The 57128-nt window shown below is 64.5% G+C and carries 51 protein-coding genes and 3 pseudogenes (1 of these 54 running past the window's edge); 32 read left to right on the forward strand and 22 right to left on the reverse strand.

Annotated features, from left to right (window positions below; genetic code table 11):
- The 3 genes and pseudogenes from AC5IJH_RS05050 to AC5IJH_RS05060 form a co-directional block, all read right to left on the reverse strand.
- A pseudogene (locus AC5IJH_RS05050) lies at positions 1-519 on the reverse strand (OmpA family protein); the annotation flags it as partial.
- Positions 520-795: 276 nt separating this feature from the next.
- The gene (locus tag AC5IJH_RS05055; RefSeq protein ID WP_491901717.1) at positions 796-1494 is read right to left on the reverse strand and encodes a response regulator; all 699 of its coding nucleotides are present in this window, start codon (positions 1492-1494) and stop codon (positions 796-798) included.
- Complete coding sequence (locus AC5IJH_RS05060) at positions 1491-2285, reverse strand: Hpt domain-containing response regulator (protein WP_491901718.1); 795 nt, start codon at positions 2283-2285, stop codon at positions 1491-1493. Before AC5IJH_RS05060 ends, AC5IJH_RS05055 begins: the two co-directional genes overlap by 4 nt.
- Positions 2286-2383: 98 nt before the next feature.
- Here AC5IJH_RS05060 and AC5IJH_RS05065 point away from each other — a divergent pair, with 98 nt between their 5' ends.
- The gene (locus tag AC5IJH_RS05065) at positions 2384-4243 is read left to right on the forward strand and encodes a DUF2339 domain-containing protein (protein WP_491901719.1); all 1860 of its coding nucleotides are present in this window, start codon (positions 2384-2386) and stop codon (positions 4241-4243) included.
- A gap of 51 nt (positions 4244-4294) precedes the next feature.
- On the opposite strand, the gene AC5IJH_RS05070 is transcribed toward AC5IJH_RS05065, so the two are convergent.
- Both AC5IJH_RS05070 and AC5IJH_RS05075 read right to left on the reverse strand, forming a co-directional pair.
- Positions 4295-4474: an MFS transporter small subunit gene (locus tag AC5IJH_RS05070; protein WP_491901720.1), complete on the reverse strand. Its 180-nt coding sequence runs from the start codon at positions 4472-4474 to the stop codon at positions 4295-4297.
- Positions 4475-4486: 12 nt separating this feature from the next.
- Entirely contained in the window at positions 4487-5863 is a 1377-nt protein-coding gene (locus AC5IJH_RS05075) for an L-lactate MFS transporter (protein ID WP_491901721.1), read from the reverse strand.
- Positions 5864-6151: 288 nt separating this feature from the next.
- Here AC5IJH_RS05075 and AC5IJH_RS05080 point away from each other — a divergent pair, with 288 nt between their 5' ends.
- From AC5IJH_RS05080 to AC5IJH_RS05095, 4 genes and pseudogenes are all read left to right on the forward strand, one after another.
- On the forward strand, positions 6152-7789 hold the full coding sequence (locus AC5IJH_RS05080; RefSeq protein WP_491901722.1) for a peptide-N4-asparagine amidase: 1638 nt from the start codon (positions 6152-6154) through the stop codon (positions 7787-7789).
- 87 nt (positions 7790-7876) lie between these two features.
- A pseudogene (locus AC5IJH_RS05085) lies at positions 7877-8565 on the forward strand (Rossmann-fold NAD(P)-binding domain-containing protein).
- A gap of 68 nt (positions 8566-8633) precedes the next feature.
- The gene (gene acs / locus AC5IJH_RS05090) at positions 8634-10598 is read left to right on the forward strand and encodes an acetate--CoA ligase (protein ID WP_491901723.1); all 1965 of its coding nucleotides are present in this window, start codon (positions 8634-8636) and stop codon (positions 10596-10598) included.
- A gap of 11 nt (positions 10599-10609) precedes the next feature.
- The gene (locus AC5IJH_RS05095; RefSeq protein WP_491901724.1) at positions 10610-12232 is read left to right on the forward strand and encodes a rhamnogalacturonidase; all 1623 of its coding nucleotides are present in this window, start codon (positions 10610-10612) and stop codon (positions 12230-12232) included.
- 87 nt (positions 12233-12319) lie between these two features.
- On the opposite strand, the gene AC5IJH_RS05100 is transcribed toward AC5IJH_RS05095, so the two are convergent.
- Entirely contained in the window at positions 12320-14695 is a 2376-nt protein-coding gene (locus tag AC5IJH_RS05100; protein ID WP_491901725.1) for a PAS domain S-box protein, read from the reverse strand.
- A 521-nt stretch (positions 14696-15216) separates the two neighbouring features.
- Between AC5IJH_RS05100 and dxs the strand changes: the two genes are divergently transcribed.
- The 4 genes from dxs to AC5IJH_RS05120 are packed head-to-tail and all read left to right on the forward strand — an operon-like array spanning position 15217 to position 19749.
- Entirely contained in the window at positions 15217-17103 is a 1887-nt protein-coding gene (dxs, locus tag AC5IJH_RS05105; protein ID WP_491901726.1) for a 1-deoxy-D-xylulose-5-phosphate synthase, read from the forward strand.
- Between the two features lie 20 nt (positions 17104-17123).
- Positions 17124-17549: a hypothetical protein gene (locus AC5IJH_RS05110; protein WP_491901727.1), complete on the forward strand. Its 426-nt coding sequence runs from the start codon at positions 17124-17126 to the stop codon at positions 17547-17549.
- A gap of 44 nt (positions 17550-17593) precedes the next feature.
- A complete protein-coding gene (locus AC5IJH_RS05115; RefSeq protein WP_491901728.1) occupies positions 17594-18553 on the forward strand; it encodes a diacylglycerol/lipid kinase family protein in 960 nt (319 codons plus the stop codon).
- Between the two features lie 35 nt (positions 18554-18588).
- The gene (locus AC5IJH_RS05120) at positions 18589-19749 is read left to right on the forward strand and encodes a hypothetical protein (protein WP_491901729.1); all 1161 of its coding nucleotides are present in this window, start codon (positions 18589-18591) and stop codon (positions 19747-19749) included.
- Positions 19750-19755: 6 nt separating this feature from the next.
- Here AC5IJH_RS05120 and AC5IJH_RS05125 read toward each other — a convergent pair whose 3' ends face one another.
- Positions 19756-20166, reverse strand: a complete 411-nt coding sequence (locus AC5IJH_RS05125) for an SRPBCC family protein (protein WP_491901730.1) — start codon at positions 20164-20166, stop codon at positions 19756-19758.
- A 236-nt stretch (positions 20167-20402) separates the two neighbouring features.
- Positions 20403-20891 carry a fasciclin domain-containing protein gene (locus AC5IJH_RS05130; protein WP_491901819.1) on the reverse strand — a complete coding sequence of 163 codons (489 nt, stop codon included), beginning with the start codon at positions 20889-20891 and terminating at the stop codon, positions 20403-20405.
- A 372-nt stretch (positions 20892-21263) separates the two neighbouring features.
- Here AC5IJH_RS05130 and AC5IJH_RS05135 point away from each other — a divergent pair, with 372 nt between their 5' ends.
- The 8 genes from AC5IJH_RS05135 to mraY all read left to right on the forward strand — a co-directional run bounded on the left by AC5IJH_RS05135 (position 21264) and on the right by mraY (position 31081).
- Positions 21264-21764 (forward strand): DUF2127 domain-containing protein, encoded by a 501-nt coding sequence (locus tag AC5IJH_RS05135; RefSeq protein WP_491901731.1) that lies wholly within the window; start codon positions 21264-21266, stop codon positions 21762-21764.
- A 425-nt stretch (positions 21765-22189) separates the two neighbouring features.
- Positions 22190-22627, forward strand: a complete 438-nt coding sequence (locus AC5IJH_RS05140; RefSeq protein ID WP_491901732.1) for a division/cell wall cluster transcriptional repressor MraZ — start codon at positions 22190-22192, stop codon at positions 22625-22627.
- A gap of 51 nt (positions 22628-22678) precedes the next feature.
- Positions 22679-23638, forward strand: a complete 960-nt coding sequence (rsmH, locus tag AC5IJH_RS05145) for a 16S rRNA (cytosine(1402)-N(4))-methyltransferase RsmH (RefSeq protein WP_491901733.1) — start codon at positions 22679-22681, stop codon at positions 23636-23638.
- Between the two features lie 261 nt (positions 23639-23899).
- Positions 23900-24412, forward strand: coding sequence for a cell division protein FtsL (locus AC5IJH_RS05150; RefSeq protein WP_491901734.1), 513 nt, complete (start codon positions 23900-23902; stop codon positions 24410-24412).
- An 18-nt stretch (positions 24413-24430) separates the two neighbouring features.
- Entirely contained in the window at positions 24431-26773 is a 2343-nt protein-coding gene (locus AC5IJH_RS05155) for a penicillin-binding transpeptidase domain-containing protein (protein WP_491901735.1), read from the forward strand.
- 100 nt (positions 26774-26873) lie between these two features.
- Positions 26874-28388 (forward strand): UDP-N-acetylmuramoyl-L-alanyl-D-glutamate--2,6-diaminopimelate ligase, encoded by a 1515-nt coding sequence (locus AC5IJH_RS05160; RefSeq protein WP_491901736.1) that lies wholly within the window; start codon positions 26874-26876, stop codon positions 28386-28388.
- Complete coding sequence (locus AC5IJH_RS05165) at positions 28385-29839, forward strand: UDP-N-acetylmuramoyl-tripeptide--D-alanyl-D-alanine ligase (RefSeq protein ID WP_491901737.1); 1455 nt, start codon at positions 28385-28387, stop codon at positions 29837-29839. Before AC5IJH_RS05160 ends, AC5IJH_RS05165 begins: the two co-directional genes overlap by 4 nt.
- 108 nt (positions 29840-29947) lie before the next feature.
- Positions 29948-31081, forward strand: a complete 1134-nt coding sequence (mraY, locus tag AC5IJH_RS05170; RefSeq protein ID WP_491901738.1) for a phospho-N-acetylmuramoyl-pentapeptide-transferase — start codon at positions 29948-29950, stop codon at positions 31079-31081.
- 7 nt (positions 31082-31088) lie between these two features.
- On the opposite strand, the gene AC5IJH_RS05175 is transcribed toward mraY, so the two are convergent.
- Both AC5IJH_RS05175 and AC5IJH_RS05180 read right to left on the reverse strand, forming a co-directional pair.
- Positions 31089-31487, reverse strand: coding sequence for a type II toxin-antitoxin system VapC family toxin (locus AC5IJH_RS05175; RefSeq protein ID WP_491901739.1), 399 nt, complete (start codon positions 31485-31487; stop codon positions 31089-31091).
- Complete coding sequence (locus tag AC5IJH_RS05180; protein WP_491901740.1) at positions 31484-31735, reverse strand: AbrB/MazE/SpoVT family DNA-binding domain-containing protein; 252 nt, start codon at positions 31733-31735, stop codon at positions 31484-31486. The genes AC5IJH_RS05175 and AC5IJH_RS05180 overlap by 4 nt, the downstream gene beginning before the upstream one ends.
- Positions 31736-31851: 116 nt before the next feature.
- Between AC5IJH_RS05180 and murD the strand changes: the two genes are divergently transcribed.
- The 3 genes from murD (at position 31852) to AC5IJH_RS05195 (ending at position 35016) form a co-directional block, all read left to right on the forward strand.
- Positions 31852-33240, forward strand: coding sequence for a UDP-N-acetylmuramoyl-L-alanine--D-glutamate ligase (gene murD / locus AC5IJH_RS05185; RefSeq protein ID WP_491901741.1), 1389 nt, complete (start codon positions 31852-31854; stop codon positions 33238-33240).
- Positions 33241-33278: 38 nt separating this feature from the next.
- Positions 33279-34370, forward strand: a complete 1092-nt coding sequence (ftsW, locus tag AC5IJH_RS05190; protein WP_491901742.1) for a putative lipid II flippase FtsW — start codon at positions 33279-33281, stop codon at positions 34368-34370.
- A gap of 115 nt (positions 34371-34485) precedes the next feature.
- Positions 34486-35016: a hypothetical protein gene (locus AC5IJH_RS05195; protein ID WP_491901743.1), complete on the forward strand. Its 531-nt coding sequence runs from the start codon at positions 34486-34488 to the stop codon at positions 35014-35016.
- Between the two features lie 15 nt (positions 35017-35031).
- Here the strand turns inward: AC5IJH_RS05195 and AC5IJH_RS05200 are convergent, their stop codons facing one another.
- The 4 genes from AC5IJH_RS05200 to AC5IJH_RS05215 form a co-directional block, all read right to left on the reverse strand.
- Entirely contained in the window at positions 35032-35328 is a 297-nt protein-coding gene (locus AC5IJH_RS05200; RefSeq protein WP_491901744.1) for a hypothetical protein, read from the reverse strand.
- A gap of 99 nt (positions 35329-35427) precedes the next feature.
- Positions 35428-36750, reverse strand: a complete 1323-nt coding sequence (locus tag AC5IJH_RS05205) for a M56 family metallopeptidase (RefSeq protein WP_491901745.1) — start codon at positions 36748-36750, stop codon at positions 35428-35430.
- A gap of 3 nt (positions 36751-36753) precedes the next feature.
- Positions 36754-37134, reverse strand: a complete 381-nt coding sequence (locus AC5IJH_RS05210) for a BlaI/MecI/CopY family transcriptional regulator (protein WP_491901746.1) — start codon at positions 37132-37134, stop codon at positions 36754-36756.
- A gap of 162 nt (positions 37135-37296) precedes the next feature.
- On the reverse strand, positions 37297-38715 hold the full coding sequence (locus AC5IJH_RS05215) for a hypothetical protein (RefSeq protein WP_491901747.1): 1419 nt from the start codon (positions 38713-38715) through the stop codon (positions 37297-37299).
- A gap of 474 nt (positions 38716-39189) precedes the next feature.
- On the opposite strand from AC5IJH_RS05215, the gene murG reads away from it, so the two are divergent.
- On the forward strand, positions 39190-40314 hold the full coding sequence (gene murG, locus AC5IJH_RS05220) for an undecaprenyldiphospho-muramoylpentapeptide beta-N-acetylglucosaminyltransferase (protein WP_491901748.1): 1125 nt from the start codon (positions 39190-39192) through the stop codon (positions 40312-40314).
- Here the strand turns inward: murG and AC5IJH_RS05225 are convergent.
- From AC5IJH_RS05225 to AC5IJH_RS05235, 3 genes are all read right to left on the reverse strand, one after another.
- Positions 40274-40702, reverse strand: a complete 429-nt coding sequence (locus AC5IJH_RS05225) for a hypothetical protein (RefSeq protein WP_491901749.1) — start codon at positions 40700-40702, stop codon at positions 40274-40276. The genes murG and AC5IJH_RS05225 overlap by 41 nt on opposite strands.
- On the reverse strand, positions 40699-42282 hold the full coding sequence (locus tag AC5IJH_RS05230; RefSeq protein WP_491901750.1) for a hypothetical protein: 1584 nt from the start codon (positions 42280-42282) through the stop codon (positions 40699-40701). Before AC5IJH_RS05230 ends, AC5IJH_RS05225 begins: the two co-directional genes overlap by 4 nt.
- Positions 42283-42455: 173 nt before the next feature.
- Positions 42456-43133: a hypothetical protein gene (locus tag AC5IJH_RS05235; protein ID WP_491901751.1), complete on the reverse strand. Its 678-nt coding sequence runs from the start codon at positions 43131-43133 to the stop codon at positions 42456-42458.
- A gap of 208 nt (positions 43134-43341) precedes the next feature.
- Between AC5IJH_RS05235 and murC the strand changes: the two genes are divergently transcribed.
- The 9 genes and pseudogenes from murC (at position 43342) to AC5IJH_RS05280 (ending at position 53034) form a co-directional block, all read left to right on the forward strand.
- Positions 43342-44751, forward strand: a complete 1410-nt coding sequence (gene murC / locus AC5IJH_RS05240; RefSeq protein WP_491901752.1) for a UDP-N-acetylmuramate--L-alanine ligase — start codon at positions 43342-43344, stop codon at positions 44749-44751.
- Positions 44752-44841: 90 nt separating this feature from the next.
- Complete coding sequence (locus AC5IJH_RS05245; RefSeq protein ID WP_491901753.1) at positions 44842-46077, forward strand: cell division protein FtsQ/DivIB; 1236 nt, start codon at positions 44842-44844, stop codon at positions 46075-46077.
- A complete protein-coding gene (gene ftsA / locus AC5IJH_RS05250) occupies positions 46074-47297 on the forward strand; it encodes a cell division protein FtsA (RefSeq protein ID WP_491901754.1) in 1224 nt (407 codons plus the stop codon). Before AC5IJH_RS05245 ends, ftsA begins: the two co-directional genes overlap by 4 nt.
- 236 nt (positions 47298-47533) lie before the next feature.
- The gene (gene ftsZ / locus AC5IJH_RS05255; protein ID WP_491901755.1) at positions 47534-48895 is read left to right on the forward strand and encodes a cell division protein FtsZ; all 1362 of its coding nucleotides are present in this window, start codon (positions 47534-47536) and stop codon (positions 48893-48895) included.
- 291 nt (positions 48896-49186) lie between these two features.
- Positions 49187-50398: a penicillin-binding transpeptidase domain-containing protein gene (locus AC5IJH_RS05260; RefSeq protein WP_491901756.1), complete on the forward strand. Its 1212-nt coding sequence runs from the start codon at positions 49187-49189 to the stop codon at positions 50396-50398.
- 177 nt (positions 50399-50575) lie between these two features.
- Positions 50576-51133 (forward strand): annotated as a pseudogene (locus AC5IJH_RS05265) (NAD(P)H-hydrate epimerase); the annotation flags it as partial.
- A gap of 217 nt (positions 51134-51350) precedes the next feature.
- A complete protein-coding gene (locus AC5IJH_RS05270) occupies positions 51351-52196 on the forward strand; it encodes an NAD(P)H-hydrate dehydratase (protein ID WP_491901757.1) in 846 nt (281 codons plus the stop codon).
- Between the two features lie 12 nt (positions 52197-52208).
- On the forward strand, positions 52209-52670 hold the full coding sequence (gene tsaE / locus AC5IJH_RS05275) for a tRNA (adenosine(37)-N6)-threonylcarbamoyltransferase complex ATPase subunit type 1 TsaE (protein ID WP_491901758.1): 462 nt from the start codon (positions 52209-52211) through the stop codon (positions 52668-52670).
- A 7-nt stretch (positions 52671-52677) separates the two neighbouring features.
- Positions 52678-53034, forward strand: a complete 357-nt coding sequence (locus AC5IJH_RS05280; protein ID WP_491901759.1) for a VOC family protein — start codon at positions 52678-52680, stop codon at positions 53032-53034.
- A 21-nt stretch (positions 53035-53055) separates the two neighbouring features.
- On the opposite strand, the gene AC5IJH_RS05285 is transcribed toward AC5IJH_RS05280, so the two are convergent.
- Positions 53056-53823, reverse strand: a complete 768-nt coding sequence (locus AC5IJH_RS05285) for an enoyl-ACP reductase FabI (RefSeq protein ID WP_491901760.1) — start codon at positions 53821-53823, stop codon at positions 53056-53058.
- A 94-nt stretch (positions 53824-53917) separates the two neighbouring features.
- On the opposite strand from AC5IJH_RS05285, the gene AC5IJH_RS05290 reads away from it, so the two are divergent.
- The gene (locus AC5IJH_RS05290) at positions 53918-54145 is read left to right on the forward strand and encodes an AbrB/MazE/SpoVT family DNA-binding domain-containing protein (protein WP_491901761.1); all 228 of its coding nucleotides are present in this window, start codon (positions 53918-53920) and stop codon (positions 54143-54145) included.
- 30 nt (positions 54146-54175) lie between these two features.
- The gene (locus AC5IJH_RS05295; protein WP_491901762.1) at positions 54176-54553 is read left to right on the forward strand and encodes a type II toxin-antitoxin system death-on-curing family toxin; all 378 of its coding nucleotides are present in this window, start codon (positions 54176-54178) and stop codon (positions 54551-54553) included.
- Here AC5IJH_RS05295 and murI read toward each other — a convergent pair.
- The 4 genes in view from murI to AC5IJH_RS05315 are tightly spaced (at most 37 nt apart) and all read right to left on the reverse strand, a layout consistent with a single transcriptional unit that may run on beyond the window.
- A complete protein-coding gene (murI, locus tag AC5IJH_RS05300; RefSeq protein ID WP_491901763.1) occupies positions 54542-55384 on the reverse strand; it encodes a glutamate racemase in 843 nt (280 codons plus the stop codon). The two genes, AC5IJH_RS05295 and murI, sit on opposite strands and share 12 nt — an antisense overlap.
- 11 nt (positions 55385-55395) lie before the next feature.
- Positions 55396-56016, reverse strand: a complete 621-nt coding sequence (locus tag AC5IJH_RS05305; protein ID WP_491901764.1) for a GerMN domain-containing protein — start codon at positions 56014-56016, stop codon at positions 55396-55398.
- 37 nt (positions 56017-56053) lie between these two features.
- Positions 56054-56764, reverse strand: coding sequence for an N-acetylmuramoyl-L-alanine amidase family protein (locus AC5IJH_RS05310; protein ID WP_491901765.1), 711 nt, complete (start codon positions 56762-56764; stop codon positions 56054-56056).
- Positions 56765-56776: 12 nt separating this feature from the next.
- On the reverse strand, positions 56777-57128 hold the final stretch of the coding sequence (locus AC5IJH_RS05315; RefSeq protein WP_491901766.1) for a DUF1015 domain-containing protein. Its footprint extends 986 nt past the window's final position; the window shows 352 of its 1338 coding nt (coding positions 987-1338); its start codon lies beyond the right edge, outside the window; it ends in the stop codon at positions 56777-56779.

Genomic DNA, 57128 nt, shown 5'->3' on the forward strand with positions numbered 1-57128 from the left:
GACGACATCGGACGGCATGGTGACGGCGAAGTAGGGCTCCGCGGTGACGATCAGGCCGAAGGCCTGCATGGATGTCGTCACGCGAATGTCGGCCTTTTTGCCGTCGGGGAGCACTTCACCGAGCGCGCTGGGGCGGCCGTCGGGCGTGATCGCCCAGAGCACGTAGGTCAGGTACTCGGGACCGAAGGTGTTGGCCGGCGGCAGGTCTTCAAAGTGCGCGTCGATGGTGGCGTTGCCCTTGCCGTTGTCGACGGAGGCCGAACCCTTGGCGCGCGGCAGCAGGCTGGTGCCCTCAAAGCCGATGTGCGTTTTGCCGGTGCGGTTGAAGTAGTTGATCGCTTCGATATCGCGCCCGATGACCTGCACGCGATAGAGCGGCTCGCCATTACGCATCTCCTGCGTGGGCGGCGGGGTGGGCTGAGAGACAGGGCTGGTGTCCTGCGCGAGCACGGGCACAGCCAACACACACGAGAGAGCCAGGGCAGCAGACGCAGAACTCGCACGGAAGGTCGACTTCATGGAGTCACTCCTTGTTTTGCGGGAAGATGGCGCGCGGCGAAAGGTGAGGCCAGGAGCGGAGCCGCGACAGCACAGAGGATGGGCGCAGGGCGCCCGGGCACAACAGACTGCATGATTAGGTGGATGCGGGCGAGGCGAAATTGGCTGTGACGCGAACGCTAAATATACATTAAATCAGCAGCTTAGGCCTGCTACTCTGACGCGAATAGTCGCTCGGGAAAGTGAAACGCCGGAGCATGATGCCCCGGCGTGAGAGTGCCTGATTGCGGCGGGTCTTTAAGGCTGCGGCATGACCAACTGATGCGCGATCGCGAAGAGCGCCAGCTCGAGGCGGGTGGAGACGCCAGTCTTGTCGAAGATGTTCGACAGGTGGCGCTTCACGGTCTCTTCGCTGATCGAGAACTGCTTGGCGATGTCGCGGTTCGAGCAGCCCTCGACGATGCAGCCGACGACTTCAAGCTCACGCGGGGTGAGTCCGTAGGTCTTGCGCTCGGGCACGGCGGCCTTCTGCATTAGCTCGTGCAGTGCGCCGACGAGGTTGACGACGCGCTGCCCGTTGATCCAGTAGTCGCCCTGCATAACGGCGTCAATGGCGTTAGTGAGCTGGTCGATCAGCGCATCTTTCGTGACGATGCCGCGCGCGCCGATCTGCAGCGCTTCGATGACCTGCTGGGTGGAGATGGTCGCCGTGAGCAGAAGGATCTTCACGCGCGGCGAACCGCTCATGATGGCGCGCATGGCTTCGAGGCCGGGCATGCGCGGCATCGAAAGGTCGAGCAGCAGGATGTCGGGCAACAGCTCGAGCGTCTGCGTGATGGCCTCATCGCCGTCCGAGGCCTCGCCGACGACATCGAAGTGGCCCTCGGCGCGAAGCATGTTGCGCACACCGATGCGCACGACCGGATGGTCATCAGCAAGAAGGATACGGATGGTGCCGTTGCGGTGCTCGGCTGCTGCGGGTGGGTTCGGGCTCATCGTGCCTCTCCGGAGGGCGTGCTGCTGATCAGCATAGTGTGCTCTACCTCGTCGCAGGCTCTTTCGAGTTGTCGAAAGAGGTTCGGCTGTTCCTCATACGATACCTGTCCTGCTTCCAATGCGGCGGCGATGGTGGCCACACCATGCACGCCGGACATGGCCGCGGCGCCTTTCAGGGCGTGGGCGCAGCGGCGCAGGCCTTCGTCGTCCCCGGCTGCGGCACAGCGCTCGAGCTCCGCGATGCGCTGCCGCGTGTCTGCTACGTATACGGTAAAGAGCTCATGGATAGCCTCGGGCGGCATCATAGCGCGCAGCTTGTCGATGGTCGCGGCGTCGAGCGTTGCAGGCAACCGAGCCGCCGCCGGCTGCTCCGCTGTGCGCGGCGTAGAACGGCCAGTGATGGCGGCGCGCAGCAAGTCGCGATCGACTGGCTTGGCAAGAAACTCGTCGAAGAGCGCCAGTTCGCCCTCGGGCAGTGGAGACGCGCTCATGGCGACGAGGCGGGGTCGAGGCTCTGGCAATGCGCGAACGAAGCGGGCGACGTCGGGGCCGCTGACCTCGGGCATCTGGTGGTCGACCAGCACCACATCGGGTGGGGCTGGCAGCTCGCCGAGCAGTTCGATGGCGCGCTGGCCGCCGAGTGCCCGGATCACCTCGGTGCCCTTGGCCGCGAGCAGCAGTGCGATCAGTTCGAGCACGATGGGGTCGTCATCGACCAGCAGGATCGAGACCGGTCGAGCATCGTTCGGCCGCAGCATTGCCAGCTCGTTGAGGTGCGTACTCCCGTCCACAGACGCATAGTACGCGAAGCCGCCCGGCTGGCGTGAAGGCGGTGAGCGCGGACTGGATCGTTTGTTGCGCGAAGCCGTGCTTGTACAGTGGAGGCCACATGAGCGAAGAGGACGAGAGCTCGTTACCCCCAGGCCAGGCATTGCTGGAACAGCGGCTGGCGGCATTGACCGCGCGGGTGTATCGCCTGGAGGCCGAGGTCGCGGATCTGCGCGGCGTCCGCGAACCGGTGCCTGCAGCGAACGCAATGGCAGCCGAGCCGGTTCCGATTCGCGAGGCTGCGTGGGACGCATCGGTGTCCGCGCAGACACGCCAGCCGGTGACGCCGCTGCCGGTGCGCCAGGCGCAATCGCTCGAGTCGCGCGTGGGCTCGCAGTGGTTCAACCGCATCGGCATTCTCGCGGTGCTGATCGGGGTCGCGCTGTTCCTGAAGCTGGCCTTCGATAATCACTGGATCGGGCCGCTGGGCCGCGTCCTGGTGGGGCTTGCGGGCGGCGTGGCGCTGGTGCTGTGGTCGGAGCGCTTTCGCAGTCGCGGCTACGCGGCGTTCTCCTACACGCTGAAGGCGCTGGGCACGGGCGTGCTCTACCTGTCGCTCTGGACGGCGTCGTCGGTCTACGGACTGGTGCCGGCCGGGGTGGCGTTTGCCGGGATGGTGCTGGTCACGGTGGCGAATGCTTGGACGGCGTGGCGCCAGCGCGCCGAGCTACTGGCGGTGTATGCCATCGTCGGCGCCTTCGCGACGCCGCTGCTGCTCTCGACGGGACAGAACCAGGAGACGTTTCTCTTCAGCTACCTGCTGCTGATGAACGTAGCAACCCTCGCGTTGCTGGTGCTCCGCCGCTGGGATCGTCTACTGCTGCTCGCATTTGTCGGCACAGCGCTGTTCTACGCGGGCTGGTACTGGCAGTACTACAGCCCCGCCGCGTTTGCTGAGACCGCAGTCTTCCTCGCGCTCTTCTTCGTCCTGTTTGCGCTGGCAGCGGTATGGGCGGGTCGCGGAGGAGCGCCGACGCTACGGCCAGAGCTGCGGGTGCTGGTCAGCGCGCTGAACGCAGGGCTGGGCTTCTTCGGTTTCTTCGCCATGGTGTCGCAGCAGAACGGGACGCGCAGCCCCGCGACGGCGTTCTGCGCGGCGGCATTCGGCATGGCCTACCTTGCGATCTTCGCGGCGATGCGCAGGAGCGAGTCTGGAGCGGGTTGGTCGCTGCTCCGCGAGACGCAACTCGCCATCGCGATCGTGCTGTTCGCGATTGCAGTGCCGCTGGCCGTGCATGGCTCCTGGGTTACGGTGGAATGGATGGCGGGGTTCGCTGTCCTGGTCTGGCTGGCGACGCGTCATCGCAGCCAGGTGCTGACGGCGCTGGCCGGAGGCGTGCTCGCCGTGGCGCTGGTCTCGCTGGCGGTCGACGCGACGACAACGCAGCACGTTGTGCTCTGGAATCCGCGCATGCTGAGCTTCGTGGCGTCGATTCTGGCGGTGGGCGCGGCGACATGGATCGCACGTGACGTGGCCGCGGAGTCACTCGAGTGGCGACGGGCTGTTGCGATTGGAGCGGTGCTCACGCATGCGCTGGTGGTGATCGCGGTGCTCTGCGAGATTGGGACGTACTGGTCGAACCAGCCGATCGCTCGCGGCCTGGGGTCGGCGGACTACGCTGCCGCGCTCACGGATCGGCGGATGGCGGAGCGCTTCACCGACTCGGCTTGGCTGCTGCTGGCCGGCGTTGCGGTGCTGGCCTGGGGCTTCCGCCGGCGTGTGGCGGCGCTGCGCTGGGAGGGTTTGGCGCTGCTGGCGGTGACGATCGTGAAGGTATTTGTCATCGATACGAGCACGCTGAGCCAGGGCTATCGCAGCCTCAGCTTCCTCGCGCTTGGCGCATTGCTGGTCGGGGTCAGCTTCGCCTACCAGCGCGACTGGCTGCACCTGCGGGCTCCGGCGCAGAACGATCCCCGCTAGCAACAGAAAAGGGGACCGCGTGAGCGATCCCCTCGTTGTGAAAGCCGCGCTTCAGGCTGGCTTCGATGGTGCTGGAGCCGGTGCTGGCGCGGTGGCGGCTGGCTGCTTCAGATGCGTGAACAGCTTGGCCGCATTGAGTGCGGTGTTGTAGATGCCCCAGCTCAGCGGGATCGCGACAACGATCCACGCGGCTGCGACAAGGGCGGATGAGCTCTTCTGCTCGGTTGCCATGATCAGGTCTCCTTAGTGGCCGACCGGGACGGCCCCGGCGGGTTGTTCCTTCATCCAGAAGCGCTCGGCGACCGGGCGCACCATCAGGTTCGCGACAAAGCCGACGATCAGCAGTCCCGTCATGATGTGCAGGATGAGCGGATAGGCCTGCTCGCGGGGCAGGTGCGCGGCGATGTAGTGGTCGAGGATGCCGTTGACGATGAGCGGGCCGATGATGCCAGCCGCCGACCATGCCGTCAGCAGCCGGCCGTGGATGGCGCTGACGTTATACGGCCCGTAGAGATCGCGCAGGTAGGCCGGAATGGTGGCAAAGCCGCCGCCATACATGCTGATGAGCACGCCGGCCACGAGGACGAAGAGCGGCACGCTATCCAGATGCAGCGTCCCGGTGAGCGGCAGCAGAAAGTAGAGAACCGCGCCGATCGCGAAGAAGATCATGTAGGTGGGCTTGCGTCCGACGAAGTCCGACGTGGATGCCCAGAGGAAGCGGCCGGCCATGTTGAAGATGCTGAGCACGCCGACGAAGCCCGCTGCCGCAGCCGGGGTGACCTGGCCGTGGAAGAGGTCCTGGATCATGGGGGAGGCCTGCTCGAGGATGCCGATGCCCGCCGTGACGTTCAGGAAGAGGACGAGCCACAGGAAGTAGAACTGTGGCGTCTTCATGGCTGCGTTCACATCCACGTTGTGGGAGCTGATGAGCGCGGAGTGCTTGACTGGCGGGGTCCAGCCGGCTGGCTTCCACCCATCGGCGGGGACGCGGATGGTGAAGACGCCGAACATCATGAAGATGAAGTAGAGGATGCCCATTGTGACCCACGTGCTGGGGATCGCGGGATGGCCGCCGGCCTTGTAGAAGGCCATCAGCTTGGTGCCGAGGGGCGAGCCGATCATGGCGCCACCGCCGAAACCCATGATGGCGAGTCCGGTGGCGAGACCCGGGCGATCCGGAAACCATTTGATCAACGTGGAGACGGGTGAGATGTACCCCATGCCTAACCCGACGCCGCCGACCACGCCGTAGCCGAGATAGATCAGCCAGAGTTGGTGCGAAGAGGCGCCAGCGGCAGCGATCTCAAACCCGAGCCCGAAGCAGCATGCGGCGACGAACATAGCCTTGCGCGGACCGGCCGTCTCCAGCCACTTGCCGAACAGCGCTGCCGAAAGGCCGAGAACCGCGATGGCGATCGAGAAGACGTAGCCGATCTCCTTCAGGTTCCACTGCGCGCCGTCGGCCGCCTTGATGGCGAGCAGCGGGTTCTTGAAGACGCTGAAGGCATACACCTGACCGATGGACAGGTGGACTGCAAGTGCGGCCGGGGGAACCAGCCAGCGGCTGAAGCCGGGCTTGGCGACCGAGCGGGAACGATCAAGGAAAGAAAGGGCAGACATGAGTCTCCGTGAGTGTGGAAAAGAGCCGTCCTACAGTACGACGCGAATCAAACTCCCGTCGACTCTCGATTTTTCATAGGACGAGAGAGTTCCCGAGTCGGAACGGAAGGCAGGCCGCGCATAGGGGGCGCCGCGTGGCCGCGCTGCTAGCTGCTATGCTGGCTCGCACTTCGCGCCCGGTTCCTGAGCGGGTGCGTCTGGGAGCGCTCACAAATGCCCGATGTCCTTCCCCTTCGCCTCTCCACCCGCCGCTTGTCTGTTCTCGCCGGACTCCTGTTACCTGCATGCGTGTTGCCCGCTCAGGTCGTGGTCACGAATGGCCCGGTGATCGGATCGAGAAACCCGATCACTGCCGATCCCGCAGTGCCTCGGCCGGATACGACGCCGTGCACGGTGCAATTGTTCACGAACCAGGCGTTCGCCGACTTCAACAACAAGACGTTCGCGTACGCGCCGCCGGCAGAGTGCCCTGGCCCCTGGGCCAAGGTCGTCTTCTCGGCCGATTTCACCGTAAGCGCAGGGCGGCAGTTCGATCGCACAGCGCAGTTCCTGATCGGTGACATGAACATCTATTACGGGACGACCGCCGAACCGCGCCGCACGCTGAGCCCGTCCTGGCACGTGGAGAGCGACATCACCGACCTGAGCGCCGGGCTGAAAACCGCGCAGCCGGGCCAGGCGATACTCGGCAACTTCGTCGGCACATCCGGCGGCGTGGTGTATGACGGCGTGATCTACGCGAATGCGAAGCTCGAGTTCTATCCCGCCGATGGCGCCAGTCCTGCACCGCGCGTCGCCGACCTGGTGGTGCCGCTGCCGAACAAGGCTGGCGGTGCAGCCGGGTTGAACACGACGAGCAGCCAGGTCGCCGATACGGTCACGCTGCCGCGCAACATCCAGCAGCTCTACCTCGATGTCTTCGCGCAGAGCCAGTCGAACGACGAATTTGACTGGACGTGTGTGCCGAATGACGTCGCGAACGAGCTCTATAGCTGCGGCAATACGGCCTTCCGCGAGACGGAGATCACGATCGATGGCAAGCCCGCAGGAGTCGCCCCGGTTTACCCGTGGATCTATACGGGCGGTGTCGATCCGTATCTGTGGGCGCCCATCCCTGGCGTGCAGACGCTGAACTTCAAGCCATTCCGCGTGAACCTGACACCGTTCGCGGGTACGCTGACGGACAACAAGCCGCACACGGTCGCGCTGAGCGTCTTCAACGCGAACTCCTACTTCCTCGCGACGGCGAACCTGCTGGTCTTCACCGATCCGCATGCCCAGCAGACGAATGGTGGCCTGTTGGTGGATACGCTTTCCGCCGCGCCGACCCCGGTGGTGAGCGAGAACCTGAACACCGACTCGGGCGGCGACGTGACGGGCACGGTGGGCGTGACATCGGACCGGAAGTACCAGATCAGTGGCTGGGTGACCGGCTCTGCGGGCCGCGTGACGACAACGGTCGACGGCGCAGTGCACTTCAACAACGCGCAGAGGTTCGTCATCAACAGCGCGCAATACATCCAGGACATCACGCAGGCGACGACGGTAGACCAGACCACCACCAGCCAGCAGGCCAACCGTACCGATGTCGACGCGCAGCACTACACGTATCCGTTCCATTTCCTGATCGACGAGGAGGTGGCGGCCGATGGATCGTTCACCGAGCTGAACACGTCGGACCAGGTCTATCGCGTGAGCGATCAGAAGACCTCGGGCGGCGCGGTGACGTATGCGAGCAACGTGTCGAACGAAGTGCAATCGCAGGACACGGACACGTTCAGCGCATCGGGTGCCTTCCTCGGGCCTGTGGGCGCGGCAAGCACGCAGACCTACAAGGCGAGCGACACGAACGGGTACTGCTACGGCGAGCAGCTGAGCTCCGCGGGCGGGCTGCTGACCGGGGTGGTCGATATCGGCTGCCACTAGAGCCAATCAGCAACGAACAGCAAAGGCCTGCCCTGGTCCGAAGATGGACCGGGGTGGGCCTTTTCTTCTGTGGCGTAGAGTGGGGCCATGCATGTCGTCATCTTCGGCGCGAGCGGGATGGTGGGGCAGGGCGTGCTGCTGGAATGCCTGCGCGACGAGGGCGTCGCGAGCGTGCTGGTGATCGGGCGCAGGCCGACCGGACGAACCGATGCGAAGTTGCGCGAAGTACTGCTGCCCGACCTGTTCGACGTGAGCGCGTATGCGGACGAGCTGCGCAACTGCGATGCGTGCTTCTTCCCGCTCGGCGTGTCGTCGGCTGGCATGCGGGAGCCGCAGTATCGTGGCCTGACTACGACCTGACGCTTGCGATTGCGCAGGCGCTGGTTGAGCGCAGTCCGCAGGCATGCTTCATTTACGTATCCGGAACAGGCACAGACAGCACCGCGCGGAGCCGCGTGATGTGGGCCAGGGTGAAGGGCGAGACGGAGAACGCGGTGCAAGCGCTGCCGTTTCGCAGTGTCTTCCTCTTCCGGCCCGGCGTCATCGTTCCGCTGGACGGAATCCGCTCGAGGACGCGCGCGTACCGCCTGCTCTACAGCGTGGGCTGGCCCCTGCTACCACTCTTGCAGCGTGTGTTTCCGCGAGCAATCGTGACGACGCGTGAGGTGGGCCGGGCCATGCTGCATGTGGCGCGCGCAGGCTGGCCGCGGCCGGTGCTCGAGATCCGCGACATCTATGACGCCGCCCACGCGGATGCCCGACCCGCCACGGCCTGAGCCATAGCTTGCCCTGCTGCGAGCTTCCCGTTACTGTGGAGCGCGGAAACCAGCAGAGAGTGAGCGACATGACCGAGTCCCTGGAGAACCAGCACTTCAGTTCCATCCTGCGCGAGATGCGGAGCTTTCCGCCGCCGCCGGAGTTCGCCGCCAAAGCGCATGTGAACGGGCCGGCGGAGTACGACGCGATGTATCGCCGATCCATCGAAGAGCCAGAGCAGTTCTGGGCCGAGGTGGCGGGCGATCTGGATTGGTTCGCGCCGTGGACCAAGGTGCTCGAGTGGGATGCGCCGCATGCGAAGTGGTTCGTCGGCGGCAAACTGAACCTCTGCCATAACTGCGTCGATCGTCATGCGTTGAGCGATCGCGCGGAGAAGACAGCAATTCTGTGGGAGGGCGAGCCGGGCGAGACACGCAAGCTGAGCTTCCGCGAGTTGCACGCAGAGGTGCAGCGCTTCGCAAATGTGCTGAAGGGCTTTGGCGTGAAGAAGGGCGATCGCGTCGCCGTCTACATGGGGATGACGCCGGAGCTCGCCGTCGCGGTGCTGGCCTGTGCGCGCATCGGCGCGGTGCACTCGGTGATCTTCGGCGGGTTCGCGGCGAACGCGCTGGTCGATCGCATCAACGACGCGCAGTGTGTCGCGGTCATCACGCAGGACGGCTCCTACCGGCGAGGCAGCGAGGTGAAGCTGAAGAAGGTGGTCGACGAAGCGCTCGCGCAATGTCCAAGCGTGAAGAGCGTGATCGTCTATAAGCGCAGCGGCAGTGACGTGACGATGCAGGCCGGCCGCGATCACTGGTGGCACGAGGAGATGGCGAAGGCCGCGCCGGAGTGCCCTGCGGAGCCGCTCGATTCCGAAGACCCGCTCTACATCCTCTACACCTCCGGCACGACGGGGAAGCCGAAGGGACTGGTGCATACGACGGGCGGCTACTCGGTGGGCACATACTTCACCAGCCGCATCGTCTTCGATCTCAAGGACGACGATGTGTACTGGTGCTCCGCCGACATCGGGTGGGTCACGGGGCACTCGTACGTGCTCTACGGCATCCTGCAGAACGGCGTGACGACCGTGATGTATGAGGGTGCGCCGAACTTCCCGGAGCCGGATCGTTTCTGGAAGATCATCGACGACCACAAGGTCACGATCTTCTACACGGCGCCAACGGCGATTCGCGCATTCGTGAAGTGGGGCAATGCGCATGTGGAGAAGCACTCGCTCGCATCGCTGCGCCTGCTGGGCACGGTGGGCGAGCCGATCAACCCCGAGGCGTGGATGTGGTACCACGAGAAGATCGGCCACGGCCGCTGCCCCATCGTGGATACGTGGTGGCAGACCGAGACGGGCGCGATGATGATCGCGCCTGTGCCGGGTGCAGTTGCGACGAAGCCCGGCTCGGCAACGCGGCCATTGCCCGGAATCGTGCCTGAAATCGTGACGAAAGACGGCAAGCCGGTACCGAAGGGTCAAGGTGGACTGCTGGTCATCCGGCGGCCCTGGCCATCGATGGCGCGCACCATCTATGGCGATCCGCAACGCTTTATCGACACCTACTGGTCGGCCTTCCCCGGCACTTACCTGACGGGCGACGGCGCACGCCAGGACGAGGACGGCTACTACTGGCTGATGGGTCGCGTCGATGACGTGATAAACGTGAGCGGCCATCGCCTGGGCACGATGGAAGTGGAGAGCGCACTCGTCGCGCACCCGAAGGTGGCCGAGGCAGCCGTCGTTGGTCGTCCTGATGAGTTGAAAGGGCAGGCCATCTCGGCGTTCGTCACGCTCGAAGGCGGATCGAAGCCCTCGAAGGATCTGAAAGACGAACTGCGCGCGTGGGTGGCGAAGGAGATTGGTGCGCTGGCGAGGCCGGACGACATTCGCTTCACGGAGGCGCTGCCGAAGACGCGCTCCGGCAAGATCATGCGGCGACTGCTGCGCGAACTGGCGGCGGGCGGCGACATCAAGGGCGACACGACTACTCTTGAGGACCTTCAGGTATTGGCCAGGCTGCGCGAGAACGAAGAGGTCTGAGAGGCGGGTCCATGTCAGACGATCGGAGCGGCGTGACGGGATATGGGCTCGACCGACGGCATCTGCTCCGGTGGGCGGGTGCGGGAGCTGTCCTGGGCAGCGTTCCTGGTGTGGCATTGGCCGCAGGTGCTGACGGCGCGGCCGTGGCAGCAGTCTTCGACGTTCGGCGGTTTGGGGCCACGGGCGACGGACGCACCATCGATTCTTCAGCGATCCAGCGCGCCATCGATGCAGCCGCAGCAATCGGTGGTGGCACTGTGCTGCTTTCCGCCGGCACCTACGCCAGCTACTCGCTGCGCCTGCGCAGCCACATCTGCCTGTTCCTTGCGCCGGGAGCGACGCTGCTAGCCGCGCCGGCTCCGTCCGGCACTGCGAGTGGCGGGTACGACGCTCCGGAGCCGCAGGGCGCCTGGGAGGCGTACCAGGATTATGGTCACAATCACTGGCACAATAGCCTGATCTGGGGAGAGGGTCTGCACGATGTGTCGATCTTGGGGCCAGGGCGCATCTGGGGCCGCGGGCTGAGCCGTGGTTGGGAGACCGACGCAACGTACCCGCCTGCCACCCGCGCGGCGGGGCAGGGCAACAAGGCGATCGCGCTGAAGCTATGCCACAACGTGACGCTGCGCGACTTCGAGATTTTTGAAGGTGGCTGGTTCGGCGTTCTTGCCACCGGCGTCGATAACCTGACCATCGATAACCTGCGCATCGACACGAATCGCGATGGCATCGACATCGACTGCTGCCGCAACGTGCGCGTGTCGAACTGCACGGTGAATTCGCCGTACGACGACGGCATCTGTCCCAAGAGTTCCTTCGCGCTCGGTTATGCGCGGCCAACCGAGAACGTGACGATCACGAACTGCTTCGTCACAGGCAGCTATCAGATCGGCTCCGTGCTGGATGCGACGTGGAAGCCCATGCCTGCCTCGTTTGCGTCGCAGGCGACGGGGCGCATCAAGTGCGGGACGGAGTCGAACGGCGGCTTCCGGAACATCACGATCAGCAACTGTGTGTTTGAGAGCTGCCGCGGTTTCGCGCTTGAGACGGCAGATGGAGCGGTGATTGAGGACGTCGTGTTCAGCAATATCACGATGCGCAACATCACCCAATCTCCGTTCTTCCTGTTTCTCGGGTCACGGATGCGTGGTCCCAGCGGCATGCCGGTGGGCAGCCTGCGGCGTGTGCTCCTGTCCAACATTGTCAGTTCGCATGCCGGGCAGTTGCCGAGCCTTCTCGTCGGCACCGCAGCGCAGCCGATCGAAGATATCCGGATCAGCGACGTATACCTGCACCAGGCTGGAGGCGGGGATGCTGCGATGGCGACAGCCGAGCCGCCGGTGAAAGAGAACGCGTACCCCGACCCTGGCATCTATGGTCCGTTGCCGGCCACCGGCATCTACATGCGACACGTCCGCAACGTCGAGTTGAGCCACATCGAGGTGGCGGCCGAGGCGACGGATGCGCGCGCGGCATTCTGCCTCGATCAGGTCGAAGGTGCAGATTGTTTTCGCGTGCGGGTTCCGCGCGTGGCACCGGCATTCGATCTACGGGATGTGCACGACTTCCGCTCGTTCGGCAGCATCTCGCTCGAGGATGTGCGGCTCGCCGACGTCACGCGGCGGAAGATCTAAAAAGGGGCGGATGCCGCGTGAGCGTGAAAGCGTAGGCGGAAGAAAGAGGGCGCAGCCAATGTGGCTGCGCCCTGTGCCGCAACGAGGTTAGACCGCGCGCGGCATCGTGAAGCTGAACGTGCTGCCCTGGCCGAGCGTGGAGTGGACGCGAATGTGCCCACCATGCTGCTCGACGATAGCGCGGCAGATCGCGAGCCCGAGTCCGGTGCCGCCCATGGCGCGGGAGTCCGACGCATCTACCTGCTGGAAGCGCTCGAAGATGATCTCGAGCTTTTCAGGCGGGATGCCGCGGCCGTGATCTTCAACATCGAAGGTGACCTCAGCGTCACCGTTCGCGCTTGCGCTGAGGCGGATCTCGCCGCCCGGGTGCGAGAACTTAATTGCGTTGCTGATCAGGTTATGCAGTGTCTGCAATGTGCGATCCACGTCGACCAGAACCTCGACCGGTTGCGCATCGATGCGGAAGTGCAGATTGTGCTGCGAGGCTGCGCTCTGCTGCAGGTCGGCGGCGCGGCGCAACAGGTCGACGGCGTTGGCCTTCTCGCGATGAAGCGGCAGGCGGCCGGAGCCGATCCGCTCGAAGTCGAGGATGTCATTGACCAGGCGCACGAGACGATCGCAGTTGCCGATCGCGACATCGAGCATCTGGGCCAGCTTTTCCGGCCGCTTCTCGAGCACACCGCCGGCGATGAGGCCGAGCGCTGCGCGCAATGAGGTGAGCGGCGTCCGCAGCTCGTGGCTGACGGTCGAGATGAACTCGTCCTTCATGCGATCGAGGCGACGGCGCTCCGAGACGTCCGCGAAGGCGACGACGATGCCGGACACGATGCCGTCGTGCACCAGTTGCCTCGCGACGTACTCGACCGGGAAGGACGTGCCGTCCTTGCGCCAGAAGACTTCGTTGTCGATGCGAACTGGGTCATCCGAGTGGAGGGCTGCCTGGATGGGGCAGTCCTTCTGCAGGTAGGGCGTGCCGTCGGCCCGGGTGTGGTGGACGAGATCGTGCGTGTTCTTGCCGAGGATCTCTTCGACCGTGTAGCCGAACATGCTGGCGCCGATCTCGTTGCAGAAGGTGAGATTGCCGGCGGTGTCGAGACCCCAGATGCCGTCGCCGACGGACTCGAGGATCGACTCGCGCTGGCGCATAAGCGCGTGCAGCTTCTCTTCCGCGTCGGTCTGCTCGGTGATGTCGATGCCATGCGACAGCACGATAGGCTCCGTGCCGGGTAGCTGCAGCAGCTTGTTGCGATACGCAACAACGGCTGATTGGCCGTTCGGCCGCTTGAAGTAAAAGAGCCCCTGGTGCTCGTGCTGCTCGTTGAGCGCACTGACGTACTGCTCGTAATCGCGCTTATGATCGTCGGCGATGTAGTCAAACAGCGGCGTGCCGATCAACTCCTCGGGCGTGTGGCCGAGGATGGCGGCGGCGTGCCCGTTGATGGACTGGATGTTGCCATCGAGATCATGTGTGCAGATGATGCCGAGCGAGCCTTCGACGAGCTGGCGATAGCGTGCCTCGCTGGTGCGCAGGCGATCAAGCTCCTGGCGCTGCTCGGTGACATCGATGCCGGTGGTGATCACGAAGCTGATGTCGCCCTGGGGGTCGTTCAACGAGCTGGCGGTCCAGGCGATGCGACGCGTGCCGCCATCGCGGGTGCGCCACTTCATCTCGTAACTGGAATCGAGCTTGCCGGCGCGTGCCTGCTCAAACATGCGCTGCGCGTGATCGCGCTCCTCGGGAGGAAAGAGCTCTTCGGGGAACGAGCGGCCGACGAGCTCGGCGAAGCTGAAGCCGCTGACCGTTTCGCAGGCGCGGTTGAAGCGCACGATGCGTCCCGCGGTGTCGAGCACCAGCACGAGCGCGTGAATGGAATCGAGCACGCTGGTGACGAAGTTGCGCTCGACCGTGAGTGCGCGCTCGATGCGCTGACGCGAGCGCACGATGCGGTCCTGCTGATTCGTCTTCTGATAGAGCTCGAGACGTGTGATGATCTGCCGCGCCAGCACTTCAAGCGTGCGGCCATGCTCGCGCGTGAACATGTTCGGTTCAGGCGAGCAAACAGCGATAGTGCCGAGCACGGCGCCGCTTGGCGAGAACAGTGGCGCCGCTGCATAGGAGCGGCAGAAGGTCGTGGCGGCGAGCGGAATGCCCGAGGGCGCGAAGCGGTAGTCCTGTGCAGCGTCGTCGATCACAACCGCGTTCGGCTCCAGGATCGTGTACTGGCATGCGGAGGTAGCGCGTGGCTGCTGGCGGCTGAGAAAGCCGATGCGCGACTTGAACCAGACGCGGCTCGCATCGATGAAGGAGATGTAGGCGTAGGGGGCGCGGCAGAAGCTGGCAGCCAGACGCGTGATCTCGTCCAAAGCCGGATCCGGCAGTGTGTCGAGAATTTCGTATTGCGCGAGAGATTTGAGCCTCTCGGCTTCGTCTCTTTGCATCGTCGTTGGGCTGGCAATCTGCATGAATTAGGTGGAAGAATCGCCTGTCATCATTCTGTCAAAGCGGGACGGGTGAGCCACTGCCACTATTGGTGCAGAGGTATCCGCAAACCGGGGAAAATCCGTTACTTACGTGATTCTCCTTTCGGGTAAGACACACACGCGGAGGCGTGTAAGAACGTCGGAAGAGACACGGCGCGAGAGGCGCGCACCCGGGGAGAGAGCCCGTTGCTTGGCGAGGAAGAGTGCGCTCATCGTAGCCCAACTCATCGGTGGATATCAGGACTTCCTTGAATGGACGTTTCAGCCGGGCATCGGCAACCCGAGACTTCGAAGACGCAAGACATTGAGTCCATGCGCATTGTGTTGCCGGAGCAAAACAGGGTGCCGCTGAGGCCGCAACTCGGGAGCGGGCTAAGCGCGACACATTGCTATACTTAGGGTTCGAACAGAGGGAGTCGCCGCGTCCGGCGGGTTGCAATCTGCCGAGGTCGTTTCTGTTTTGTGGCGCGTCCAATCCCTGACCAGTTGGTGGCGGTCTCCTGATGAGCGATCTTCTCTCTTCCATTCACTCTCCCGCTGATCTCAAGCAGATTCCGATTGCGCAACTGCCCGAGCTGGCGCAGGAGATCCGTGAAGTCCTGATCAGCAGCCTTTCGAAGACGGGCGGCCACCTGGGCCCGAATCTTGGCGTGGTCGAGCTGACCATTGCGATGCACTACGTCTTCGATACGCCTGAGGACCGCTTTCTGTTCGATGTGAGCCACCAGTCGTATGTGCATAAACTGCTCACTGGTCGCGCAGATCGTTTCCACACTATTCGTCAGCCCGGCGGCCTGAATGGCTTTATGCTGCGCACGGAATCAGAGCATGACGTGTACGGGGCGGGTCATGCGGGCACGGCGCTCTCCGCGGCGCTGGGCATGGCGGTAGCGCGCGATCTGGCAGGCACGAAGGAGAACGTCATCGCCGTAGCGGGCGATGCGGCGTTCACGAACGGCATCTCGTTCGAGGCGCTCAACAACATTGCGGACCAGACGAAGCGACTGATCGTGGTGCTCAACGACAATGAGTGGTCGATCGATCGCAATGTCGGCGCGATCGCCAGCTATTTGCATAAGGTCGTCACGAATGAGCACTACAACCACCTGCATGCGCGCGCAGCGCGGCTGATCGAGCGCTTCGGCGGCAAGACCGCAACCAAGGTGGTGCGCAAGGCAGAGGAAGCAGCGAAGGGCCTGCTATGGCCGTCGATGCTGTTTGAGGAGTTCGGCCTCAACTACTACGGTCCACTCGACGGGCATAATCTGGAGTTGCTGATCGGCACATTCCAGTTCCTGAAGCGGCAGAGTAAGCCGGTGCTGCTCCATATCCTCACGCAGAAGGGCCGCGGTTTCCAGCCCGCTCTCGACAAGGTGAAGAAGTTCCACGGCCTGGGACCGTACGACCCGGAGACGGGCGAGACCAAGCCCGCGGGCCGCACCTACTCCGAGGTCTTCGCGGAGACGCTGGTCACGCTTGCGAATGACAACGAGAAGGTAGTCGCGATCACGGCCGCGATGCCGAACGGCACCGCGCTTGACCTGTTCCGTCCGCATCATCCGACGCGCTACTTCGATGTCGGCATCGCGGAGGAGCATGCGGTGATCTTCGCGGCTGGCATGGCGACCAAGGGCTATCGCCCGGTCTGCGCCATCTACTCGACGTTCCTGCAGCGCGCCTTCGATCCCATCGTGCACGATGTCTGCCTGCAGAACCTGCCGGTGATCTTCGCGATGGATCGGGGTGGACTGTCGGGCGACGACGGCGCGACGCATCATGGCCTGTTCGACATCAGCTACCTGCGCGGCGTCCCGAACATCATCCACATGGTGCCGAAGGATGAAGACGAGCTGGCGGACATGATGCAGACGGCGCTCGAGCATCCGGGCCCAAGCGCGATCCGCTATCCGCGCGGCACGGGCCCGGGCACCGCCGTAAAGCCGCACCCGGTCGCACTGCCAGTCGGCGTGGCTGAGGTGATCCGCGAGGGTGAAGACATCGCCATTCTCGGCCTCGGTGCGCTGCTGCCGATGGCCGAGCAGCTTGCCGTTGAACTCGAGCACGACGGCCGCTCGGCTGCGGTGATCAATCCGCGCTTCGTGAAGCCGCTCGACCGCGACATGCTGGAGCGCTACGCCAAGCGGGTGCATGCATTCGTCACCTTCGAAGATCACGTACTGATGGGCGGCTTCGGATCCGCAGTGCTCGAGGCGCTGAACGAGATGGGCTATCACGTGCCGGTGGTGCGCATCGGCTGGCCGGATCGCTTCATCGAGCACGGCAAGGTCGAGGCATTGCGCGCGAAGCACGGCATCAGCGTGGAAGCAGCGCTCGAAAAGCTTGAGCCGATCCTGAAGTCGAAGCCCAAGCGCAGGCTGGTTGCGCGTTAGCTGATCTGCTGGAGGCTTCGTTGGCGAGAGTCTTCGCAGCGCCGTCGATCACGGTTCTCTCCTGCGTGCTCGCGTTAGCCGGCACTGGTTGTGCGCATCGCGTGCGGATGGAGCCATACGCAGGCACCTGGGTGCTGCACGATCAGGATCAGCAGCTCATGACCATGACCCTGCAGGCGCGGCACGGCCACTTGCATGGCGAACTCACCTTACCCAAAACGTTCACTGAGGTGGCGAGCGGTCACTTCGAAGGCGTCGCTCCTCAGAACCAGACAGTGCCCGTCACCAGTCGCGTCGCGAATGGGAAGGTGACTCTGGTTGCCGGGTTCGAACACGAACGCGACATGCTCGAAATCGCCGAGATCACCCCGGATCGGCTTTCATTGCAGTGGGCAAGCGGTATGGTGCCGGACTGGGTGTTTCAGCGCGCACCGTCTGTCCCGTGATCGCGACGGAGCAGTGGCAAAGCCTCCCCGTTTAGGATGGCTCGGTGCGCAAGATCCTGTTGCTGGCCAAGCCGCGCTTTGCAACTCCCGGCGCGCGGCACTTGCGCGGTGTCCTCCGCGTGTTTGAGCAGGCTGGCCTCGAGGTCGAGCTTCGGGAGACGGGCGCAAACCGGGCAGCCGGGGCAAAAGCAAAGCAGGCGGTCGGGCGCGGCTTCGATGCTGTCGTGGTCTGCGGTGGCGATGGCACCGTGTTTGATGTGCTGCAGGGCATCGCGGGTACAGAGATGCCGTTGGGCATCATTCCGTTTGGGACGGGCAATGTACTCGCGCAGAACCTCGCGATTCCTCGCCGGCCGGAAGAAGCAGCGCGCTGGCTTCTCACCGCAGAGCCACGCAATGTGCCGCTCGGGAAGTTGACGTGCTGCGATGCGGACGGGACGCGAACATGGCTGTTCGCGGTCGCGGCCGGCATGGGCATGCACGCGGCCATGATGCAAGCCACCGACCCGCTCCAGAAGGATCGGACGGGCGCGGCGGCCTACTTTGTTGCGGGCCTGAAGACGCTGTTCACGCATCGCGTGCAGGCGTTCGATATGACCGTCGACACTCTCGACGGACAGACGATCGAGCGCCGTGTCTCCGAAGTAATTGCAGTGCGGGTGGCGGAGCTGAATCTCTGGCGAACCGGCGCCGATCTTGCCCGTCCATGCCTGCGACTCGCCAGTGTCGAGGGTGCGTCCAGGTGGCGGCTGGCGACGGCATCGGTCGAGGGACTCTTGCTCGGCGGCGGACAGCGCGATAGCCCACTCCCTCACGGCACGGCGGGGCGCTATGAGAGCGTGCGCCGTGTGGAATGCCGAGCCATACCCGGAGTGAAGTATCGGCCTCTGGTCACGGTCGAAGCCGACGGTGAAATCCTCGGGCACTCCTGCGCGACGATGGAGATGGCCGGTGTGAGTGTGAGGTTGCTCTCGCAACCGGAGAAGCGGCCCTTCGCGCGTTAACTGGAAGCGTACAAGCAGCGGCGTAGCATAGCCGTATGGCCGAGCTGATCACGACCGAAGCTGTGGCTGTCAGCGCAAACGCGCACGCGGATGGCGGCAGCACCGCGGCGCTGGTCGGCGCAGTGTTCGTTCTCATCCAGTTCGATATCTGTGAAGAGATCCTGCTGCCGCGATTGAGCGAGATCATCAACGCGCGCACCGTCGCCAAGCCGACGATGAAGCATCCGGCGCCGGGATACATCAGTTATCAGCGGCCACCCGTGGTCGAGGCGCTCGAACCGCTGGTGCTCGAGAGTGGGGAACGACTCCAGGCCGAGATCAAGTACTACGACTACGGCGTAGTCAGCGTCGTCTTCCAGCTGCCCTTCGCCGGAGACTGGGACAAGCTCGTGAACCTGGCAAGCCGCTGGGTGTCCGATATCGATTTTGCGAGCCGCGCCGCAGAGATCGTGAAGGAGCGGCTGAAGCGCGCAGAAGGTGTGGGCCGCTCGCCCTTCATCAAACGGTATCCCGAGTGGCTGAACGAGGATTACTTCGTCTTTCACCTGCGCGAGGTCGCCGGTGTGCACACCGCGGCTGAACTGCTGGAGCGGCATGGACCACTCGTGGCAGAGATCGTACGTGGCGAGAGCACGCGACTGGCCGAGAGCGAAAACAACGAAGTGCTGCAGTCGCGCATTTCCTTCTACCCGAATGACGTAGCCGTGATCGGCTGGAATGCGGCGTTCCTCTACGACACGCCGTCCGGCGCGCAGATGGCGCTGCAACTGCTCGAGTATGCGAACTCGCAGTTGCTCGAGTTTCGTCACTATGACGAACTGCTGACACGCGAACTCGAAGTCGTGTACGACGCGCTCGAGCGTGGCAATGGCCTGCTGCGGCGCTGGCGCATGGCCGGCTCGGCCAACGCGCTCTACTCGAAGCTGCTCGACGTGATGGAGCTGACCGAGCACGCGGACAATGCGATCAAGTTTCTGAGCGACATGTTCGCGGCGCGCCTCTACCGGCTGGCAGCGGCGAAGATCGGTGTCCCCGATTACAAGAACCTGGTGACGCAGAAGCTGCGCACGGCGGATGATCTCTACCGCTTCATGGTTGACCAGTTCAACCAGAGCCGCGCGTTCCTGCTTGAGTTCACCGTCGTGATCATCCTGATCATCGAGCTGATCTTCCTGTTCCGCGGCAAGGTGATCTGATTCGCGCTAACCTGTGGCGAGCAGGCGCTCGGTTGCGCGATGGCGGTAACGGAAGATCTGCTGAATCTGTAGCCGTCCACCAAACATATCGATCAGCGGGCTGAGCGGCCGCACCGGCCACTCGTAATCGACAACATCGGTAATGCGTGTGCCTTCAAGCGAGCCGTGGCGCTCCGCGCTAACCAGGTGGCAGTGCCGCCAGTAGCCGAATGGGCCGGTGATCTCGAGATCGCAGAATCGCTGGTCGAGGACGTAGTCGTCGATCAGCGCGAGCCAGTGCAGGCGCACCGGAGACAGCGGCACGGGCCGAAAGCTGAGCAGGATGCGTGAGCCCGGTCCTGCGGCATTGGCGATGCGCGCGTTATCGGGCTGCGTCAGCTCCATGCTGTCGATGCGGCCATCCTGCCAGGGCGGCATCAGGCGCGGCAGATTCTCTGGGTCGGAAAAAAAAGTCGAAGACGTGTGCGACGGGGTAGGGAACCCACTGCTCCGCAGTGAACGAGGGACGCCGGCGTCGGGCGCGCGCGTCCGCGGGATCATGTTGAAGGTGCGAGGCCTCGACCATGGCTCCAGTGTAGAGGGGCGCAAGAAAAAATGAGGAGAGCAGGTTGGGGTCTGCTCTCCTCCAAAGCCATGGAGCAAACTGCGAAAAACTAGTTAGGGAGCAGAACGGCGTTCACGACGTGGATCACGCCATTCGACTGGTAGACATCCGCGATGGTGACGGTGGACGTGCCACCCTTCTCGTCGGTCAGCACCAGCTTGCCGCCGGTCATGGCTGCGGTCAGCGTGCCGCCCTCAACCGTGGTCAGGGTCGCCTTGCCGTGGCCTTCCTTGATGGCCTTCTTGATCGCCTTGGAATCCATGGTGCCGGCCACGACGTGATAGGTCAGAACCTTCTTCAGCTGGTCCTTGTTCTCAGGCTTGAGCAGGGTGTCGACCGTGCCGGCAGGCAGTGCGCTGAAGGCTTCGTTGGTCGGCGCGAAGACGGTGAACGGGCCGGGGCTGGAAAGCGTGTCCACCAGGCCAGCTGCCTTCACGGCGGCGACCAGGGTGGTGTGGTCCTTCGAGTTGACGGCATTCTCGACGATGTTCTTGTTCGAGTACATCGGCGCGCCACCCACGTTGGGGTCCTTCTTCATGGCGTCCTGCGCGAAGGTGGTGGTGCCAAGGGCGAGAATCAGGGCCATGCCGGCCGCGTACAGGTGTTTGAGCTTCATCAGTGAATTCCTTTCGTCTCTCGAGTGTTGGTCGAGGAGTCGCTGTGGCCGGCCTTGCCTGTCACAACGTCTTGGTGCACTGAGGGAACGCCCTGGGTGTCGGGGTGGATTGCTGTGCCCACGAGAATTCCAGTGTCATCACAAAGCCAGTCCCGAATGTGCATGGCACGCAAGAACCGGGACATCGGCCGGCGGACGCACAAGGCACGAGCTCTGCTGTGCGACCACCGGGGCACGGAAGAGGGATACGCATCCAAGACAGGAAGCGGTGAGATGGTCTAATACTTGGAGCCAATGACCACCCAATCCATGGAGCGCGCCGCGACCCGGCCGTCACACGATCGCTGGCTGGTCCTTATCGGCGGATTCAAGGTGCTGGAAGGGTTGGTCTTCGTCCTCATCGGGGTCGGAGTCATCCGACTGCTGCACCGCGATCTGGCGGACCTGCTGGTCCGCGCCGCGATGGCGATCCGGGTCGATCCCGAGAGCCGCTTCGTAAACTTCCTTCTCGACAAGGTCCAGTTGCTGACGCCGCACAAGATTCGGCTGATCAGCGCCGGCATTTTCCTTAAATCCGCACTCGACTTCGTTGAGGGCACAGGGTTGATGCTCGAAAAGGCCTGGGCGGAGTGGCTGACCATCGGCCTGACCGCCTCGTTCCTGCCCTGGGAGATCTTCGAGATCGTGCGCCACTTTACCTGGGTGAAGGTGGGGCTCAGCGTCATCAACGTGATCGTGCTGCTCTACCTTCTGTGGGTGCAGCAGCGTCGTCTGCGGGCTCACCGAGCCCACTGAGGCCGTTCCGGTCGCCACGCGGCGTGAATCTCTCCGCCGAGCTCGAAAAGTTTTCCTCAGGCACCCTCGATTTAGGCCCTGTTTTTCAACAGGGAATCCCACACACGGGTCACGTCCGTCACGGACGTAATGGCGAAGAAAAGGCGTATACCGCGCTTTTTTCGTTCTGACAAGCCCCGGAAGCCTTGGAGAACCCAGTCGCTAAACACTGCCTGTAGGGGATGAACCCATTCGGGACCGGCTCTGTTGTGCTTTCGCCTGGGAAGGCGGGTTGCCCGAATGCGCTGCCGCTTTTCCCATTTGACCGCCGGGAAAGCTGGGCTAGGATGTGGATGTTGGTGGTCGGAAGTGGTCAAAAGTAGTGAATCTGACCGGAGACCAGCGCAACCGAGTGAAGAGTAGCACCGAGGGGCGGGCTGGACAGGATGTTTCGTGGCAATCACCCAACCCGCGTCGATGAAAAGGGACGTCTCAAGATCCCTGCTGATTTCAAGCGCGAAGTCGATGAGCGGTACGGGGCCCAGTTCTTCATTACCAGTGTGGACGGCGAGCGGGCGCAGGTCTGGCCCATGCCGGAGTGGCAAAAGATTGAAGAGAAGGTGCTGGCGATGCCCACGGTGCCGGCAAAGAAGAAGTGGCTGGACCGGACGAGCTACTACGGCCAGGTGGCCGAGATGGACGCACAGGGGCGGGTGCTGATCCCGCAGGTGCTGCGTGAGTCCGCGAAGACGATGGGCAATGTGGTGGTGTTCGGCAAGCTGAACTACCTGGAAGTCGCGAATCACGATCTGTTCCGCGCCAAGCTCGAGTCCGAGCCGATGACCGCGGACGATGAAGCAGCCCTGGCTGAGCTTGGACTGTAAGAGCGAAGGCGGCTGTAGCAGCAAAGGTTCAAAACCCCTCAGGGGGTGCGCATGACGGCGGAACGCAGCGACGAACGACGCCATGTGCCGGTTCTTTTCCAACAAGCGATCCGTTCTCTGAATGTGCGCGCGGGTGGGACGTATGTAGACGCCACCCTAGGCATGGCCGGGCACTCGATCGGCATCGCGCGAGCGCTGGCAGAGGTAAGCCAGCCGGGCGCGACGGGCACACTGGTCGGTTTCGACCGGGACCCGGAAGCGATGGCAATCGCCACCCGCAGGCTGGCAGCACTGGCCGAGGAGCTGGGTGACCGCATGCCGGAGCTGGTGCTCCACAGCGAGCCCTTCTCGATGGCCAAGGGCCTGCTCGAGCCGGGCAGTGTGGATGGGCTGCTGGCCGATGTCGGGGTCAGCTCACTGCAGATCGATGAGGCGCACAGAGGATTCAGTTTTCAGGCAGACGGGCCACTCGACATGCGGATGGATCCGCGTCGAGGGACGACTGCCGCACAAGTGGTAAACCAGGCCGGCGAAAAAGAACTCGCTGACCTGATTTACGAATTCGGAGAGGAAAGGAGGTCGCGGAGAATCGCCAGAGCCATTGTCAGGGCGCGGCCGATCTCGACTACGGGGCAACTGGCCCGGGTCGTATCGGCTGCCGCCCCGGCGATGAAATCTGACCGATTGCACGCCGCTACCCGTACCTTTCAGGCACTCCGGATTCACGTGAACGATGAGTTGGGGGAATTGAAGGCCCTGCTCGAGGCAGCACCGGTGCTATTGCGGCCGGGCGGACGCCTCGCGGTGATCAGCTTCCACTCACTCGAAGACCGGCTGGTAAAGGACGCCATGCGAGAGGGAGCCAGGGTAGGTATATACCACCTGGATTCCCGCAAGCCCCTTCCCGTCGATGAGGAAGAGATGGATCGCAACCCCCGGTCCCGCAGCGCAAAATTGCGCGTCGCGGAGCGGATTGCCGAGCCAGCAGCGGAGAGCTTCAGGCGGCGGTAAGTGGTTGGAAGAGAACATCGAAAGGGTTTCTGCCGGGAAGTGTTCGAGGCAGACCTGAGAGTTGTCAGTAAGCGCTTCGGTGGACCGGCAAGCCGGGTCGCTGAAGCGATTCGATACGAGATGGTTCAGGGCGGCAGCGCCTGGGAGGATCAGGGTCGGTAGTAATCACCCTGGTTCCACAGGGTGTACTAACTTGATTCCCCCAGCATGCACTATATTCGGTGCATGCCAACGCTGTACGCACCGGATGGAAGGACGACAATGGCGACACAGGCGATGGCAGCGCAAGGATGGCTCGATGGATTTCGTAGCGGCGTCGATGGAGTCGCAGAGCGCAATCAGCTTCTGCTCCATGCGCAGCAGCGCGCCCGCCGCGGTCCTACCCCGGAGGTCTTCTTCGCGAAGCACCTCGACAACACCCGGCTGGTGAAGGCCGCCGATCCGGTGCGCGTCAAGGAGATGCGCCGGTTCGCGATCGCCATGACCATGTTGTTTGCGATGGTGATGCTCTACGGATGGCAGCACTTCTCGTCGATTGAAATCGGCTACCGCGTGGAAGCGGAGAAGCAGCAGCTGGAGCAGATGCATGAGCAGAATCGGCAGCTCGGCCTGCACGAAGCGCAGCTTTGCGACCTGAACCGGCTGGACCGCGAGGCGCGGCGGCTGGGTATGGATGCACCGCGACCCGGCCAAGTCGTGCGGCCGGAGAGCGGCATGGATTCGGACCTTGGACCGGGCGCTCCCGTGATGGCGCAGGTGCGCACACAGCCGTAGTTACGATGTAGGAGTCCGGTGGAAGGGTTCTCGTTTCAACCCAAGCAGCAGACCACACGCGCAGTCGTCGCCGCCCCGCGACGGCTGCGTTTCGTGTTTGCCGCCATATTGTTCGGTGTGTGGGCGCTGGTGATCCTGGGCCGGCTCACGTGGCTGCAGGTGGCCACGCATGCCGACTACGTGGACCTGGCGACGCGTCAGCAGCAGCGCACCTTTGAGGTGGCGCCGCGGCGCGGCATGCTCTACGACCGCAACCTGCGCGAGCTGGCGATGACGGTGCTGGTCGATTCCGTCTACGGCGTGCCGAACGAGATCCAGGACAAGGATGCGACCGCGGCAGCGCTGTCGCGCGTCGTGCACGCCGATCCGACGGATGGCTTCACCACGGCTCACCAGATCGATGCGCGCTTTCATGCGTCGAAGAACTTCGCGTGGATCGCCCGCAAGCTGGATCCGGCAACGATTGCGCGCGTCAAGGCCCTCAACCTGAAGGGCGTCTACTTCCAGAAGGAGTTCAAGCGCTTTTACCCGAACGATGCGCTGGCGGCGCAGGTGCTCGGGTATGTGGGCACCGACGACAACGGCCTGGGTGGCCTCGAGCGTCGCTTCGATGCCGACCTGCACGGCACGCCGGGCCACATGCTGACGGCGCTGGACGCGAAGCGCCACGTGCTGGGCAGCGAAGCGCGTGAGCCGGAGCCGGGCGACAGCCTGATGCTCTCCATCGACGAGAACATTCAGTTCATGGCCGAGCGTGCGCTTGACCATGCAATGGACCGGACCAAGGCGCTGAACGGCACCGTGGTCGTGCAGGACACGCACACCGGGCAGATTCTCGCACTGGCGATGCGGCCCACCTACAACCCCAACGACTTCCGCCACGCGACGACGACGCTGCTGCGCAATCACGCGATTAGCGACGTCTACGAGCCGGGCTCGACGTTCAAGCTGGTGGTGTACTCGGCTGCGCTCGATGCAGCCGGCGTGCAGCCGACGGACCTGGTCGATTGCCAGGGTGGGCAGATCACTCTGTTTGGCCGCACCATCCACGATGATGCGTCGGACAAAGGCATGGGCGTTGTCACGGTGGCTCGCGCACTGGAACGGTCGAGCGACGTGGCTGCCGTGAAGCTGGCGCTCAAGGTCGGCCCGGACCGCCTCTACTCCTACATCACTGGCTACGGCTTCGGCAGCCGCAGCGGCATTCAACTGCCCAGCGAGACGCGCGGGCTGCTGCGTCCGCCCAGGCGCTGGGGCTCTACCAGCATCGCGTCGCTCGCGATCGGGCATGAGATCGGTGTCACGCCAGTGCAGCTGGTCTCGATGGTCTCGGCTATTGGTAACGGTGGCACGTACATGCCCCCGAGCATCCTGCTCGAGAGCTCGCAGCAGATGCATGCCGGCGAGGGCATGCACGCGATGCCGTTCCACCCTGTGCCGGAGTTGCCGGCCTCGCTGCCCACCGGGGCGCACCGCGTGATCACGCCACTCACCTCCGCAAAGATGCGGAGGATGATGCAGGGCATCGTGCTGAACGGCACGGGCCGCAGCGCAGCGCTGAACGGCTACTCCGCTGCCGGCAAGACGGGCACGGCGCAGAAGATCGATCCGCTGACGCACACCTATTCGCACACCAAGCACATCGCATCCTTCGCCGGCTTCGCGCCGGCGAACAATCCGGCGATCAGCGTGGCCGTGATCATCGACGACCCCAAGGCGGGCGACTATCACGGTGCTGCTGCGTCCGCGCCGGTGTTCAAGGAAGTGGCGCAGCAGGTGCTCGAGTACCTGGGCGTGCCGCATGACCAGCCCATGGCGGACAAGCCGGCGGCGCCCATCCCGCCGCAGGACCTCGCCGACTCCGGCACGGAAGCGGACTCCGGCGATCTGCAGGCTCTGTTCGCAGAGGTGAACAACCTTCCAGCGGACGATCCGCTTCGCCATGCAGACGGCACGCAGCCAGCGGCTGTGTCGTCCGATGGCGACGAGCACGGCGTTTCGACGGTAGCTGCAGTTGCGCCGCCTCCGACGATGGCGCCGCCGACCAGCAGGACCGCGCCCGGTGAGTTGCACGATGTGCAGGCGCCCGCGGAAGCGATGCCGCATGTGGCCGAGCCGCCCAGGACCGACAATGCGAACGCCAGCGCAGGCGCCGACGGCAGCACGTTGATCACGGATGCGAAGCACCGTGTGTCCGTGCCATCGTTCGAGGGAGCGACAGTGCGACAGGTGGTCGAGCGAGCCGGCACGGCGGGACTCGCCGTGCAGTTGCTGGGCAACGGCTTGGCACGTGAGCAGGCCCCCGCAGCAGGCACGCTCGTCCCGATTGGCACGGAGATCGTTGTGCGCTTCGCACGCTGACGCGATCACACAAGGCTTCGGCGATGGCGATCGCGAGCCTTCTCTGTGAGCCTTTCTGGGTACGGCTGCACCTGCGAACCTTGCCGTAAGATGGCCGAGCATGCCGCGCCCGCTCTCCCTTTCTGCTGCTCTCCGTAACGTGCAGGTGCTGCGCCGCATGGGCGGCGATTCTGAGATCACGAGCGTCGAGTACGACTCCCGCCGTGTCGTGCCCGGTTCTCTGTTTGTCGCCATGCGCGGCGAGACGACGGACGGCAATCGCTACATAGAGCAGGCAGTAGCGCGCGGTGCGGTCGCGGTGGTGACCGACTCTGCTGCTGCGTACGACGCCGCCAGCAACGGCCCGCTCGACGCCGCCGTCATCGAAGTGCCGCATGGACGGCGGGCGCTGGCCACGATCGCGGCATCAATCTTTGGACATCCCGAGCAACAAGTGAAGCTCTGTGGTGTGACCGGCACCAACGGCAAGACCACGACGGCGTTTCTGCTGGAGCAGTGGCTGCGCGCTGCGGGACGGACCACGGCGCTGGTCGGCACGATCGAATACCGGCTCGCAGGTGAGGTTCGCCCCGCCCCGCACACCACGCCGGAGTCGCGCGATCTGCTTGCACTGCTTGCGGAGGGTGTCGAGCGAGGTGTCACAGATGCGGTGATGGAAGTGTCCTCGCATGCGCTCGACCAGGGGCGCGTCTGGGGCATACCGTACGACGTTGCGATCTTCACAAACTTGACGCAGGATCACCTCGATTACCACGGCACGATGGAGGCGTATCTTGCGGCGAAGCAGAAGCTGTTCGATGGCTCACAGGCGCCTGCGCCCCGCGTCGCCATGCTGAATGCAGAGGACCCGGTCGAGGCGGTGCTGGCAGAAGCCGCGCAGGCCGCGGGCTCACGCATCCTTACCTACGGCGTCGATCGCGGCGATCTGCATGCGCGTGATGTGCGCATGCGGCCGGGCGGGATGAGCTTCATCGCGGTGACGCCTGCGGGCGAGACGACGCTCGATGTGTCGCTGACCGGTCGCGTCAATGTGCTGAACCTGCTGGCATCGCTTGGGGCTGCGCTCGAGCGCGGTGTCACGCTCGAGCAGATCGCCGCTGCTGCGCCGAAGCTTGCGCCCGTGCCGGGACGATTCGAGGCCGTCGATGCGGGCCAGCCGTTCACTGTTGTGGTCGACTATGCGCATACGGATGATGCGCTGCGCAACGTGCTCGCACTTGCGCGATCGCTGGTCGCGCCGCAAGGTGGCCGGGTGCTGGTGGTGTTCGGCTGCGGCGGCGATCGCGACCGCACCAAGCGCCCCAGGATGGGGCGTGCCGCGGCGGAAGCAGCCGACATCGTGATCCTGACGTCGGACAATCCGCGATCTGAAGATCCGCGCGCCATCCTGGACGAGATTCTTCCCGGAACGGCGGGACTGGGTGCCGCCGTGCACGTGGAGCCTGATCGCGCGATCGCGATCCGGATGGGCATCCGCGAGGCCCGTGCTGGGGACATTGTGGTGATTGCAGGCAAGGGACACGAAAAGACGCAAACGATCGGACGCGCTGTGCTGGCGTTCGACGATGTGGCGGTGGCGCGCACCGCGCTCGAGCAGGAGAGAGCAGGCGAATGAAACTGGGGCTGGCACAAATCGCGCAGTGGACCGGCGCACAACTCATCCTCCCGCCCGGCTTGGCCGGCTCAAGCATTCAGGCGACCGGCTATTCCATCGACACGCGCACGCTCGCGCCGGGGGACCTCTTCTTCGCGATTCGTGGTGAGCGCTTTGACGCACACGACTTCGTCGCGGACGCTGTGCACTCGGGAGCATCGGCCGCTGTGGTGCATCGGACGCAACTGAATGACCTGCCGCCAGAGGTGAAGGCGCAACCGCTGATCGTGGTCGACGACTCGCTGGTCGCCCTGCAAACGCTGGCCGCGGCGGTACGGCGTTATTGGGGCGGGCGCGTGATCGCGGTGACTGGCTCGGCAGGGAAGACCTCCACCAAGGAGGCGATCGCCACCGTGCTGGCGTCGCACTTCCGTGTACTCCGCTCGAAGGGAAACCTGAACAATCACTTCGGCCTGCCGCTTCAGTTGCTGAAGCTGGAACCGGAGGATGAGGTCGCGGTGGTCGAGATGGGGATGTCCGCGGCAGGCGAGATCGCGACGCTCTGTCGCATCGCGGAGCCGGACTGGGGCGTGGTGACGAACGTCGGCAACGCGCACGCAGAGAATTTTTCAGATGGCATTGCTGGCGTCGCGCGCGCGAAGTACGAGTTGGTCGAGGGGCTGTCTCTTTCCGCTAGGGAGCGTGGCATCGCTTTCCTCAATGCCGACGATGCGTATGTGTCGCAGTTCGGGCGCAACTTCCCCGGCCGCGCACGCTACTACGGCACAGCCGCTGTGGCAGATGTGCGGGCCGAGCAGGTCGAAGAGCGCGGTGTCGATGGGTCGCGCTTCCGCGTTGTGGTGCATGCGGTCGCCGATACGGGCAGCGTGGAGCAGGCGGCGACCGTCGAGACCGCGTTGATGGGTCAGCACAACGTGCTGAACGCGCTGGTGGCGATCGCGGTGGGGCTCGAGTCGGGCATTCCGCTGGCGCAGTGTGTGGCAGCAGTGGCGACGCTGAAGCCGGAGGATCGGCGCGGCGAGTTGGTGACCTGGCGCGGCGCCACACTGATCAACGACAGCTACAACTCCAACCCCGAGGCGCTGCAGGCGATGATCCGTACGCTGGCCGCAGTGCCCGCGAAGCGGCGGATCCTGGTAGCGGGCGAGATGCTCGAGCTGGGACGCCGCGGCACGCAACTGCACCGCGAGTGCGGTGAAGCGGCTGCCGCTGCTGGCATCGACATCGTGATCGGCGTCCGAGGCTGCGGGCGGGAGATCGTTGCCGGTGCAGAGACGGTCGGCGACGGCGTTCACCCGGTCCGCGCGATCTTTCTCGAGACGCCGCAGCTTGCCGGGGAGTGGCTGGCGCAGAACCTCGAACCGGGCGATGCGGTGTTGCTGAAGGCGTCCCGCGGGGTGCGGCTGGAGCAGGCCCTCGCAATTCTCAAGGAGCGCGAAGCAGCGGTGTGAACCAGCCGAGCTAACCAGCGCTGCGCGGCCGCGCCGGTACACTAACCGCATCCACCCGAAGCCGGGCATTGCTGCGCGCGCACACACGGGAGGCGGTGCGGAGGTCGTTTGCTTTACTGGCTGCTCTATCAAAAACTGTTCCCGTACTTCCGGCCCTTCCGGATTTTCCGCTACCTCACGTTCCGTACGGCATTCGCCACGCTGACCGCGCTGCTGATCGCGCTGGTCGTCGGCCCGTACGTCATCCAGAAGCTCCGCGAGTTTCAGATTGGCCAGTACATCCGCGAAGAGGGGCCGCAGGCGCACCAGAAGAAGGCCGGCACACCCACCATGGGTGGCGTGCTGATCGCCATCTCTGTGCTGCTGCCGACTTTGCTGTGGGCAGACCTGTCGGACCCGCTGATCTGGATGGCGATGCTCTCCATGCTGTCGTTCGGCGCGATCGGCTTTGCTGATGACTACATCAAGGTCGCGCACAAGCGGAACCTGGGGCTGACAGGTCGCGCAAAGCTGGGACTGCAGATCGCAGTCAGCACCCTGATCGGCGCCGCGCTCGTCTATCTCGAGACGCAGGGGAACTACTCGACGCGGCTGGTAGTGCCGTTCCTGAAGCGCTTCCGGCCGGACCTGGTCGTCAGCTCAATGCAGCACGCGCCACACCTCTACTACCTGAGCTTTCTGCCGTTCGTGCTGTTCACGATCCTGGTCATCGTGGGTTCAAGCAACGCGGTCAACCTGACGGATGGACTCGACGGACTCGCCATCGGCTGCACGATCATCGCGGCGGGCGCGCTCACTGTGCTGACGTACGTCAGTGGCCACGTGGTCTTCGCGGACTATCTCGAACTGCAGCGCATGCCGCTCGCCGGTGAGGTGACGATCTTCTGCGGGGCAATGGTCGGCGCAAGCATCGGCTTCCTCTGGTACAACGCGCACCCGGCCGAGGTCTTCATGGGTGACGTCGGCTCGCTCGCGCTGGGCGGGGCGATCGGCACCGTCGCGGTGATCATCAAGCAGGAGCTGCTGCTGCCATTCATCGGCGGCATCTTCGTGCTGGAGGCGCTCTCGGTCATGCTGCAGGTGGGCAGCTACAAGCTGCGCAAGAAGCGCATCTTCAAGATGGCGCCGCTGCACCACCACTTCGAATTGATGGGCTGGTCGGAGTCGAAGGTGATCGCGCGGTTCTGGATCGCCGCGCTGGTGTTTGCGCTGTTCGCGCTGACGACGCTCAAGCTGCGCTAGCGCACGCCTAACGCAGAAGTTGCGCAGCGAGCGTCTGCGCCTTCATCAGGCTGACTGCGGCTTTGTCGAAGGAGACGAAGACCTCGCCCCCCAACATGCGACCCTCATGCGCGATGACGCCATCGGCGAAGTCGCCTCCGCCCGCGAGCGCGGTGAGACCAGCTTCCGCTGCCGCGCGGTCGGTGTGTACGTTTGTTGCAGCCAGCAGAGCGCGGATGGCAGTCGAGATGTCCGTCGTGTCGAATCCGTATACCTTCTGCAACACCCAGACGAACTCACAGAGGCATGGTATGGCGACGGCGATCACCGACGCGCTCGAGAGCACCTTCGCCGCGGCCCGCGCCTGCCGCGGATCGTCCTTCACTGCGGCGCGAACGAGCACGTTGGTATCGACTGCAATTTTCAAGGCCGTTCCGTCCAGCCTCCCTGAGCTGCACGGTCTAACTCATCGAGTGTGGCGACCTTCTTCCGCTTGCCGGCGAGCACTCCGACAAAATCGCCGATGCTCCCGACGGCAGGGTCTGCCAGCAGCTCTGCTCGACCGCCGGGGAGCAGCTCGAGGGCAATCCTGTCCCCTGGCCGTATGCCAAGGTGCTTGAGAATATCTTTGCGGAAGGTCACCTGGCCTCGCGCGGTCACTGTCAGTCGAGTCATCGTGTGCCTCCCTTGCTCAGGTTCAGTGTAATGCAGTCTCACATTACTACTGGATCTCTTCTCCCCGATCGCGCTTTCCACACACCGGATGGTGCACTTCCGATAAGCTCACCACTGTGGAACTCAAGGGCAAAAAGGTCCTCGTGGTCGGGCTCGGTGTGTCCGGGCTGGCGGCAGCACTGTTTTTGCGTCGGCGAGGAGCGCAGGTCACTGTCTCTGACCTGCGCAGCCCGGAAGAGCTTTCGCGGCACATCCCCGCGCTTCTCGACGCGGGTGTGAACGTCGAGGCGGGTGGCCATGGCCACGCGACCTTCCGCCGGCAGGACCTGATCGTGCTCTCGCCGGGCGTGACGCCCAACTCACCAGAGCTGGACGAGGCGCGCACCTTCCAGATCCCGATCATCGGCGAGATCGAGCTCGCGGCGCGGTTCCTGAAGACCGAGATGCTGGCCATCACAGGCTCGAATGGCAAGACGACGACGACGACGCTCGCGGGCGAGATCCTGAAAGCTGGCGGCCTGACGACTCTGGTGGGCGGCAACATCGGACTGCCTGCAGTCGAATTGATCGACCAGCCCGATAACCATGCTGGCGCGTGGACTGTGCTTGAGTTGTCCAGCTTCCAACTCGAGACGGTCGACACCTTCCGCCCGAAGATCGCCGTGCTGCTGAACCTGACGCCCGATCACCTCGATCGTCACGGCTCGTTTGAGAACTATGCGCGTGCGAAGGAGCGCATCTTCGCGCGGCAGACATCGGACGACGCCCTGGTGCTCAACGGCGACGACCCTCGCGTGCAGCAGGCGGCCAGTCGCGCCGCATCGCGCGTGTATTGGTTCAGCCGGACGAAGCTGGTGCGGCAGGGCGCGTGCGTGCACCAGGGCATCGTCGTGTTCCGAGCGAACGAGACAGCGGCGCTCGAACCCATCCTGCCTGTTGCGGAGGTTCCGCTCAAGGGCGCGCACAATGTAGAGAACGTGCTGGCGGCGGTGTGCGCGGCGCGGCTTGCCGGCGTCGAAGCCGGGGCGATCGCCCATGCCATCCGCGGGTTCCATGCGGTTGAGCATCGGCTGGAGTTCGTGGACACGGTGGCCGGGGTCGACTATTACAACGACTCGAAGGCGACCAATGTGGACTCCACGATGAAGGCGCTGGAGTCGTTTCCGGGCGGCGTCCACCTAATCCTCGGTGGCAAGGACAAGAAGTCCGACTACACCACCCTACGGCCCCTGCTGCAGCAGCGCGTGAAGCGCGTTTACACGATCGGTGCGGCGGCGGAGAAGATCGAAGCGCACCTTGCCGGATCGGTCGAGGTGGTCCATGCCGAGACACTTCCCACCGCGGTGGCGCGGGCGCATGATGCAGCAGAGGCCGGCGATGTCGTCCTGCTCGCGCCTGCCTGCTCCAGCTTCGATCAATTTGAAAACTATGAACAGCGCGGCCGCGTCTTCAAGGAGCTGGTCGCGAAGCAGAAGGCAGCGGAAGGAAAGCACGTCTCGGCATGAAGCAGGGCAGGGCATCGCAGATGGCGCGGGAGAACTAAATGGCAAAGCGCGTCGGCGTCGATAAGTGGCTGTTCTGCGTCACGTTGTTGCTGGTGCTGTTCGGGCTGGCGATGGTGTTCAGCGCCTCGGCCGTAATGGCGAAGGAACGCTTCGGTTCGCCGTACACCTTCGTGCTGCGGCAGGCGGCATGGGCCGTCTTCGGCCTGATCAGCATGACGCTGCTGATGCACGTCGACTATCGGCGCTACAACCGGCCCAATATCGTCTTTCCTGCCGTCGCCATCACGGTGCTCTGTTTGCTCGGCGCGTTCCTGATGCGCGACTCGCACAACACGCACCGCTGGATCAAGTTCGGCATGTTCTCGTTCCAGCCGTCGGAAATTGCGAAACCCACGCTGGTGCTCTTCCTCGCGTGGTTTCTGCAGGACCGCATGCAGCAGATCGAGGACTGGCGCAACACGCTGCTGCCCGCCGCGATCCCCAGCCTGCTCTTCATCGCGCTCATCCTGAAGGAGCCGGACCTCGGCACCGCAATGGTCTGCGCATTTGTGACGGCGCTCATGCTCTACCTGGCCGGCATGGAGAAGAAGTACTTCGCGTATGCGGCGATGGCGGCTGCTCCGGTGCTGTACTGGATGCTGTTCCGTGTGAGCTGGCGTCGCGCCCGCATGCTGGCCTTCCTGAATCCCTGGAAGGATCCGCAGGGTTCGGGCTTCCACACTATTCAGTCGCTGATCGCGGTGGGCACGGGCGGGCTGCGCGGCCTAGGCTACATGGAGGGCCGGCAGAAGCTCTTCTACCTGCCAGAGCCGCACACCGACTTCATCTTCGCGAATGTGGCGGAGGAGCTAGGACTGCTCGGCGCAGTCGTGATCCTGTCGCTGTTCATCGTGCTCGGCTACCGCGGGCTACGCACTGCGTCGCTGTCGAAGGACCCATTCGCGCGCTTCCTCGCCTTCGGCATCACGGCGACGATTCTGATCCAGGCCTTCTTCAATATCAGTGTGGTGCTCGCGCTGGTGCCGACCAAGGGCATCACGCTGCCGTTCATCTCTTACGGTGGCACGTCGCTGTTTTTCACGCTGGCGAGCATCGGTGTGCTGCTGAACCTCTCCCGCGAAACAGACTAGCCTGCCCCGAAAGAGGCAGCCCTCTGTGCGAATGGGGGACGGCGCTCGGCCCCGCTTCGGGCGATGCTGAAAACGGCAACCTCGGTAACCTCGACGGCGACAGAAGGGCATCAGGGTGAGACGCGGATTCTTCTCGGGCAAGACGGACAAGGTAGCGCAGCGGCTGGCCGCCTCGACCGCCGCTGCCCACAACCTGGACGCGTTGCGTGCCCTGCTGCATGAGCCGGCCCGCGAACACCCCGCCGCGTTGAAGGGCAGTCCGCTGGCGCCGGGCGCGGTGCTCGAATGGTGGATCTACGGCATGTACGTGGTGCGCACGCTGGTACAGCGCACGCTCGCCGAGGTGCGCACAGATCGCGATGCGCTGCTCGACGATTTCTTTATCGAGACCTATGCGCTATTCGCTGACTCGAGCCTCAGCCGCGCACAGCAGAAGCTGTTCATCGCAGACGTCGAGCAGCGCTTTGCCGCGTATGACGCGCTCAATAATGATGACCAGCGGCTGGACAGTGCCGCCGGACTGCTGCTGTCGCCAGAGATCGATCGCTATAGCCGCTTCCGATTCGTCTTTCAGCACCTGGTTGCAGCGCACGAGGCGAAGTTTGCAGCCGAGGTACGGCACGTCCTCGCGAGCGAACCCGAGTAGCTCGCAAGCGCCAGACTAGGCAGCCTTCTTCTCGAACTCCTCGCGCACATCTTCCAGCCGCGGCAGACCCAGCGCCTTCAATCGATCGTTCACTGACCGGGCATGGCTCGAGTGCAGATCGTCCTTGTACATGCGGACGATCTCGTCGGCACTGCCGTAGTGGTGGTAGCGGTCTCGCTCGGTGCGGGTCTTGTCCTGCACATACTCGAGGTCGTCGCGCTGCCTGCCGCTGTATCGATCGGCGGACGCCTTCAGTATGGGATCGAAGACTTTCCGATCCAGAAAGTCGATCAGCTCCTGTTTCGACGCCATCGTTCCTCCAAAGAGGCGGGTTGCGCCGCCCCCTGAAGGAGTCGATGAGCGGGAGCCGGACTTCGTTTTCTGTGGGCTGCTGGTTCTTCGCAGCGCAAATCAGCCGGCGAGGTTGTAGATGACGTTGACCGTGGTCTCCACAGGGACGGGCTTTTCGTCCACCGTGTACGGCTTCCAGCGCCAGGTGCGCACTGCCGTGATCGCGCTCTCGGTCAACAGATCGCTGGGGCTGCTCACGACATGGATGTCTTCCGGATCCCCCTGCTCATTGATGACCAGTGCAAGCGTCACTTTGCCCTGGATTTTCTTCTGCCTGGCCTCGGCGGGGTAGGTCGGGTTTTCGCCGGCAATTCTCATGCCCGCCATGTCGCCAGCGGGCACCTGCACAGGTTGAGCGCTCCGCATGCCTGAGGCGGCGGGCGGTTCGAGCCGCAGCGCCACTGCGGACGAACAGGTGAGAACTGCGGCGAGTACGGCAGTCGCGACTGCCGCGATGCGGCGTGCGCGACCGATGGTTGAGGCGGGCTGAGCGAGAGACATGATTCTCCTTTCGAAACTACGGGGTTCTAAAAAGCCGATGGCCGGTAGCCCGGCGACCGGGTGTGGTCCGCCGAGAGCTGCGGCGATCCGCAGCAGCGAGCGGGCGTAGGGCTTGCGGCCGCCAGCAGCCGGAGCAGCGATCCCGTCACACACCAGCTCCCGGGTTGCGGCAATCTGACGGCTGGTAGCGCGAAGTGCCGGATGCCAGCCGAGCGGCAGCGCGAGCACGCTGTACAGCAGGTGCTTCGCAACATCTGCGCGGGCGCAATGCGCCAGCTCGTGAGCGAAGGTCGCCTGCAGGTCGGTGTGGGAGAGCGTCTCGGCAAAGCCCTCGGGAACCAGCAGCATGGGCCGGCGCATGCCGAGTGTGAGAGGTCCGACGACGTGCGGCGAAGTCGCAAGCGCTGGCCTCTGCTGCGGAGGCGTCTGCGAACAGGCCTGCTCCCATGCGATCGCTGTCTCTGCGGTGAGGTGCAACGGGTGTGCCTCCCGGGCCAGTGCGCGGACACGCCACAGGCCCCAGAGCAGCCGGAGTGCCGCGTAGAGCAGCCAGCCGGCATGGAGCGCAACAACGGCCACGAATGCAGCCTCGCCGATCTGACTCCGTGCGCCCGCGATCACGGCAGGACTGAACGTCACGCTGACCAGACCTGCGCTGCTACCCGCGGGTATGGGCCAGTGCAGCCAGGAAAAGGCGCGGACCTGGACCGCCGGCAGCACGACCTCTGCCACAAGTGCCGCAACCCAGACGCGGTGCTCCGGCTGCGCTCCAAGCGGCCGAACGAGCCGCGCCACCAGCAGTGCGGCGAGAAACACCAGAGGCACCTGCCACAGCGCGTTCAGCAGGTAGGCGAGCCAGGAGAGTGCAATGGCAGACATCATGAGTCACTCCTCCGTGTCCTCGCGGCCAAGACGCCGCGTTAGTTCGGCCAGACGCTCGGGATCGATATCGCGGCTCTCGATCAGGTTCATCAGCAGCGCCTCTGCCGAGCCGCCGAAGACACGATCGACCAGGTCGCGGACGGCGTGCCGCCGGGCGCGCGACTCCGTGACGGCTGCGCTGTACAGGTAGGCCCGGCCGCGCAGCTTGCGCTTCAGCTTTCCCTTGCGCACCAGGATGTTGAGCATCGTCTGCACGGTGGTGTAGGCCAGCGGCTGCGTCATCTGGCCCTGCACATCCGCAACGCTGCCCGAGCCCAGCTTCCAGATCACCTGCATGATCTGCAGCTCCAGGCGGGTCAGCCGGGTTGGTTCGCGTTCGCCCATAGCCTGCGTCTCCTAACGAATTAGGACAGTATGCCCCGAAGTGGCGCGCTGTCAACTAAGGTTTTAGGAGAGTGGACGGCAAATCTACCGATCGCGGAACAATTGCCGTTTGCAAGAAAGAGGGGCGTCCATGGCTGGACGCCCCTGAGTGCATGAAGGGTCCTAGTAAGGCGTGGAGAACGGGCAGGATGCGGGACCGGGCTGCACGATGTTCTTGCCATTGTTTGCCTGGTCGATTGCGGTCTCAATCACTTGCATCTTGTTCCTCAGGCTCAGTTGATTGCTCGAGAACACGGGAACACCGTTGGCTGTCTTGAGAAGAGCCGCGCCGTCAGCCATGAGCTGGTCGATGGACACGTATCCGAGCGAGTTCGCACCCGGCGTTCCCGCGGCGTAGACCAGCAAACTCGAATTGAAGTGGGCGATGTTGATGTTGAAGTACATGGTGATCATCTGGGCGGAGAGCATGTTCGCCATGTTGTTTGCGTTCGCACCGAGCAGATACGAACTGATCGGGCTTGCGGCAGGCGTGTAGAGGCCGTTCGCACTCTGCCAGAGGGCGAAGTTGTCGAGCCCGCTCCAGCCGGACCACTTATTTCCGGAGAGATACGTTCTGTAACCGTTGTTGGCCCAATATCCCAGAGTGAACGCTCCGGGGGTGCTGCCCAGGCAGATGTTGCCGAACACCGCGCCATTGCTGCCGGCAGGAATCATCGCCGTGAGCAGGCTCGTGTCGCACGAGAGCGCCGGGTCCACGGTGTACTGGTCGCCGCTCCACACGTAGCAGGCAGTCACGCGCCAGTTTGTTGCAGGGAGGATTTCCTGGAGCAGATAGGCGCTGCTCGCGTCCTGGATCGTGTATTGCCCGCCTGCGTTGGTATAGGTGTGGAACGTCAGCGAAGTGTCTAGATCGGTTGCGTTGATCCGCCAACCTGAGATGCCGGGCTCGTTACTCTGCCACACGCCATCCGCATTCGCGTCGTAGAACTTCCACCCAACAAGGGGCGGCGGTGGATTACCTGTCGGAGTTCCGCACCCTGCACTTGGGCACTTGACCTTGAAGTTGTCGGTTTTCGCATCCTTATCGGAGTATCCGATGCTGATGCCATCCGCGCCGACGCTGACATCCCCGGCAGACTTCTGGATCAGGGTCACCTTGTACTCGCCGCCGGCATTCGTCGTGATCGAGTAGGGGTAGAGCTGCACGGTGATGCTGCCATTGGCAGTGGGGCCAGCAGTAGCGTGGACGTTTGGGCAGGTCGACTCCGGGGTATAGGCGGCGAAGATGCCGTTGTTCACGTAAACCTCGCGGCAGACCGCGGGATCGGTCGAGAGCAGCGTGCCCTTGCTCGGGTCGGTCACTTCGAAGTAGTAGGTTCCCGTCGGCAGTCCATTTGGATTGCCGTTCTGGGGGCCGCCATTCAGGTAAACGTCCGTGAGCTGCGCGTAGATGTTGCCGTTGACGAGCGACCCGCTCGCATTCGTCGTATAGATGGCCCCTGAGATCTGGGCCACAGCCCTGACGTTGGCCAGCAACGCCAGAATAAGTGCCGAGGCAATCAGCCAATATCGGCGATTCATAATCAAGCTCCTTCCGAATCCTGAGAGGTGACGTATGACGAAGAGCCCGCAGAGACGCAGGTTCGTCGCAGATGCAAGGGGCGGGTCGGGAGGAGGAGTGCGGCCCGGTTCAGTTCATTTGCTTGGGTACGCCAGCACTCACCGGGAGGGAAGCACCGGTGCGGATAGGGAACAATCCGGATGAGCGATGGGAAGAGAGGGGATCTTCAGGGCCCTGCGGTATGCAAGGGCCAGAGTGCGACACGGTAACGAGATCGTCAAAGGAGAAGTGGTAATTCAATTGAATTACCTGCGCGAAGTGGAAGCGCGTGACTACGCCGCGGCACTTCGATCGGTGCGGCGACCTTCTCCAGGCATACGACGGCGCCCGAGACCTCCCGGCCCGTGCCACGCAAGGGCACCGACCGGCGGAACCGAAGTGGGTATTGTTCCTCACGCGTTCTCCTTGCCAACATGGCGGAGAGATCGAGGCCCGTGCAGACCAACCATCAGAATCCAGAGCAGCTTTCCAGCCCCGCGGCCGTGCGCGTCCTGATCGCCGGCGGCGGCACGGGCGGCCATGTCATTCCGGGGCTCGCGATTGCGCGTGCGCTGCGCGATCAGCACGGAGCAGAGGTGCGCTTTGTGGGCACGGCGCGCGGCCTCGAAACCAAGCTGGTGCCGGAGGCCGGCTTTGCACTCGAGCTGGTCGAGGCGGGGCAGCTTAAGAATGTCAGCATGGCTACCCGCCTGCGCACCGCCTTCGATGTGCCACGCGGTGTGTTGCGCTGCATTGCGCTCCTCCGCAGTTACAAGCCACAGGTCGTCATTGGCGTGGGTGGCTACGCCTCCGGGCCGGCCATGCTGGCTGCACTGCTGCTGCGGATTCCGAGCATGGTGTATGAGCCGAATGCTGCCCCCGGCCTCGCCAATCGACTCGTGGGCAAGCGGGTGAATGCGGCAGCCGTGAACTTTTCCGCCGCGACCCGCTTCTTTCGCAATGCAGAGGTCACGGGCGTCCCGGTGCGTGAGGCGTTCTTCGCGCTACCGCCGCGCGCGCCGGACGGCACGCGTCATCTGCTCGTCTTCGGTGGAAGTCTCGGGGCGCGTGCGCTGAACCAGGCGATGCCGCGCGTGGCACGCGCGCTGCTCGAAGCGGTGCCGGCGCTCACCATCCTGCACCAGGCCGGCGCGAAGCACGCGGAGAGCACCATGGCCGAATACGTGGCCAGCGGCGCCGACCCGGCACGCTGGCAGGTGCGCGCCTTCCTCGACGACATGCCGGCCCGGTTCGCAGCAGCGGATCTGATCCTGTGCCGGAGCGGCAGTTCGGTCGCGGAGCTGGCTGCGGCCGGAAAGCCTTCTGTGCTGGTACCGTTTCCGTTCGCAGCGGACAATCACCAACACAAGAATGCCGAGGTTTTCGCGGAGGCTGGCGCGGCGGTGCTGGTGCCTGAGTCGGAGCTGAAGGACGACCGGCTGCTGCGCGAGCTGACGTCGCTGCTCGAGGATTCACAGCGCTTGCAGCAGATGGGCGAGCGGGCGCGCACGCTCGCGCGGCCCGATGCGCTGGCTCGCATTACGGCGATGGCACTGCGGCTGGCTGGCTCTTCTCGCTGACGCCTGCGTGCGCTCCGTCTTCGGCACCCGCCTGGAGAGTTGGTCCAGCCTGCGCTGGCACAAGCTGCGACGCGGCATAGACGGCGATGCGATCGCCATCCATGACTGCCAGGAGTGCTCCGCTGGGCGAGACCGCAAACGGCTGATGGAGCGGCAGTGGAGCGTGCATCGGCACCCTCATTGCAAGGTGGCCATCGCTTGTGTCGAAAAACGAGAGGGTTTCTCGGGCAAGATCCTCGACGTGGAATTGCGAATCACGAACGAGGTTGGGACCACCTTCGACGACCGCAAGGGGAAAGTAGCGCTTCGCGACCACGTCCCCCAACAGCGGAGTGAACTGCCTGGCGTGCGTACTTCCGCTGAGGACGGGTACGCCATTGCTGCTCATGATAATGAACGGTCGGTCGAGGCCGAGCGAGTGCATGTTTCGAGCGCCAGCAGATCCGGAGCGGCGCTTTCAAGGTGCGGGATGCACGTCGAGGCGACCCGTGCGAATTCGCGGTGGGACTCCCGGTGCCAGCTCTGATGCTGAAGATAGAACTCGCCACTGGGTAGGTGCCGTATCTGGATGGTGCCGTCGTTCACCAGGGTCGGCGGCAGTAATCGCGAGCTTGCCACCTCTTCGTCGATGACGGACAGGCCGCTGTCCAGAATGCGGACCCGAACGCGCTCTTCCGGCCCGCTCGCGTCGCTTGCCGACAGCGCCTGGTGTTCGGCCGCCTGGTGCATCTCCTCCGTGACACCGACCGCATAGTGAGAGCCGTCCGGGGAGAGACGGAGAAATGCGAGAGGCCCATGGAGCGGGAGCACGCGCTCTTCGTGAAGATTCGCACCAAGCCAGCGCAGCGAGTTCTCGACGTGCAGGAGCACACGGCCGTCCGGGAGAGGCCAGAGAAACTGCTTGTCGTCTTGCACGCGGAAGCTCTGCCTTTGGTGGATCTCGCCATTCGGCAGATCGAACACCACGGCGCTCACCATGTGGGGGTGGTCCTCAGGTTGGTCGCGGAGGTCGCGTTGCATCAGGGCTCTCGAATGGAAGACCAGCAGGAGCTGATTCTCACTGAGGAACGAGAGTGCAGCGTCGTAGTTGAGCTGCGTTAACTCTGCCTTGGCGAGCGGTTTATAGCCGGTATCCGCCAAAGTCAGCGTCAGGGTCGGTCGCGCCGAGCGCTGCTCGCCGAACGCGGCGAGTGAGCAGGCTGGGGAATGGCAGACAGCCAGTGCTGGAACGGCTGGGCGGGCTACCTTTGCCAAGGGGCTACTCACCGGGTTCGACAACGTTCGCCGTTCGACACGGGGATCCCCAACGAGCACGAAGACAGACCCGGCGGGTAAGCGCAGCCGGCCTGATGTGGACGAGAGCTTCGTGCTCTCCGCCGGGCCACCTGCAGGCTGTAACGTCAGGTGAGGCAGGTGCCAGACTTGCCCGGGGCGGATGAATTGCGGCCGCGGTTCCGGTGCCGCTTCGCTGGAGCCGGAGAACAGCGGAAAATTCGGACTGTCGCGTCCCGAGAGGGTCGAATCACCGGTCTTGCTCGTCCCGGAACTCGTACTGCCTCCTTCGCCGAAGGTAGGCGAGCGAAAGGCCTGCACGACAGTGGATCGCTCCTGGACACCCTTGAGCGCCGCGTCCTCCGGTCCCAGCAGCGCCAGCCAGAAGAGCTTCGATCCGCCGCTGGTGTCGCAGGGGTTCCAGAAGGTCAACGCGATCTGCTCGTGCTTCGCGCCAGGGCCGGTCTGAACGGCGACGATAGTGGCGTGGATCGCCGCTCCGCTGGCCAGATGACACGTTCCGCTGGACCAGTCGGCGTTGGCGGTGAACAGCAACTCATCGCCAGCCTTCAGTGCACGCGCATCGAGGGAGCGAGAGAGCTTCGCCTCCAGTGGTGGGACCTTCGCGGTCTGCGGCAGAGCCACGGTCGCCGCAACCGAGACGCTGAGTGTGACGAGGAGGGACTTGAGACCCATATCTGTGAGCAAAAACTGACCCATCCGTTGATCTGCACGATCGGATGACGCTCAGTCTAGTCCTGGAAGGTTCTCTGCCATACAGGGCAGCAGAGTGAATGCTCACTAACGCAAACGCAGAGAGGCCGGCAGCTTGTGCGCTGCCGGCCTCTTGCTTATCCACACGAGAGTGTTTAGCGGTGTCCGCCGCCGCCGTGGAACCCTCCGCCACCACCGCCGCCGTGGAACCCACCACCACCGCCGCCGTGGAAACCGCCGCCACCGCCACCACCGTGGAAGCCGCCAGCACCGCCGCCATGGAATCCGCCACCACCGTAGCCGCCGCCGTTCCGGATGCCACCACCCCGGTAGCCGCCCCCGTTGCCGCCGCGGAATCCGTTGTAGGGGTGACCGACCGGTCCCCCGCCATAGCTGCCGGGTCCATAGCCGCGGCCGTACCCTTCACGTCCGTAGCCGCCGCGCCCGTATCCCTCATGTCCGTAGCCATAACCGCGGCCGTATCCGTAACCGCTGCGGTAGCCATAGCCCCGACCGTAGTAGCCGCCGCGATACCCATGTCCCCAGTAGCCGTGGTACCAGGGGCCGGCGCCGATGAAGAGGCCGCCGAGGAACCAGCTCGGTCCGTAGAAGCCGTACGGTGCGCAGGCATACGGGTAGTACGAGTAGTAGCCGTAGGGGCAGACCGGCGCTGGACCGTAGTCATACGCGTCGTAGTAGTCAGGAGCCGGCTCGTAGTAGCCAGGCTCGCCCACACCGATGCCGACCGAGACCTGCCCCTCCGCGGGCGTGGTCAGGGCCAGTGGCAGGGCCGCCACGCTGAGCGCGAGCAGCCATCCGAAAAGTCGCTTCATGATTCCCCCTGAGACTCCGATGCCGTGCTGCTAACCGCGGAAGTCTGGTGGTCGGGGTCGCCCGGTGGTTAGGGCCGGATGCCCCAGTTCCTCGGACCCCGGCCCGCGGCGGAAGTTGCGCGGAGATGAATCGCAGTTGGCAGGCGTTGCTGCCGGTCCCCCGACGTCCAGACCCGAACTCGATTAGAGTAGCTGGGACCACACCCTCATGTTTGCTAAAGCGCAGCGTATTCATTTCATTGGGATTGGCGGGATCGGGATGAGCGGCATTGCCGAGATCCTGCTGAACCTGGGCTATCCCGTTTCGGGCTCCGACCTGCGGCATTCAGCGGTTACCGACCGGCTGGCCCTGCTTGGCGCGACCGTCTTTGAGGGCCACGCCGCCGCCAATGTGGTCGGTGCCGCCGTCGTCGTGGTCAGCTCGGCGGTCAGCGAGAGCAATCCCGAGGTCGTCGAGGCGCGGTCGAGCAAGGTGCCGGTGATCCAGCGCGCCGAGATGCTGGCCGAATTGATGCGGCTGAAGTACGGGATCGCTGTCGCGGGCATGCACGGCAAGACGACGACCACGTCTATGATTGCCGCGGTTCTGGCCGGCGGCGGCCTGGACCCGACGATCGTGGTCGGCGGCCGCATCGATGCGATGGGGTCGAACGCGCGGCTGGGCAAATCGCAGTACCTGGTCGCCGAGGCGGACGAGAGCGACCGCTCGTTCCTGAAGCTTTCGCCGATTCTTGCCGTCGTCACCAACCTCGATCGCGAGCACATGGACTGCTATCGCGACATGTCCGATGTGGAAGAGGCCTTCGTCACCTTTATGGACCGGGTGCCGTTCTACGGAGCGATCACCGCGTGTGCCGACGATCCACTGCTCGGGCAGGTGCTGCCCCGCGTGCGCCGGCGCGTCTATACGTACGGCTTCCATGCGGGCGCGGACTTCGTCTGCCGCATGCTGCCCGCCGTCGATGGCGTGCGGTCACGGTTCGAGGTGGTGGCTGCCGGGCAGGTGCTGGGCGCCTTCGACCTGCATGTGCCCGGACGGCACAACGTGCTCAACGCGACCGCCGCGGTGGCCATCGGCACGCAGCTCGAGCTCGCGCCGGCAGTAATCGCCGCAGCGCTCGCCGAGTTTCGCGGCGTCGACCGCCGCTTCCAGGTGAAGGGATCGGTGCGCGGCATCACGGTGGTCGATGACTACGGCCACCATCCGACCGAGATCCGCGCCACGCTGGCCGCCGCGCGCGAGTGCGGCTACCGTCAGGTGCACGTCATATTCCAGCCGCATCGCTACACCCGCACCCGCGACCTGATGGATGAGTTCGCCACAGCCTTCGACCAGGCGGACTCGGTCGAGCTGCTGGACATCTATGCCGCAAGCGAGGCGCCGATCGCCGGCATCGATGCGCAGGCGCTCGCGGCTCGCATCGGGAAGGATGGATCCGGGGCAGCGGCGGTGCACTACGCCGGCGCGCCGGCTGCGGCCATTGCCGCGGTGAACGCGCGCGCTGAGTCCGGCGACCTGATCCTCACGCTCGGGGCCGGCAGCGTTTCGCAGATCGGCCCGCAGGTGCTCGAAGCGCTGGAGGCAGCCTCGGTTGCCAGCTTACGCGCACCCCTGTAGCTCGCCGGATACTGGGTTGCACAATCCGCGTGGCAGGCGCACTCCCTCGGGTATAGTGACGCAAGGCGATTCTCACGACCTGGCTCGGGCGTGGCGAAACTAGAACGACAATTCAGCCGCGCCGGTGCTGCGCTGGCCGACGACGAGACCTCCGATGAGGTCTTTCGTCCGCACGCTGTCACCCGTCCGCGCTCCCTCTCCTCTTATCCTGAGGCGGCGGTCGTTGGTCCGGAGCAGGACTCCGACGACGACCTCCCCGCCCTGCGCACGCGACGCCGTGTCGCGGCCAAACGCAGCCTGCTGCCGGCCGGCCGACTGGGCCGTGTGCTGGTCATCGGCGGCGTGGTGCTCACCCTCGCGTTGCTGGTCGTCGCATCCCTGGCCGTGCACTCCTTCTTCATGACCGACGCGCGCTTCCGCATCGACAGCGCGTCCTCCATCCAGGTGGTGGGCAACAGCCAGGTCACGCGGCCCGAGCTGCTCTCCGTCTTCGGTGGAGACATCGGCCGCAACCTCTTTCATGTCCCGTTGGCCGCCCGCCGGGTGGAGCTCGAAGAGCTGCCCTGGGTCGAACACGCGACCGTCATGCGCCTGCTGCCGAACCAGCTTCGGGTCGCGGTGGTCGAGCGCGTGCCCGTGGCCTTCGTCCGAGCAAGCAATCACATTGGATTAGTCGATCGGCGCGGTGTGCTGCTCGATATGCCGCCGGCGATGATGGCGGCCAAGCACTACTCGTTCCCGGTGGTCACCGGCGTGAGCGCAGCGGTGAATGCGGAGGATCGAGTCAGCCGCATGCAACTGTATAGCGACTTCATGGGCGCGCTCGCCTCGACGGCGGATCCGGTCGTGGGGCAGATCAGCGAAGTCGACATCTCCGATCCCGAAGATGTGCGCGTCCTGCTGCCCTCGGCCGGCTCGGATTTATTAGTGCACTTCGGCAGTGACGATTTCGTCCGGAGGTGGCAGACGCTCGAGCACAAGCTGCCGGGCTGGCGTCAGCAGTATCCGCGGCTCGCCGGGGTGGACCTGCGCTACCAGCGGCAGACCGTGCTTGAAATGGCGAAGGAGCCGGTAGAAGCGCCCGCGCCGATGGCAGAACATGCCGAAACAGCACATGCCACACCGCCGGTAACTAAAAAAGCAGGTGCGCGGCCAGCCGCTCTGCATCACGCCGCCATCGTAGCGAAGCACAAGCCGCAGCCGGCCAGTGGGCATGAGCCGACGCAGCACGTCGCCAAGGGATCGGTGAAGGCACAGGCAAGCAAGGCACAGTTGACCAGAGCACCATTCAGCAAAGTACAGGGAAATAAAGGGCCCGGCCGATGAACGCACCCGAACGCAACGATGGTCTGATCACGGTGCTGGACGTCGGCAGCTCGCGGGTGCGCGTGGTGGTCGCTGAGGTCGTGGATGGCGCGTTGCGCTACCGCGGTCATGGCTCTGCGCCGGCGCGCGGCGTGCGCAAAGGGCTGGTGGCCGAGCTGACACCTGCGGCGCGCTCGATCATCCAGGCGGCGGATATGGCGGAGCAGAACGCGAACGCGATCCTCGCGCATTGCGTGCTCGGCATCGGCGGTCCACACGTCCGCGGGGTGAACAGCCGCGGTGGCATCAGCCTGGGCACGCGCATGCGGGAGATCACCCGCGAGGATGTGCGCTCTGCCGTCGACCGTGCGCGCGCTGTGTCGCTGCCGGCAGAGCGTGAGGTCGTACACCTGCTGCCGCAGCAGTTCATCCTCGATGAGCAGCCCGGCATTCACGACCCGGTGGGCATGATCGGCAACAGGCTCGAGGTGAACCTGCACCTGGCAACCTGCTCCGCGAGCGCCGCGCAGAGCCTGGTGACCTGCGCGAACAAAGCAGGCCTCGAAGTCACCGACACGATCTTTGAAGGTGTGGCGGCGGCGGAGGCGACAGTCTCCGCGGATGAGCGCGAGCTCGGCGTCTGCCTGATCGACATCGGCGCCGGCTCCACCGAACTGGTTGTGTTCTTCGAGGGCGCCGTCGCGCACACAGCAGTGATCCCGATCGGTGGCGACCACTTCACCAACGACATCGCGGTCGGCCTGCATGTGTGTGTCGAAGAAGCGGACTTCCTGAAGCAGCACTATGGCAACTGCGTCGTGACCGCGATCCCCTCTTCGGCAGAGGTCGAGATCAGCGGGACCCCCGGCCACGGGCCGCGCAGTGTGCCGCAACGGCAGATCGCCGAAATTCTGGAGCCGCGCGGACGCGAGCTCTTCCGCTTGTTGCGGGAAAACCTGCGCAGCGGTGGTGTGCTCGAAGCGCTGGGCGCTGGCTGCATCCTGACCGGCGGCGGCGCGCGGCTGACCGGGCTGATGGATTGTGCGGAGAGCCTGCTACGTGTGCCTGCCCGCATTGGCTATCCGGCGGCGCTGTCGCGCATGCCCGAGGAACTGGTGCAGCCGGAGTACGCCGCAGCCACTGGCATGCTGCTCTATACGCACCGCACGCGCGTCCTCAAGGCCGCGGAGGATCACAGCCTGCGCTCGAAGCTGCGCGCCATCTTTGCAGGAAGCTTGTAGGAGTAGGGATCAGGGATCAGGGATCAACGATGGGAAAACAGCGGGACGTGGCTGCTCTGTGCTGCGAGAGCTAACCCGGCGTCATGGATCGACTGAGGTGGCACGCTGACAGCGTGTGCTGAACCCTGATCCCTCGCTTCACTCGCCCTGTGGAGAAAAAGGGGTGGAAAACCCTATGGAATCGGAATAAACCAGTAGTAGGACCAAAAGAGCGCCGAGATGGGAGTATCCAGCTGATGAACAATCCAGACGAGATCCGCATTCACTACAACGACGAAGTGCCGCGGGGCGCGAAGATCAAGGTCATCGGCGTGGGCGGGGGCGGCGGCAACGCCGTGAACCGCATGATCGCGGCCCGGCTGGAGGGCGTTGAGTTCATTGCGGCCAACACCGATGTGCAGGCGCTGCAACTGTCGCAGGCGCCGGTCAAGCTGCAGCTCGGCGTCAAGCTGACCAGCGGCCTGGGCGCGGGCGCGAATCCGGACGTGGGCCGGCGCGCGGCGCTTGAAGACTCCGAAAAGATCATCGAGGCGCTCGAAGGCGCGGACATGGTGTTCGTTACTACCGGCCTTGGCGGCGGCACTGGCACCGGCGCAGCGCCGGTGATCGCCTCGCTTGCAAGCGAGATGGGCGCACTCACGGTCGCGGTCGTCACACGGCCCTTCGGCTTTGAAGGCAAGCGCCGCATGCAGCAGGCGGAGCGCGGCATGCAGGAGCTGCTGGACGCGGTCGACACCATGATCGTGATCCCCAACGAGAAGCTGCTGGTCGTCGCGAAGGACGCCGGCTTCTTCGAGAGTTTCCGCGTGGCGGACGATGTACTTCGCCAGGGCGTGCAGGGCATCTCGGACATCATCACCATCCCGGGCATCATCAACCGCGACTTTGCCGACGTGAAGACCACCATGTCCGGCATGGGTTATGCGGTGATGGGCACGGCCATGCGCTCGGGCGCGAACCGCGCGATCGAGGCGGCGCAGGCGGCGATGGCCTCTCCGCTGCTCGAAGCCGGCGCGATCGACGGCGCGAAGGGCATCCTGATCAACATCTCGGGCTCGAGCAATCTGAAGCTGAGCGAGGTCAATGAGGCCTCCACCCTGATCCAGAACGCAGCGCACGAAGAGGCGAACATCATCTTCGGCGCGGTGCTCGACGAGACCATGGGCGATGAGGTGAAGATCACTGTGATCGCAACCGGCTTCCGCAAGGACGACATGGTGCAGAAGGCTGGGCAGCAGACGCGCACAGCCAAGCCGGAGCAGCCTGCCTTTCTGAACCTGGACACACGGCCGGCAGTGCCGCGGTTTGCCAGCGAAGTCGCCGGCGAGCCGACGCGCACCACCGTGCACATCCCCGAACGCACGATGGAAACGGCAGCCCCGGCCTACACCCCAGGCTTCGGCAGCCAGTCGCTGACGAGCTTCGAGCCGGCACCCGCCCCCGCACCCCAGCCGGCCATTGCCGAGGATTCGGCCATCGGCGGGTTCCTGGACACGCTGGCGGCGGAAGAGAACCGGGCGCGGGAGCAGCGGCGCGCCGAAGACGCGGAGCTGGACGCTCTGGATGTCCCTGCCTTCCTGCGCCAGGGCGGCCGGTAGCCTGCGGGTCTTCTCCGGACCGGAATCAAAACGGGAAGAGGTCGGTCGAAAGGCGGTGGCGGAAAGCCATCGCCTTGTGAGACTTGCCGCATCCCACCAAAGCCTCAGGTGTCTTCCTCCTTTCGGTACTAGTACCATGGTAAGTACCTGAGTTGTAATCCGGAGAACGCTCAACCGGCGGGACGGGTAAGCTAGACCAGTCGAGGGGTGCACGCGGGGCGAAACTGCTTCGTGTTGCACTCCAGCAACACTGACAGCGTTCCCGGGTCACTTCAGCAGGGGCTACCACGCATGGGTCGGATCTCTTCTTGTTTCCTAAGTCTTGGGTTGGCAGCCGGACTGGCCGCCTCCATCCTCCCGGCGCAGGCCGCGAGCAGGCACGTCCACCATCACAAGGCCGCCAGCCACCATGCCGCTGCGGCAGCCACGCACAGCCGCCTGGTGCGCGGACGCGACGGCAAGCTGCACCGCGTGGGCGGACGCCATCGCTACTATGAGCACTTCACCGGCGACTCCTTCGCCGAGACCGATCTGACCGCTGGCGACGTGACCGCGGGCGAAGATCCCGTCGTTCGCGCAGCCGCGATCGCCGCGCTGGGCAACATGAATGGGACCGCCGTCGCGATCGACCCGACCACTGGCCGCATCCTGGCCATGGTGAATCAGAAGCTCGCGCTTTCGAGCGGCGCCGAGCCCTGCTCGACCATCAAGATCTCAGTCGCATTGGCTGCTCTTCAGGAAGGCATCGTTACCAAGGACACGCCCGTGAATCTGGGCGGCTGGTCGATGACTCTGACCGATGCGCTGGCGCACTCGAACAATCTGTACTTCGAGACCATGGGCCGCCGCCTCGGCTTCGAGCGCGTGCGGCACTACGCGAACGAGTTTGGCCTGGGAGAAATGGCGGGCTGGAACATCCCGGGTGAGCAGCTCGGTGTGTATCCCAACCAGGTGCTGCCGGAGAGGCTGGGCGGCGTAGGCCGCATGTGCTCCTTTGGGCAGAGCATCTCGATGACCCCGCTGCAACTGGGCGCACTGACCGCGGCAATCGCGAATGGCGGCACCCTCTACTATCTGCAGCATCCGACCACGGCTGCAGAGGCGGTCAACTTCACGCCTCGGGTCAAGCGCGAGCTGAACATCAAGCCCTTCATCCCTGAAGTCGCCACCGGCATGGGTGGCGCGGTCTCCTACGGCACGGCGCGCTCGCTGCGAGCCAGCTTCAGCGAACTGCCGGTACTGGGCAAGACTGGCACCTGCTCTGAGAATGGCACCCGATTCGGCTGGTTTACCTCGTTTGCGGATACGAACTACGGCCGCATCGTGACCGTGTTCTTCCTCGAGGGCGGTCGGCCCACCTTCGGACCGAAGGCGGCCGAACTCACCGGGGTCTTCTACCGCAATCTGTGGGACCACAGCTACTTCGCTGCGAAGAACCCGAACGAGGCGCCGGCGGCAGGCGCGCTCGGACAGTCAGCACCGGTCAGCGGCATCAGCCAGTAGTCTCCTCAACTCTCGACCTACCAACAGCCGCTCCGGGTGAGCTTTCCCGGAGCGGCTGTTCTGTTTGCCGCGGCCATGTAACTCTGTGCGGTATGGTGTGCCAAGGGTCTCGCTCGCTGCGCCCGCTGGCAGCGCCGCATCCCACAGAACGATATGGACATCCTGACCGCCGCAGACATGCGCGCCGCCGACGAGGCCACAGCCACCCAGCACGGGGTACCGCTGTCCGCCCTGATGGAGAACGCCGGGACCAGCGTGGCGCGGTTCGTGCTCGATGAACTGCCGCATGCCGAGCGTGTCGTGGTGCTGGCGGGCAAAGGCAACAATGGCGGCGACGGTATGGTTGCCGCGCGCGTTCTGGCTGAGGCGGGCTGCCATGTCGAAGTGCTGCTGCTGGGCCGGCGCGACGAACAGAAGGGCGAGGCCCGCGCGGCGACGGAGCGGCTCGCCCAGGCCGGTCCTGCGATTCGCGAAGTGATGGAACCAGATGCTCTGAACTCGCCGGAGATCGAGCGCGTGCTCCGCAATACGGATTGCATCCTCGATGCGGTCGTCGGCACCGGGTTCAAGCCACCGGTGCGTGGCGTTGCACAAGCTCTCGGGGAATGGCTGGCCGTCCGTCGTGAGGTGCCGGTAGTGAGCCTGGACCTGCCCTCGGGTTGGGACGCGGACAGCCGCGACGAGCAGCAACCGGGCGCGTACCGCTCGAACGTGGTCGTGACGTTCACCGCGCCGAAGCTGGCGCACATCTTCGGCCAGCTCACGCACGGTCCGATCGTCGTTGCTGCGATTGGCTCGCCTGCGGAAGCAGTGCGTTCGAGCACCGGGCTGCGCTGGGCCGGAACCGCGAAGCAGATCACCGAGGTGCCCCGCGACCTGAACAGCAACAAGGGCATGTACGGCCATGTCGCGGTGATCACCGGGGCGCGCGGCCGTGGGGGGGGCAGCCGCGATGGCCAGCTACGCGGCGCTGCGTGCCGGCGCCGGCCTGGTCACGGCGGCTGTGCCGGAGTCGATCCTGAATACGGTCGCAGCGATTGCGCCGGAGCTGATGACCGACCCGCTCCAGGAGACGCCGCGCGGGGCAATCGCAGTTTGTAACCTCGACGGTGACAACGCCAAGACTCTTCTCGAGAAGAAGACTGTCGTCGCCATCGGGCCGGGGCTGGGGCAGGAGGATGAGGCGCAGCGCTTCGCTCTCCGGCTGATCGAGCTCTGCGGCGAGCAGAGGTCGCCGATCGCTATGGTGCTGGACGCGGACTGCCTGAATGCGATCGCGCAGCGGAAGTTCAACCTGGATGGCCGTGGACGCATGCTGGTGCTGACGCCGCATCCGGGCGAGATGGCGCGGCTGGTGGGCCGCACGATTCCGCAGGTGCAGGCGGACCGCGAAGCCATTGCGCGCGACTACGCCACCACGCACCAGGTCACGCTGGTCCTGAAGGGCTGGCGTACGCTGATCGCGCATCCGGACGGGCGGCTCTCGGTGAACACGACCGGCAACCCCGGCCTCGCGAAGGGCGGCAGCGGCGACATCCTGACCGGGATTGTCGCGGCGATGCTTGCGCAGTTTCGGGGTCGAGTGGCGGACGCGGTAGAGGCTGCGGTGTATCTGCACGGGCTGGCGGCGGACTTCGCCGTGGCAGGGCGGGATGAGCACACGCTGCTGGCGACCGAGGTTTGTGAGCACCTCGACGAGGCATTTCGCTTCCGTTCGACAGGGCCAAACGGGCTCACATGGATGCAAGGACTCCCCGGTATGCTGGAGCAGCAGGTGCGGCACCACTCTGGCTGGTGAAAAGAGGACCGAATGAGGGCGACGCTCACCGAATTCGACACGCACAGCAGCGAGGAGACCATCGCGGTTGGCCGCAAGCTGGCTGAGATGCTCGCACCGCCGCAGTTCCTCATCCTGCGCGGCGATCTCGGCGCCGGCAAAACGACACTTGTGAAGGGAATCGCGGAAGCGCTCAACGCAGCAGACGCGGACGAGGTGAATAGTCCTACGTTCACGCTGATCCACGAGTACGAGGGCAAGCGCCGGCAGAACGGAACGGAGCGCCCGGTGCGCCTCTATCACCTTGATCTGTATCGCATCGACAGCGAGCGTCAGCTGCAGTCGCTTGGCCTCGATGAGCTGCAGGGCGATGACAGCATCGTGCTGGTGGAGTGGGGCGAGAAGTTCCCAAGCATCGTGAAGCGCAGCCAGGGCGAGATCGTAATGAAGGCGCTTGATGGCAATGCGCGTCACATCACGCTCAACCTGAAATGAGCCCAGCTTGCTGCAGCGGCTGATTCCGAAAGTCTTCTATGACACGCTCGAGGAGGGCTTGGCGCTCTTCGTCGATTGTCTTGGATTTCAGGTCAAGTATCGCGACGCCGATCTCGCCGTAGTCGAAAGAGATGGCGCCAAGGCGTACATCGTCGCGAGCCCGGAGTACGCTGCCAAGGATCGCCCCGAGATCGGGATCGACACCGACGATATCGAGAGTATCTACGCCGAAATCAAGGCTCGCTGCCCACAGATGCTGCACCCAAACCTGCGCGTGATTCAGCTTCGCCCGTGGGGTGCACGGGAGTTCGCGGTGCTCGATGCGACGACTGTATGCGTTGTCTTCCGGCAGTGGTCGGCTTGAGGCTGCCGCGCCAGCCGAGGCTCAGAACCCCATGATGTTGTAACCGCAGTCGACGTAGGTGACCTCGCCGGTAATGCCGCTGGCGAGATCAGACGCGAGGAAGAGTGCGGCCGAGCCGACCTCCGCCTGCTTGATGTTGCGGCCGAGCGGGGCGCGCTCTTCGTGGGACTTCAGCATCTCGCCGAGCCCGCCGATACCGCGAGCCGCGAGGGTCTTGATCGGCCCGGCAGAGATCGCATTCACCCGGATGTTGCGCGGCCCGAGGCTCGCTGCCAGGTAGCGTACGGTCGCTTCCAGTGCGGCCTTGGCGACGCCCATTACGTTGTAGCGCGGCACGACCTTGGTGGAGCCGTAGTAGGTGAGGGTGATGATCGAGCCGCCCTCCGTCATCAGGGGAGCCGCGCCGCGCGCGACCGCGATGAGCGAGTAGGCGCTGATGTCGTGCGCAATCCGGAAGCCCTCGCGCGAGGTCTCGAGGAAGTCGTTTTCGAGCTCCGCGGCGGGTGCAAAGGCCACCGAATGGACCAGAATGTCGAGCTTGGGATGCTTCTCCTTCAGCGTGGCGAACAGGCTGTCGATCTCTTCATCCCTGGACACATCGCACTGGTACGCCTCGGCGCCGGGCAAGTCGGCGATCAGGCCCTCGGCCTCCTGGCGCAGCCGCTCGTTCTGGTAGGTAACGAGCAGTTGTGCGCCGGCTTCGCTCAGCTTCTGCGCGATACCCCAGGCGATGCTGCGCTTGTTAGCGAGCCCGAAGACGATGGCCTTCCGGCCCTTGAGATCGATCATGCGGCGGTACCTTTCTTTCGTCGCGAGCGGTCTTGCTCGAAAGGCAAGATTAGCAGCGAGAGCTATATAATGATCGTAATACGGAGGTGCAGCGATGGTGGCTTTGAAGATCACAACAGTGGGTTCCTCGGCCGGAGTGATTTTGAACCGCGAAGTGATGGCGCGGCTTGGGGTAAAGAAAGGCGACACGCTCTTCCTGACCGAAGCGCCGGACGGCAGCTACCGCATCACCCCATACGACCCGGAGTTCGAGCGGCAGATGAAGATCGCGGAAGAGATCATGCACGATCGCCGCGAAGTGTTCCGTGCCTTGGCGAAATAGATGACGGAAAGTGACTGGAAATGGGTTTCGATGGCCACGCTGCTGGCTGGGCATGAGCGCTTGCTCGCTGTGCATGGCGGGTTGCCGGGAGTCCGGGACGCGAACATGCTCGAATCGGCGATGGCACGCCCGCAAAATCTCGCAGCCTACGGCGAACCCGATGCGGCAGAGCTTGCGGCTGCCTACGCTTACGGGCTAGTACGCAATCACGGCTTCGCGGACGGGAACAAGCGTTCCGGGTGGCTGGTGGCCGAGGTCTTCCTGGTAAGGAATGGCTTCCGCTTCATCTGCGACGACGCGACGTTAATCATGCAGGTGGAACGAGTGGCTGCCGGCGCTGTCGATCAAACAAGCCTCGCGCATTGGATTCGCGATCGCTTGCAGCCCGTCTCGGAGTCAGGTCTCTAGATCCACAAGCGTGACATTCTCCATCTCGCGGCCGAGAAAGCGCGAGCCCAGGTGTTTGAATTTCGCAACTGAGTCGGTTGCGAAAAACCTCACCTTGGGCAGGCGCGTGGACGGGGTCTCACTCCTGCCGATCGCAAGCCGCAGCCCGACCTGCTCGGCAGTGACCTGCGCTGAGTCGATGACGCGCACTGGTGATTGGCTGCGCTCGCTCAATGCGGCCTCGATGCCGGCACGCAGCAGCGGATAGTGCGTGCAGCCGAGCACGAGCGTGTCCGCATCGAATCCGGCGGCCTGACTCTGCGCAAGCAGATCGTCGAGGTAGATGCCGGTCACCTCGCGCGTGACCGGATGATCGATCCAGCCCTCTTCGACCAGCGGCACGAGCAATGGGCAGGCCTTCTCAATGGCGCGCAGGCCGCGTTCGTGACAAGCCGCCGCATAGGCGTGGCTCTCGACGGTGGCGGCAGTGGCGATCACCAATACATCGCCGGATTCCGAGCTTTGCAGTGCGGCCGTCGCACCGGTTTCAATGACGCCGATCACCGGCACGTCCACCGATGCGCGCAGGGCGTCTAGGGCCAAAGCGCTGGCCGTGTTGCAGGCGATCACGAGCGCCTCTGCCCCATGCGCGACCAGGAACCGCGCGCTCGAGACGGCGTAGCGAGCCACAGTGGCTTGCGACTTGGACCCGTAGGGCAGCCGCGCGGTGTCGCCGAGGTAGAGGTAGTCGGCGGCGGGATCGTGGTCGAGCAAGGCGCGCAGCACGGTCAATCCGCCAACGCCCGAGTCGAAGACGCCGATGGTCGGTGTGTGTGCAGGGGACGGGCTCACGGGGCTCTCCTTCACTTCGCCAGCACAGCCGTCGGCGGTGGCGCGGCGCTCGATGCGAGGTAGGTGCGGTTCAGGTCGGCGTGGCCGGCCAGCGTGTCGCGCGGGCTGCCGTCGACGAGGAACCGGACCTGCGCAATCTCTGGCATGTTCGCATGGAGGGTGCCGATCAGCGAGAGCAGCGTCATCGTCTCCGTCTCAATGCCCGAGGGATGCTGTTCGAGCAGGCTGCCGCTCAGGTTGACGACGGCGAGCAGACCAGCGGGCACGGAGCCCTCTGGCAGCGGCATGAGAAAGACATCGTCGACGCCGGCGTTCGCTGCGATGGGATGCGGCGAGCCGGGCTTTGCGTATTCGGCGAGCGCCTGGTTGAGCAGATAGCGGGCACGGCCATGCGGCTCTGTCGGCAGGGCGAGACTGCGGGGTGTGTTCACCAGCGACCCGTCGCTGTCGTTCGCCAGCATCAGCGTAACCTCGGTCGTGGCGGTGACGCTGGGCGGCGCGAGTGGCGTGTTGACGGCCGCAGCCTGCAGCTTGTCCGCGGCGCGCTCACGCATGCGGATGAGCGTGACGGCCATGGCGGCGCTCGCGACCAGGAGCAGCCACAACAGGATGCGTTGCGAGCGGGGAATCATTGCGCGGCACTCCGCGTCATCGAACTGACGCTTGTCATTACTCAAGACTCCATGTTCGACGCCAGCTTTCGACCGCCGCAGCGAGGCCGGCCAGGATGCGGTCCTGGTATGCAGCATCGCTGAGCTGCGTCGTTACCGCGCCATTGCGGGTCAGTGGCGCGATCTCGACCGCGGCGGCCGGGCAGGTCATGTTGTCGAGCGGCTGCATCGCCGTGCGACCGAGCGTGACCGGCACGCCGGCCCTGGTCATCGCGGAATCGATCTCTGCCGACCAGCGCAGCGAACGCTCGAGGTAGGCGGCCTGCGCCTGGTCCCACTGCAGGAATGCAGTCGGTGTCGCCGGTGCGAGCGATGAGGTGAAGAGGTGAATGCCGCTGCCGCTGTCCGATGCGTGCAGGATCAGGCAGGCAGATGGCTTCTGCGCATTGGCAATCGCGGCGCGTTCGGCCGGACGCAGCGTCGCGTCTGTCTCGCGCGTGGTGATGATCGCAATGCCGCGCGCTGCCAGCATGGAGCGCAGCCGGATGGACATCGCCAGCGTGAGATCCTTCTCCTGCGCGCCGCCGCCCAGGTGCGCGCCGGTATCGGTGCCCCCGTGCGCCGCGTCAATGACAACGACGAACTGCGGCGTCACCCGGGCCGGAGCGTGAGCCGGCAGATTCGGCGTCTGCGCGGACAACGATGTTGCGCCAAGACCGGAGATCGCGAGGAGAAAAAGGGCCGCTGGTCCGCGGACATTCAGGATCAAGCGCGAGCCTTCTCAGTCGAGCGCATAGATGGCGAGGCCGCTCAGCAGCTTGGGATAGAAGTCGGTGGACTTCTGCGGCATCACCTCGCCGTTGAAGGCGATCTCACGCAGCTCCTCGAGCGTGACCGGGTTGGTGAGGAAGGCGATCTGTGCGCTGCGGCTGGTGACCATCTGGATCGCTTCGGCGGCCTCGCGCACATACTGCACGTTCTGCTGCTCGCGAACCGACTCCTCAGAGAGCCCGAGTAACTGGCCCAGCACGAGCGTATGCAACTGGACGATTTCGAGCCGGCGCTGGCGCTCGGAGACAGCGCCCAGTGCGCTCTCGACCGCATCAGCGTTGGCGACCAGCAGGTGCGCGCCG

This window comes from Candidatus Dedyshia acidiphila (assembly GCF_051025295.1).
Classification (GTDB): Bacteria; Acidobacteriota; Terriglobia; order Terriglobales; family Acidobacteriaceae; genus KBS-83.

Coding starts and splice junctions, on each gene's coding strand:
- AC5IJH_RS05200 (WP_491901744.1), bottom strand. CDS start 35,328: ATGGCGTCGAAACAGGAGCTGATCGACTTTCTGGATCGGAAAGTCTTC.
- AC5IJH_RS05285 (WP_491901760.1), bottom strand. CDS start 53,823: ATGATCGATCTCAAGGGCCGGAAGGCCATCGTCTTCGGGCTCGCTAAC.
- AC5IJH_RS05065 (WP_491901719.1), top strand. CDS start 2,384: ATGAGCGAAGAGGACGAGAGCTCGTTACCCCCAGGCCAGGCATTGCTG.
- ftsW (WP_491901742.1), top strand. CDS start 33,279: ATGGCAAAGCGCGTCGGCGTCGATAAGTGGCTGTTCTGCGTCACGTTG.
- ftsZ (WP_491901755.1), top strand. CDS start 47,534: ATGAACAATCCAGACGAGATCCGCATTCACTACAACGACGAAGTGCCG.
- ftsA (WP_491901754.1), top strand. CDS start 46,074: ATGAACGCACCCGAACGCAACGATGGTCTGATCACGGTGCTGGACGTC.
- AC5IJH_RS05290 (WP_491901761.1), top strand. CDS start 53,918: ATGGTGGCTTTGAAGATCACAACAGTGGGTTCCTCGGCCGGAGTGATT.
- AC5IJH_RS05165 (WP_491901737.1), top strand. CDS start 28,385: ATGAAACTGGGGCTGGCACAAATCGCGCAGTGGACCGGCGCACAACTC.
- AC5IJH_RS05160 (WP_491901736.1), top strand. CDS start 26,874: ATGCCGCGCCCGCTCTCCCTTTCTGCTGCTCTCCGTAACGTGCAGGTG.
- AC5IJH_RS05055 (WP_491901717.1), bottom strand. CDS start 1,494: ATGAGCCCGAACCCACCCGCAGCAGCCGAGCACCGCAACGGCACCATC.
- AC5IJH_RS05180 (WP_491901740.1), bottom strand. CDS start 31,735: ATGACTCGACTGACAGTGACCGCGCGAGGCCAGGTGACCTTCCGCAAA.
- AC5IJH_RS05125 (WP_491901730.1), bottom strand. CDS start 20,166: ATGCCGCCCTGGCAGGATGGCCGCATCGACAGCATGGAGCTGACGCAG.
- AC5IJH_RS05235 (WP_491901751.1), bottom strand. CDS start 43,133: ATGAAGCGACTTTTCGGATGGCTGCTCGCGCTCAGCGTGGCGGCCCTG.
- murC (WP_491901752.1), top strand. CDS start 43,342: ATGTTTGCTAAAGCGCAGCGTATTCATTTCATTGGGATTGGCGGGATC.
- AC5IJH_RS05215 (WP_491901747.1), bottom strand. CDS start 38,715: ATGAATCGCCGATATTGGCTGATTGCCTCGGCACTTATTCTGGCGTTG.
- AC5IJH_RS05270 (WP_491901757.1), top strand. CDS start 51,351: ATGGCCAGCTACGCGGCGCTGCGTGCCGGCGCCGGCCTGGTCACGGCG.
- AC5IJH_RS05095 (WP_491901724.1), top strand. CDS start 10,610: ATGTCAGACGATCGGAGCGGCGTGACGGGATATGGGCTCGACCGACGG.
- AC5IJH_RS05120 (WP_491901729.1), top strand. CDS start 18,589: ATGGCCGAGCTGATCACGACCGAAGCTGTGGCTGTCAGCGCAAACGCG.
- AC5IJH_RS05140 (WP_491901732.1), top strand. CDS start 22,190: ATGTTTCGTGGCAATCACCCAACCCGCGTCGATGAAAAGGGACGTCTC.
- AC5IJH_RS05205 (WP_491901745.1), bottom strand. CDS start 36,750: ATGATGTCTGCCATTGCACTCTCCTGGCTCGCCTACCTGCTGAACGCG.
- AC5IJH_RS05135 (WP_491901731.1), top strand. CDS start 21,264: ATGACCACCCAATCCATGGAGCGCGCCGCGACCCGGCCGTCACACGAT.
- AC5IJH_RS05295 (WP_491901762.1), top strand. CDS start 54,176: ATGGCCACGCTGCTGGCTGGGCATGAGCGCTTGCTCGCTGTGCATGGC.
- AC5IJH_RS05075 (WP_491901721.1), bottom strand. CDS start 5,863: ATGTCTGCCCTTTCTTTCCTTGATCGTTCCCGCTCGGTCGCCAAGCCC.
- acs (WP_491901723.1), top strand. CDS start 8,634: ATGACCGAGTCCCTGGAGAACCAGCACTTCAGTTCCATCCTGCGCGAG.
- dxs (WP_491901726.1), top strand. CDS start 15,217: ATGAGCGATCTTCTCTCTTCCATTCACTCTCCCGCTGATCTCAAGCAG.
- AC5IJH_RS05225 (WP_491901749.1), bottom strand. CDS start 40,702: ATGAGCAGCAATGGCGTACCCGTCCTCAGCGGAAGTACGCACGCCAGG.
- AC5IJH_RS05100 (WP_491901725.1), bottom strand. CDS start 14,695: ATGCAGATTGCCAGCCCAACGACGATGCAAAGAGACGAAGCCGAGAGG.
- AC5IJH_RS05150 (WP_491901734.1), top strand. CDS start 23,900: ATGGCGACACAGGCGATGGCAGCGCAAGGATGGCTCGATGGATTTCGT.
- AC5IJH_RS05305 (WP_491901764.1), bottom strand. CDS start 56,016: ATGATTCCCCGCTCGCAACGCATCCTGTTGTGGCTGCTCCTGGTCGCG.
- AC5IJH_RS05130 (WP_491901819.1), bottom strand. CDS start 20,891: ATGAAGAAGGACCCCAACGTGGGTGGCGCGCCGATGTACTCGAACAAG.
- AC5IJH_RS05230 (WP_491901750.1), bottom strand. CDS start 42,282: ATGGGTCTCAAGTCCCTCCTCGTCACACTCAGCGTCTCGGTTGCGGCG.
- AC5IJH_RS05210 (WP_491901746.1), bottom strand. CDS start 37,134: ATGGGCGAACGCGAACCAACCCGGCTGACCCGCCTGGAGCTGCAGATC.
- tsaE (WP_491901758.1), top strand. CDS start 52,209: ATGAGGGCGACGCTCACCGAATTCGACACGCACAGCAGCGAGGAGACC.
- AC5IJH_RS05260 (WP_491901756.1), top strand. CDS start 49,187: ATGGGTCGGATCTCTTCTTGTTTCCTAAGTCTTGGGTTGGCAGCCGGA.
- rsmH (WP_491901733.1), top strand. CDS start 22,679: ATGACGGCGGAACGCAGCGACGAACGACGCCATGTGCCGGTTCTTTTC.
- AC5IJH_RS05070 (WP_491901720.1), bottom strand. CDS start 4,474: ATGGCAACCGAGCAGAAGAGCTCATCCGCCCTTGTCGCAGCCGCGTGG.